The 55,553-nt window shown below is 71.2% G+C and carries 50 protein-coding genes and 1 pseudogene (1 of these 51 running past the window's edge); 25 read left to right on the forward strand and 26 right to left on the reverse strand.

All coding sequences use genetic code 11. From position 1 onward, the window contains the following. Nucleotides 1–328: 328 nt before the first annotated feature. The 4 genes from VFR90_RS15860 to VFR90_RS15875 form a co-directional block, all read right to left on the reverse strand. The gene (locus VFR90_RS15860) at nt 329–5,605 is read right to left on the reverse strand and encodes a tandem-95 repeat protein (RefSeq protein WP_326407129.1); all 5,277 of its coding nucleotides are present in this window, start codon (nt 5,603–5,605) and stop codon (nt 329–331) included. Nucleotides 5,606–5,793: 188 nt separating this feature from the next. Next, nucleotides 5,794–7,227 carry an HlyD family type I secretion periplasmic adaptor subunit gene (locus VFR90_RS15865; RefSeq protein WP_326407130.1) on the reverse strand — a complete coding sequence of 478 codons (1,434 nt, stop codon included), beginning with the start codon at nt 7,225–7,227 and terminating at the stop codon, nt 5,794–5,796. A 103-nt stretch (nt 7,228–7,330) separates the two neighbouring features. Further along, nucleotides 7,331–9,517, reverse strand: a complete 2,187-nt coding sequence (locus VFR90_RS15870; RefSeq protein WP_326407131.1) for a type I secretion system permease/ATPase — start codon at nt 9,515–9,517, stop codon at nt 7,331–7,333. Nucleotides 9,518–9,519: 2 nt separating this feature from the next. Continuing rightward, nucleotides 9,520–10,065, reverse strand: coding sequence for an NUDIX hydrolase (locus tag VFR90_RS15875; RefSeq protein WP_326407132.1), 546 nt, complete (start codon nt 10,063–10,065; stop codon nt 9,520–9,522). A gap of 93 nt (nt 10,066–10,158) precedes the next feature. Here VFR90_RS15875 and VFR90_RS15880 point away from each other — a divergent pair, with 93 nt between their 5' ends. The 3 genes from VFR90_RS15880 (at nt 10,159) to pgeF (ending at nt 12,334) form a co-directional block, all read left to right on the forward strand. After that, on the forward strand, nt 10,159–10,854 hold the full coding sequence (locus tag VFR90_RS15880; RefSeq protein WP_326407133.1) for a fumarylacetoacetate hydrolase family protein: 696 nt from the start codon (nt 10,159–10,161) through the stop codon (nt 10,852–10,854). A 14-nt stretch (nt 10,855–10,868) separates the two neighbouring features. Further along, nucleotides 10,869–11,510 (forward strand): maleylacetoacetate isomerase, encoded by a 642-nt coding sequence (gene maiA, locus VFR90_RS15885; RefSeq protein WP_326407134.1) that lies wholly within the window; start codon nt 10,869–10,871, stop codon nt 11,508–11,510. A gap of 125 nt (nt 11,511–11,635) precedes the next feature. Then, entirely contained in the window at nt 11,636–12,334 is a 699-nt protein-coding gene (gene pgeF, locus VFR90_RS15890) for a peptidoglycan editing factor PgeF (RefSeq protein ID WP_326407202.1), read from the forward strand. Here the strand turns inward: pgeF and VFR90_RS15895 are convergent. Then, the gene (locus VFR90_RS15895; protein WP_326407135.1) at nt 12,263–12,520 is read right to left on the reverse strand and encodes a hypothetical protein; all 258 of its coding nucleotides are present in this window, start codon (nt 12,518–12,520) and stop codon (nt 12,263–12,265) included. The genes pgeF and VFR90_RS15895 overlap by 72 nt on opposite strands. A 94-nt stretch (nt 12,521–12,614) precedes the next feature. On the opposite strand from VFR90_RS15895, the gene VFR90_RS15900 reads away from it, so the two are divergent. From VFR90_RS15900 to phbB, 3 genes are all read left to right on the forward strand, one after another. Beyond that, entirely contained in the window at nt 12,615–14,303 is a 1,689-nt protein-coding gene (locus tag VFR90_RS15900; RefSeq protein WP_326407136.1) for a PHA/PHB synthase family protein, read from the forward strand. Nucleotides 14,304–14,405: 102 nt separating this feature from the next. Next, nucleotides 14,406–15,587 carry an acetyl-CoA C-acetyltransferase gene (locus VFR90_RS15905; RefSeq protein ID WP_326407137.1) on the forward strand — a complete coding sequence of 394 codons (1,182 nt, stop codon included), beginning with the start codon at nt 14,406–14,408 and terminating at the stop codon, nt 15,585–15,587. A 106-nt stretch (nt 15,588–15,693) separates the two neighbouring features. Next, nucleotides 15,694–16,431, forward strand: coding sequence for an acetoacetyl-CoA reductase (gene phbB / locus VFR90_RS15910; RefSeq protein ID WP_326407138.1), 738 nt, complete (start codon nt 15,694–15,696; stop codon nt 16,429–16,431). 49 nt (nt 16,432–16,480) lie between these two features. Here the strand turns inward: phbB and VFR90_RS15915 are convergent, their stop codons facing one another. From VFR90_RS15915 to lexA, 3 genes are all read right to left on the reverse strand, one after another. Then, nucleotides 16,481–16,744: a hypothetical protein gene (locus VFR90_RS15915; protein ID WP_326407139.1), complete on the reverse strand. Its 264-nt coding sequence runs from the start codon at nt 16,742–16,744 to the stop codon at nt 16,481–16,483. Between the two features lie 104 nt (nt 16,745–16,848). Further along, on the reverse strand, nt 16,849–17,253 hold the full coding sequence (locus VFR90_RS15920; protein WP_326407141.1) for a helix-hairpin-helix domain-containing protein: 405 nt from the start codon (nt 17,251–17,253) through the stop codon (nt 16,849–16,851). 7 nt (nt 17,254–17,260) lie between these two features. Further along, nucleotides 17,261–17,941: a transcriptional repressor LexA gene (lexA, locus tag VFR90_RS15925; RefSeq protein ID WP_326407142.1), complete on the reverse strand. Its 681-nt coding sequence runs from the start codon at nt 17,939–17,941 to the stop codon at nt 17,261–17,263. 94 nt (nt 17,942–18,035) lie between these two features. Between lexA and VFR90_RS15930 the strand changes: the two genes are divergently transcribed. Beyond that, nucleotides 18,036–18,992, forward strand: coding sequence for an asparaginase (locus tag VFR90_RS15930; RefSeq protein WP_326407143.1), 957 nt, complete (start codon nt 18,036–18,038; stop codon nt 18,990–18,992). 18 nt (nt 18,993–19,010) lie between these two features. Here the strand turns inward: VFR90_RS15930 and VFR90_RS15935 are convergent, their stop codons facing one another. The 3 genes from VFR90_RS15935 to ygfZ are packed head-to-tail and all read right to left on the reverse strand — an operon-like array spanning nt 19,011 to nt 21,273. Further along, complete coding sequence (locus tag VFR90_RS15935) at nt 19,011–20,003, reverse strand: NRDE family protein (RefSeq protein WP_326407144.1); 993 nt, start codon at nt 20,001–20,003, stop codon at nt 19,011–19,013. Next, the gene (locus VFR90_RS15940) at nt 19,991–20,287 is read right to left on the reverse strand and encodes a DUF4936 family protein (protein WP_326407145.1); all 297 of its coding nucleotides are present in this window, start codon (nt 20,285–20,287) and stop codon (nt 19,991–19,993) included. Before VFR90_RS15940 ends, VFR90_RS15935 begins: the two co-directional genes overlap by 13 nt. A 23-nt stretch (nt 20,288–20,310) precedes the next feature. Next, the gene (gene ygfZ / locus VFR90_RS15945; RefSeq protein ID WP_326407146.1) at nt 20,311–21,273 is read right to left on the reverse strand and encodes a CAF17-like 4Fe-4S cluster assembly/insertion protein YgfZ; all 963 of its coding nucleotides are present in this window, start codon (nt 21,271–21,273) and stop codon (nt 20,311–20,313) included. A 23-nt stretch (nt 21,274–21,296) separates the two neighbouring features. On the opposite strand from ygfZ, the gene mltG reads away from it, so the two are divergent. From mltG to VFR90_RS15980, 7 genes are all read left to right on the forward strand, one after another. Continuing rightward, nucleotides 21,297–22,334: an endolytic transglycosylase MltG gene (gene mltG / locus VFR90_RS15950; RefSeq protein ID WP_414676548.1), complete on the forward strand. Its 1,038-nt coding sequence runs from the start codon at nt 21,297–21,299 to the stop codon at nt 22,332–22,334. After that, on the forward strand, nt 22,331–22,963 hold the full coding sequence (gene tmk / locus VFR90_RS15955) for a dTMP kinase (protein WP_326407147.1): 633 nt from the start codon (nt 22,331–22,333) through the stop codon (nt 22,961–22,963). The genes mltG and tmk overlap by 4 nt, the downstream gene beginning before the upstream one ends. A gap of 1 nt (nt 22,964) precedes the next feature. Next, nucleotides 22,965–24,038 (forward strand): DNA polymerase III delta subunit-related protein, encoded by a 1,074-nt coding sequence (locus VFR90_RS15960; protein ID WP_326407148.1) that lies wholly within the window; start codon nt 22,965–22,967, stop codon nt 24,036–24,038. Then, a complete protein-coding gene (locus VFR90_RS15965) occupies nt 24,035–24,424 on the forward strand; it encodes a PilZ domain-containing protein (RefSeq protein WP_326407149.1) in 390 nt (129 codons plus the stop codon). Before VFR90_RS15960 ends, VFR90_RS15965 begins: the two co-directional genes overlap by 4 nt. Before the next feature lie 60 nt (nt 24,425–24,484). Then, nucleotides 24,485–25,279: a TatD family hydrolase gene (locus VFR90_RS15970; protein ID WP_326407150.1), complete on the forward strand. Its 795-nt coding sequence runs from the start codon at nt 24,485–24,487 to the stop codon at nt 25,277–25,279. A 63-nt stretch (nt 25,280–25,342) separates the two neighbouring features. After that, entirely contained in the window at nt 25,343–26,005 is a 663-nt protein-coding gene (locus VFR90_RS15975) for an ankyrin repeat domain-containing protein (protein ID WP_326407204.1), read from the forward strand. A gap of 105 nt (nt 26,006–26,110) precedes the next feature. Continuing rightward, complete coding sequence (locus tag VFR90_RS15980; protein ID WP_326407151.1) at nt 26,111–26,329, forward strand: hypothetical protein; 219 nt, start codon at nt 26,111–26,113, stop codon at nt 26,327–26,329. A gap of 93 nt (nt 26,330–26,422) precedes the next feature. On the opposite strand, the gene VFR90_RS15985 is transcribed toward VFR90_RS15980, so the two are convergent. Both VFR90_RS15985 and VFR90_RS15990 read right to left on the reverse strand, forming a co-directional pair. Continuing rightward, nucleotides 26,423–28,870, reverse strand: a complete 2,448-nt coding sequence (locus tag VFR90_RS15985) for a penicillin acylase family protein (protein WP_326407152.1) — start codon at nt 28,868–28,870, stop codon at nt 26,423–26,425. A gap of 3 nt (nt 28,871–28,873) precedes the next feature. Next, nucleotides 28,874–29,383 (reverse strand): DUF1993 domain-containing protein, encoded by a 510-nt coding sequence (locus VFR90_RS15990; protein WP_326407153.1) that lies wholly within the window; start codon nt 29,381–29,383, stop codon nt 28,874–28,876. Nucleotides 29,384–29,472: 89 nt separating this feature from the next. Between VFR90_RS15990 and VFR90_RS15995 the strand changes: the two genes are divergently transcribed. Together VFR90_RS15995 and VFR90_RS16000 are read left to right on the forward strand one after the other, a co-directional pair. Continuing rightward, a complete protein-coding gene (locus VFR90_RS15995; protein ID WP_326407154.1) occupies nt 29,473–30,483 on the forward strand; it encodes a D-2-hydroxyacid dehydrogenase family protein in 1,011 nt (336 codons plus the stop codon). Then, nucleotides 30,467–31,702 (forward strand): MFS transporter, encoded by a 1,236-nt coding sequence (locus VFR90_RS16000; protein ID WP_326407155.1) that lies wholly within the window; start codon nt 30,467–30,469, stop codon nt 31,700–31,702. Before VFR90_RS15995 ends, VFR90_RS16000 begins: the two co-directional genes overlap by 17 nt. Here the strand turns inward: VFR90_RS16000 and rlmB are convergent, their stop codons facing one another. Beyond that, complete coding sequence (rlmB, locus tag VFR90_RS16005) at nt 31,703–32,446, reverse strand: 23S rRNA (guanosine(2251)-2'-O)-methyltransferase RlmB (protein WP_326407156.1); 744 nt, start codon at nt 32,444–32,446, stop codon at nt 31,703–31,705. It lies immediately after the preceding gene. A gap of 82 nt (nt 32,447–32,528) precedes the next feature. After that, nucleotides 32,529–33,221, reverse strand: a complete 693-nt coding sequence (locus VFR90_RS16010) for an ABC transporter ATP-binding protein (protein WP_326407157.1) — start codon at nt 33,219–33,221, stop codon at nt 32,529–32,531. Between the two features lie 21 nt (nt 33,222–33,242). Between VFR90_RS16010 and VFR90_RS16015 the strand changes: the two genes are divergently transcribed. Next, nucleotides 33,243–33,887: an arylesterase gene (locus tag VFR90_RS16015; protein ID WP_326407158.1), complete on the forward strand. Its 645-nt coding sequence runs from the start codon at nt 33,243–33,245 to the stop codon at nt 33,885–33,887. A 3-nt stretch (nt 33,888–33,890) separates the two neighbouring features. On the opposite strand, the gene def is transcribed toward VFR90_RS16015, so the two are convergent. The 6 genes from def to smc form a co-directional block, all read right to left on the reverse strand. Then, a complete protein-coding gene (gene def, locus VFR90_RS16020; protein ID WP_326407159.1) occupies nt 33,891–34,427 on the reverse strand; it encodes a peptide deformylase in 537 nt (178 codons plus the stop codon). A gap of 50 nt (nt 34,428–34,477) precedes the next feature. After that, the gene (locus tag VFR90_RS16025; protein ID WP_326407160.1) at nt 34,478–35,617 is read right to left on the reverse strand and encodes an acyltransferase family protein; all 1,140 of its coding nucleotides are present in this window, start codon (nt 35,615–35,617) and stop codon (nt 34,478–34,480) included. Nucleotides 35,618–35,639: 22 nt separating this feature from the next. Further along, nucleotides 35,640–36,371 (reverse strand): SGNH/GDSL hydrolase family protein, encoded by a 732-nt coding sequence (locus VFR90_RS16030; RefSeq protein ID WP_326407161.1) that lies wholly within the window; start codon nt 36,369–36,371, stop codon nt 35,640–35,642. 174 nt (nt 36,372–36,545) lie between these two features. Next, a complete protein-coding gene (gene ligA, locus VFR90_RS16035) occupies nt 36,546–38,615 on the reverse strand; it encodes an NAD-dependent DNA ligase LigA (RefSeq protein ID WP_326407162.1) in 2,070 nt (689 codons plus the stop codon). Between the two features lie 4 nt (nt 38,616–38,619). Then, nucleotides 38,620–39,747 carry a cell division protein FtsZ gene (locus tag VFR90_RS16040; protein WP_326407163.1) on the reverse strand — a complete coding sequence of 376 codons (1,128 nt, stop codon included), beginning with the start codon at nt 39,745–39,747 and terminating at the stop codon, nt 38,620–38,622. 118 nt (nt 39,748–39,865) lie between these two features. Beyond that, nucleotides 39,866–43,420 (reverse strand): chromosome segregation protein SMC, encoded by a 3,555-nt coding sequence (gene smc / locus VFR90_RS16045; protein ID WP_326407164.1) that lies wholly within the window; start codon nt 43,418–43,420, stop codon nt 39,866–39,868. Nucleotides 43,421–43,579: 159 nt separating this feature from the next. On the opposite strand from smc, the gene queF reads away from it, so the two are divergent. Next, on the forward strand, nt 43,580–44,032 hold the full coding sequence (gene queF, locus VFR90_RS16050; protein ID WP_326407165.1) for a preQ(1) synthase: 453 nt from the start codon (nt 43,580–43,582) through the stop codon (nt 44,030–44,032). A 15-nt stretch (nt 44,033–44,047) separates the two neighbouring features. Here the strand turns inward: queF and VFR90_RS16055 are convergent, their stop codons facing one another. Next, the gene (locus tag VFR90_RS16055; protein WP_326407166.1) at nt 44,048–44,530 is read right to left on the reverse strand and encodes a MarR family winged helix-turn-helix transcriptional regulator; all 483 of its coding nucleotides are present in this window, start codon (nt 44,528–44,530) and stop codon (nt 44,048–44,050) included. An 84-nt stretch (nt 44,531–44,614) separates the two neighbouring features. Between VFR90_RS16055 and dapC the strand changes: the two genes are divergently transcribed. The 7 genes from dapC to VFR90_RS16090 are packed head-to-tail and all read left to right on the forward strand — an operon-like array spanning nt 44,615 to nt 52,504. Beyond that, nucleotides 44,615–45,820: a succinyldiaminopimelate transaminase gene (dapC, locus tag VFR90_RS16060; protein ID WP_326407167.1), complete on the forward strand. Its 1,206-nt coding sequence runs from the start codon at nt 44,615–44,617 to the stop codon at nt 45,818–45,820. Next, on the forward strand, nt 45,817–46,641 hold the full coding sequence (gene dapD, locus VFR90_RS16065; protein ID WP_326407168.1) for a 2,3,4,5-tetrahydropyridine-2,6-dicarboxylate N-succinyltransferase: 825 nt from the start codon (nt 45,817–45,819) through the stop codon (nt 46,639–46,641). Before dapC ends, dapD begins: the two co-directional genes overlap by 4 nt. 33 nt (nt 46,642–46,674) lie before the next feature. Then, nucleotides 46,675–47,853 carry a PilT/PilU family type 4a pilus ATPase gene (locus tag VFR90_RS16070; RefSeq protein ID WP_326407169.1) on the forward strand — a complete coding sequence of 393 codons (1,179 nt, stop codon included), beginning with the start codon at nt 46,675–46,677 and terminating at the stop codon, nt 47,851–47,853. Further along, a complete protein-coding gene (dapE, locus tag VFR90_RS16075; RefSeq protein ID WP_326407170.1) occupies nt 47,853–49,016 on the forward strand; it encodes a succinyl-diaminopimelate desuccinylase in 1,164 nt (387 codons plus the stop codon). The genes VFR90_RS16070 and dapE overlap by 1 nt, the downstream gene beginning before the upstream one ends. A 10-nt stretch (nt 49,017–49,026) precedes the next feature. After that, the gene (gene prmB / locus VFR90_RS16080; RefSeq protein WP_326407171.1) at nt 49,027–49,890 is read left to right on the forward strand and encodes a 50S ribosomal protein L3 N(5)-glutamine methyltransferase; all 864 of its coding nucleotides are present in this window, start codon (nt 49,027–49,029) and stop codon (nt 49,888–49,890) included. Nucleotides 49,891–49,941: 51 nt separating this feature from the next. Beyond that, a complete protein-coding gene (locus VFR90_RS16085) occupies nt 49,942–50,568 on the forward strand; it encodes an ORF6N domain-containing protein (RefSeq protein ID WP_326407172.1) in 627 nt (208 codons plus the stop codon). A 25-nt stretch (nt 50,569–50,593) separates the two neighbouring features. After that, nucleotides 50,594–52,504, forward strand: coding sequence for an ABC-F family ATP-binding cassette domain-containing protein (locus VFR90_RS16090; protein WP_326407173.1), 1,911 nt, complete (start codon nt 50,594–50,596; stop codon nt 52,502–52,504). Nucleotides 52,505–52,535: 31 nt separating this feature from the next. On the opposite strand, the gene VFR90_RS16095 is transcribed toward VFR90_RS16090, so the two are convergent. The 4 genes and pseudogenes from VFR90_RS16095 to VFR90_RS16110 all read right to left on the reverse strand — a co-directional run. Then, nucleotides 52,536–53,471 (reverse strand): HD-GYP domain-containing protein, encoded by a 936-nt coding sequence (locus VFR90_RS16095; RefSeq protein ID WP_326407174.1) that lies wholly within the window; start codon nt 53,469–53,471, stop codon nt 52,536–52,538. A 119-nt stretch (nt 53,472–53,590) separates the two neighbouring features. Further along, complete coding sequence (locus tag VFR90_RS16100) at nt 53,591–54,097, reverse strand: RidA family protein (RefSeq protein ID WP_326407175.1); 507 nt, start codon at nt 54,095–54,097, stop codon at nt 53,591–53,593. Beyond that, a pseudogene (locus VFR90_RS16105) lies at nt 54,094–54,992 on the reverse strand (YbgC/FadM family acyl-CoA thioesterase). Before VFR90_RS16105 ends, VFR90_RS16100 begins: the two are co-directional and overlap by 4 nt. A gap of 76 nt (nt 54,993–55,068) precedes the next feature. After that, nucleotides 55,069–55,553, reverse strand: partial view of an alpha/beta hydrolase gene (locus VFR90_RS16110; protein ID WP_326407176.1) — the 3' portion only. The gene runs 457 nt beyond the window's last position; only the last 485 of its 942 coding nucleotides appear in the window; the start codon falls outside the window, past its right edge — the gene reads right to left on this strand; it ends in the stop codon at nt 55,069–55,071.

Genomic DNA, 55,553 nt, shown 5'->3' on the forward strand with positions numbered 1-55,553 from the left:
CCTTCAGCCCCATTCAGTGACTCGCTGCGCCAACGGCCAAAGCTAGCGACTGCGATGACGGCCTTGCCCGTTAGGATGAGTATTACTTCTACAGCGCCCCACAGAAGCGCGGCAACAGCTTCACCCATCTTTAGCCCTAACTACTTCTTAGACCAACCGCAAAGCCAGATGCCATGCGGCCTAACGCCGCCTCGGCCGTGCTCGCGCCGCAGCGGGCGCTCAGCGAACGAGGCTCGAGCGCAGGGAAGTCGCTAAACCCCATAGGCCACCTAAAAATCGGCGGATGGACGGCTGACCCCGAGCACCAGCCGATTTGGGTGTGTAGACGTCACGCCCCACCATCCCCCGCCAACTTCCCGCGATTCAACAACTCCTGAATGATCTGGTTGTCCGTCGCCGCCGCGGCAAGGCCAAGGCTTGACCGAATATCCACCCCGCTCAGCACGATCCGCTGATCCTCCGCGCCCGCGGCGTAACTCCCGCCGGCGAAACCGCCGCCGCTGCTGATGCGGATTTCGGTACTGCCGCCGACGACATTGAAGTCGAGGTAGTTCTGCAGGTTGCCCGGGTCGGTGCCGACGTAGTTCGAGCCTTGCAGCAGGTCGCGCAGGTCGAGCCGGTCGCCGCCGGCGGCGACCGGGGCCATGTCGAAGTCGGCGATCGTGTCGACCGCCGGGCCGCCGGCCGCACCGCGGTCGGCGAGGTTCCAGGCGAACACGTCGGCGCCGCCGCCGCCGGCCAGTGCGTCGTTGCCGGCACCGCCGATCACGATGTCTCGGCCCGCGCCGCCGTTGAGCGCGTCGTTGCCGGCGCCGCCGATCAGGCGGTCGTTGCCGGCGTTGCCGGTGAGCGTGTCGGCGCCCAGCCCTCCGGCGATCAGGTCGGCCGAGGCGCCGCCCGTCAGCGTGTCGGCGGCGCTGGTGCCGCCGAGCAGCGAGGTGCCGGTGACGATGTTCAGGTACTGCGTCGTCGTCGCGCGCGTTTCGCCGGCCACGGTGTTGCTGGCGTCGAAGGCGAGGGTGGCGGAGCCGGCGCCGGTGAGCGAAAGGTTGTCGAGCGTCCAGCCGGTGAGGCTCACCGCGGTGTCGGGCCCCGCGGCCGTGACGCTGCGCGTGCCGTCGGTCAGCGTCATGCCGGCCTCCAGGCCGCGCACCGTGAGGCTGGTGAAGTCGCTCGCGGTGAGCGCAATGCGCATCGGGCTGCCGTCGTTGGCAATGGCCGTGTCGTGGTAGCCGGATTCGACGAGCTGGATCGCGCGCACCTGGTCGGCGGTGAGCACGCGGTCGTAGATGCGCAGGTCGTCGAGCTGGCCACGGAAGAAGTCGAGGTCGGGCAGGTCGCCTGCCGCGGCCGTGAGGTCGAAGTTGTTGTTCTGCCCGAAGCCGGCCAGCCGGTTCGGCGCGGCGAGGAAGTTCGGGTCGATCGTGCTGCCGGTGGTTTCCAGCCGGCCGTCGACGTAGACGTTGACGAGGTTGGTCGCCGCGTCCCGCGTGATCGCCACCTGGTGCCACGCGCCGTCGTTGACGCGGGTGCTGCTGAAGACGCCCGGCACGTCGCCGATGCCCAGGCCCACCTGGCCGGAAGCGTTGATCGCGCCCCACTGGATGTCGTTCTGCCCGCCCGCCTGTTCGCTGCCGATGACCGCCGGCGAATCCCAGGTGCTGCTGTTGCCCGCGCCGGTCTGCGTGGTGCGGATCCAGAAGCTCAGCGTCGAGGTGCCCATCAGCGGCTGCGTGGTCGCCGCATCGAGTGCGACGCGGCTGCCCGTGCCGTCGAAATCGAGCGCGCTGCCCGAGGTGCCGGCGTGGCCCGATGTCCACACCGGGCGCACCGCCGACGGCGCGGCGATGGTGTCGTCGAGCGTGCCGGTGCGCGAGTTGTAGGCGTCGCGGGTGGTGGTGCCGGCGGCTTCGTCGAAGGTCCAGCGGCCGATGCCGCGCACCGAAAGCGTCGGCTCGGCGGCGTTGTTGACCGGGGTGACGTTGATGGCGAGCGTCGAGCTCGCGCTGGCCGCGCCGTCGCTGGTGGTGTAGGTCGCCACCGGCACCGGCCCGTTGTAGCCCGCGGCCGGCGTGAAGACGTAGGCGCCCGTGGCGCCGATGTTCAGCGTGCCGACGCCGGCGAGCGCGGCCGTCGCGCCGGCGGCGTAGGTGCTGCCGCCGACGACGAACTGCGTGACCGACAACGAGGCGCTGTCCACGTCGCCGTCGTTCGCGAGCACGTTGCCGGCCAGCGGCGTGTTCTCGAAGGTCGTGCCGGCATCGGGCGCGGCGACCGGCGCGTCGTTCACCGGCGTGATGGTGATCGCGAGCGTCGATGAAGCGGTGAGGGCGCCGTCGCTTGCCAGGTAGCTCGCGGTCGGCACCGGGCCGGCGTAGTTCGGCGCGGGCGTGAAGGTCCAGGCGCCGGTCGAGGCGATGGTCAGCGTGCCGACGCCCGCGAGCGCCGCAGTGCTGCCCGCCGCGTAGGTGGTGCCGGCCACGGTGAACTGGGTGACGCTGAGCGCGTTGCCGTCCGCGTCGCTGTCGTTGGCGAGCACGTTGCCGCTGACCGGCGTGTCTTCGAGCGTCGTCGCGACGTTCGGCGTCGCAACCGGTGCGTCGTTGACCGGCGTCACCGTCACGTCGACCGTCGCGGTCTCGCTCACGCCCCCCGAGGCGACGGTGTAGCTCAAGGAGGCCGGGCCGTTGTAGTTGGCCGCGGGCGTGAAGACAAGCCGGCCGCTCGCGTCGAGCGCGACGCTGCCGTTGGCTACCGCCACCGCCGCGCCGCCGGCCGTGATCGCCGCGCCGTTGACGGCGGTGATCGCGCGGCCGGCGTTCTCGAAGCTGTCGTTGCCGAGGACGCTGATGGCGATCGGCGTGTCCTCGGGCGTCGTCACCGCGTCGCCGGCGATGTCCGCCACCGGCGTCACCGTGAGCGCGACCGTGTCGGTGTCGCTCGTGACGCCATCGCTGGTGGTGAGCGCGAGGCTGGCCGCGCCGTGGTAGTCGGCCGTCGCGGCATAGCTGCTGCCCGCGAGCGCGGCGTTGATCGCCGCCGCGGTGCCGGTGAGCTGCACCGTGCCGCTGCCGTTGCCGGTGACGCCGACGCCGGCCGTCGAGCCCAGCGTGAAGCGGCCGTTGGTGACGGCGACGGTGGCGGTGAGGCTGCCGCCGTCGACGTCGGCGACCGAGAGCGCGTTGCCGTTCGCCGTGCTGAAGACGAGCGGGCTGTCCTCGGCCGTTGTCTGCGCGGGCGGCACGGTGTTCACCGGCGCATCGGCGGCCGGCGTGACCGTGAGGTTGACCGTCGCGGTCGCGGTGCCGCCCGTGCCGTCGCTCACCGTGTAGGTGAACGAGGCCGGGCCGTTGTAGTCGGCCGCGGGCGTGAATACCACGTCGCTGCCGACGAGCGCCACCGTGCCGTTGACGGCGCCTTGCACGCTGGTGATCGCGAGCGGGTTGCCTTCGGCGTCGCGGTCGTTGCCGAGCAGCGCCGCCGACGTGAAGCCGATCGGCGTGTCCTCGGGCGTGGTGCCCGCGTCGTTCGCCGCGACCGGCGCGTCGTTGACCGGCGTCACGTCGATGGTCACCGTGGCGGTCGAGCTCGCGCCCTGGCCGTCGCTGACGGTGTAGGTGAACGAAGCCGGGCCGTTGTAGTCGGCGGCCGGCGTGAAGACGATGTCGCCGCCCACAAGCGCGACCGTGCCATTGACCGCGCCCTGCACGCTGGCGATCACGAGCGGGTTGCCGTCGGCATCGGTGTCGTTGCCCAGCAGCGCGGCCGGCGTGAAGCGGATCGGCGTGTCCTCGGGCGTCGTCGCGGCATCGGGCGCGGCGACCGGCGCGTCGTTCACGCCCCCGATGTCGATGGTGATGCGGTTCGGCGCGGCGTCGAAGGCGCCGGCGCTGTCCTGCACGCTGAAGTCGAAGGCGGCGTAGCCCGAGCCGGCGGCGTCGGGTGCGGGCACGAAGGCGAGACGGCCGGCGGCAAGGTCAGCAAGGTTGACGACCGTGGCCGCCGCGATCGGCTGGCCGTCGAGCAGCAGGCGGCCGGCGGCGGGCAGCACGTCGATGCGTACCGCGGCGAAGCTCTGGCCGGCATCGGCGTCGACGAAGGCGAAATTGGCCGGCGTCAGCACCAGCGGCGTGTCCTCGGTGCCGGCCAGGCGCAGGTCGGCGCTGTCGGGCGGCGTGTTCGGGCCGATGAAGACGGTGACGCTCGCGGTGTCGCTGCCGCCGGCGCCGTCGGCGACCGTGTAGCTCAGCAGCACCGGGCCGGTGACGTTGCTCGCCGGCGTGAAGGCGAGGGTGCCGTCGGGATTGATCGCGACCGTGCCCTGCGCGGGGTTCGCGAGCGTCGCGCTCGTCACGGTGAGCGGCGTGCTGTCCGGGTCGCTGTCGTTCGCGAGCACCGGCACGGTGATCGGGACGTTGATCGGCGTGCTCGCCAGATCGTCGCGCGCGTTCGGCGCGTCGTTGACGCCGGCGAGGCTGATCGTCAGCGTGGCGCTCGAGCTGCCGCCGCGGCCGTCGCTGACCGTGTAGCTGAAGACCTCGGTCGCGCTCGCGCCGGCGGCGAGCGCCTGCGCCGCCGGGCCGGGCGTGTAGCTGTAGCTGCCGTCGGCGGCGAGCACCAGGCTGCCGAAGCTGCCGGCCAGGGCGCTGCCGACGGTGCCCGGCGTGCCGGCGAAGCTCACGCCCGTGACGCCCAGCACGTCGCCGTCGGCGTCGGTGTCGACGCCCGCACCGGCCAGGCCGGTGATGACGTTGCCCGAGGCCACCGCGTCCTCGCCGATGGCCTGTGCGTCGGGGCGGGCGACCGGCGCGTCGTTGGCCGGCGCGACGCTGATCGCCACCGTGGCCGGGGCCGAGACGGCGCCCCGGTCGTCGGTGACGGTGAAGCCGATCGACGTGCTGCCGCTGAAGTCGGCCGCCGGCGTGAAGACGAGGGTGGCGGCCTGCGCCGGCGTCAGCGTCTGGCCTGCGGCGACCGGGGTGCCGTCGGCGAGCGTCAGGCCCGCGCCGGCGGGGATCGTGGTGATCGTGATGCCGGTCACCGTGCCGTCGGGATCGCTGCCGCCGAGGCTCACCGGGATCGCCGCGTCCTCGATGCCGCTCGCGGGCGTGGCCAGCGCCACCGGCGGCTGGTTCGGTATCGGGGCCGGAGCAGGCGCCGGCGCCGGCGCGGGCGCCTGCACGATGCTCGCCGGCGTCGCATCGGTCGGGAATTCGCCGACGCTGGAGCGGCCGGTGGCCAAGCCCGGCACGGCCAGCGCGTCGGAGCCGACCGTCTCGGCGATGCGGCCGACGCGCACCGCCGGCTCCAGTTCGCCGTTGCTGACCTCGCCCGCCGCCGGTACCACGCCCGGGTCGCCGCGTTCGAGGCCGGTGATGATCTGCTCGATGCTGTCGGCCGGCAGCCGCGGGTTGGCGGCGACCAGGGTGTCGCCCTCGGGCTTGCGGATCTCGACGATGCTGTTCTGGCCGGTGAGGATCACGTCGCCGTCGCGGATTTCGTCGCCGACCTGCAGCGGCCGGGTCTTGCCGTTCGGCAGCCTCAGCACGGCGGTGCCCCAGATGTTGGTGACGGTGCCGACTTTGACGGTGGCGACGACAGGCATGACTTCCTCTCTGGCGCGGCGAAGGCCGCATGACGATGGGGCGAAGCGTAGGTGCGGGGCCGCCGCACTACGCAGGAGTTACTTGTCGGGAAACGTGCGCCGCCTCACGGACGGAGGCCGCCTCGGCCACTTTGCGCAGGCGGGCCGTGCGCTTCGTGGCGGGCGTCACGGATCGTCGTGAAGCGCGTTCAACGCTCGCTGAGCGCGTAGGCCTTGCCGCGCAGCACCGGCTTGAGCAGGTAGGACAGCACGGTCTTCTTGCCGGTCAGCACGTCGACCTCGGCAGTCATGCCGGGAATGATCGGCAGCTTCTCGCCGAAGCCGGGCTTCAGCGTGCGCACCCGCACCACGTAATAGGCGTTGCCCTTCTCGTCGACGACGGTGTCGGGGCTGATGTTCTCGACGCTGGCCTCCAGGCCGCCGTAGATCGAGAAGTCGTAGGCGGTGAACTTCACCATCGCCGTCTGTCCAGGGTGGATGAAGCCGATGTCGCGCGGCAGCACGCGGGCTTCGAGCACCAGCGCGTCGTCCAGCGGCACGATCTCGACGATGTCCTTGCCCGGCGACACCACGCCGCCGACCGTGTTCGCCAGCAGCCGCTGCACGCGCCCGCGCACCGGCGACTTCACTTGCGCCTTGTCCACCTTGTCGGCCAGGCCGACGCGGCTTTCGCTGAGCGCGTTCATCTTGCCCATCACGTCGGCCAGCTCCTTGCGGGCCTCGTTGCGGAAGGCGATCTCGGTCTCGGTGATCTTGCGCTGCGCCTCGCCGATCGCGGCGGCCACGCGGGCGATCTGCGCGCCGGTCTGCTCGACGTCGCCGCGCAGCTTGCTCACGTCGCGTTCGAGCCGGAGGATGTCGACCTCGCTGACCGCGCCGGTGGCGAGCAGCGGCTTGGTCTTGGCGAGTTCCTGCTGCGCGAGTTCGAGCGCGTTCTGCGCGGTGCTGCGGCGCGCGCGCGCCTCGTTCATCTCCTGCTCGCGCTGCATCAGCTGCTGGCGGTTGATGGACAGCAACGTCGCCAGCTCCGACTGGCGCGATTCGTAGAGCCGGCGTTCCTCTTCGAGGATGCGGCGCTCCTCGGCGTCGTTGGACTCGGGCGGCTTGAACGCCGCGCCTTCGGCCAGCGCGCGCACCCGCGCCTGGCGCGCTTGCAGCGCGAAGCTCTGCGCCGCGTTCTCGCGCACGCCCGAGGTCGCGCGGGTCTCGTCGATGCGCAGCAGCAGCTGGTTCGCCTCGACCACTTCGCCTTCGCGCACGAGGATCTCGGAGACCACGCCGCCGTCGAGCGACTGGATCACCTGCAACTGCTTCGACGGAATGACCTTGCCGTCGCCGCGCGTGATCTCGTCCACGCGCGCGAGCGCGGCCCAGCCGACCAGCAGCACGACGACGACCACCGCGACGCGCACGATCGTCTGCGCGCGGCGCGTTTTCTGACGGGCGAGCACGGCTTCGGCATCGAAGCGGAAGGCGGCCGGGCCGGAACCGAGGGAAGGGACGGGCTCGACCGCGTCGCCGAACAGGCGGCGCGTGATCGGCTCGAGCGGCTTGCGGATCGCCTCGAGCAAAGCGATCGTCTTGCGGCCGGCGCGCACGAGGAAAGGCTGCTGCCCGCTCATGCCGCCCTCTCCGCCAGGCCGCGACCGGGCGATAGGTTGCGCCGTCGAGGGCTCGGCGGCCTTCGCGCTTCGATCCCCGCTGCGCGGGGCCCCTCTTTCGCGCTCATGCCGCCCTCGCGATCCGGCCCGCCTGCAGGGCCTGCATGATCTGCTCGCGCGGTCCGTCGGCGACGACCTTGCCGCCGTCGATCACGATCACGCGCGTCGCCATCGGCAGCAGCGAGGTGCGGTGCGTGACCAGCACCACCGTCTTGCCGCGGGCGAACTCGCCGAGCTTGTGCGTGACGTGGGCTTCGGTCGAGAAATCCATCGCGCTGGTCGGCTCGTCCAGCAGCAGGATCGGCGCGTTGTGCAGCACCGCGCGCGCGATGCCGACGCTCTGGCGCTGGCCGCCGGAGAGCATCTCGCCGCGCTCGCCCACCGGCATGTCGAAGCCGCGCGGATGGCGGTTGACGAATTCGGCGAGGCCCGCGGTCTCGGCCGCCGCCACGACGCCCGCGTCCTCCGCGTACGGCAGCCCGAAGGCGATGTTCTCGCGCAGCGTGCCGTAGAACAGCGTCACGTCCTGCGAGACGCAGCCGAGGTTGCGGCGCACGTCGGCTGGGTCGAGCTGGCGCATGTCGATGCCGTCGAGCAGCACCGCGCCTTCGGTGGGCGCGTACAGACCGAGCAGCAGCTTCTGGATCGTGCTCTTGCCCGAGCCGACCTTGCCGATCAGCGCGACGCGTTCGCCGGCGGTGATCCTGAAGCTCACGCCTTCGAGCGCGGCGTCGGTCCTGCCGGGGTAGGCGAAGCGCACGTCGCGGAACTCGATCTCGCCGCGGAGTTCGGCGCGGTGCACGAAAGCCGAGCCCTCGGGCCGCTCGACCGGCTGGCTCATGATCTTGTTCAGCGACTCCATCGCCGTCACCGCGCCCTGGTACTGCAGCAGCAGCCCGACGATCTGCCCGGCCGGCGCGAGCGCGCGGCTGGCGAGCATCGTCGCGGCGATCAGCGCGCCCATCGTCAGGCTGCGGTGGCTGATCAGGTACACGCCGACGACGATGAGCGCGATGCTGACGAGCTGGCCGAGCCAGGCGGTCGCGGTCATCGCGCCGGAGGACAGCGCGCGCATCTTGATGTTCACGCCGGCGAGGTAGCCGTTGGCCTGCTCCCAGCGCTGCTGGATCACGCTTTCAGCGCCCTGGCTCTTCACCGTCTCGATCGCGGTGAGACTTTCGATCAGCGTCGCGTTGCGCTGCGCGCCGGCCTGCCAGGTCGCCTGCGAGAGCTCGTGCAGCCGATGCTGCAGCACGTAGCCGACGACGACGATCAGCACGAAGGCCGCCACCACCGGCAGCGCGAGCCAGGGCGAGAGCCACACCAGCACCGCGATGAAGATCAGCGCGAACGGCAGGTCGATCAGCGCGGTGACGGTGCTCGAGGCGATGAAGTCGCGCACCTGCTCGAAGCCGCGCAGGTTCGCCGCGAAGGAGCCGACCGCCTGCGGCCGGTGCGCGAGCTGCATGCCGAGCACGCGCTCCATCAGCGTCGAGGAAATCTGCACGTCGATGCGCGCGCTGGCCTCGTCGACGAAATGGCTGCGCAGGCTGCGCATTGCGAGGTCGGCGCTGATGACGATCAGCACGCCGATCGCCAGCGCCCACAGCGTCTCGACCGCGTGATTGGGCACAACGCGGTCGTAGACGTTCATCGAGAACAGCGGGAAGGCGATCGCGAAGAGGTTGATCAGCAAGGCGGCCCACAGCACGTCGCGGTAGACCTTGCGCTGCGCCAGCACCGCGCTCCAGAACCAGTGGCCGGAAGCGGTGGGCCGAACTTCGGGGGTGCGCTCGTCGAAGCGGAACTTCGGGCGCACGAACAGCGTGACGCCGGCGTAGCGGGCTTCGAGCTCGTCGGCCGCGAAGGCGACGGCGCCTGCGCCGGTTTCGGGCAGCAGCACGTCCCAGCGGCCGTCGGCATGGCGGCCGATCAGCACGCAGGCGCGGTCGTCCTTGAGCAGCGCGATGGCGGGCAGCGTCGCGACGTCGATGCCCTCGAGCGGCAGCCGCTGCAGCCGCGAACTGAGGCCGGCGCGCCGCGCCGCGCGCTCCGCGAGCGGCAAGGTCAGCCGCCCACCGACCAGCGGCAGGCCGGCCGCGAGCGACGCGCGCGAAGCCCCGACGCCATGCAGGCGGCAGACCTCGAGCAGGCTGTCGAGCAGCGGATCGGGATGGATCAGGTCTTCGCGCAGCCGCGTCGTCGTGGCGCCGTGCGAGGCAGGGGAGGCGGAGGCGGAGGCGGAAGACATCGTCAGGCGATATCGGCGGTGTGCACGCCGAATTGAGCACGCCTGCGATCGTCGAAGTACCAACGCAGGGTCTGCGTCACGGTGCGGAAGGCGAGGTCGTCCCAGGCGATCTCGTCCTCGGCGAACAGCCCGACTTCGAGCGATTCCTCGCCGGGGGCGAAATCGACGTCGAGCAGGGCGGCGCGGTAGAACAGGTGCACCTGGCCGACGCGCACGACGCTCAGCACCGAGAACAGGCCCTGCAGCTCGATGCGTGCGCCGGCCTCTTCGAGCGTCTCGCGCTGCGCGCCTTGCTCGAGGGTTTCGCCGAGTTCGAGGAAGCCGGCCGGCAGCGTCCAGTAGCCGCGCCGCGGCTCGATCGCGCGGCGGCACAGCAGCACGCGGCCCTGCCACACGGGGATCGCGCCCACGACGTTCAGCGGGTTCTCGTAGTGGATGGTTCCGCAGGCCGGGCAGACGGCGCGCTCGGCGTTGTCGCCCGCCGGGACGCGGTACTCGACCGCCGCGCCGCAGGCTTTGCAGTGCTGGAAGCTGCGTCCTCGAACCATGGCGCGGCAGTTTAGGCGCGGGCTTTCCGGCAAGGCCCACGACAAGCCCGAGTGGCATGATCGATCGGGCCGATCAGCCTCATCTACCACCCCATGAGCCACGTCTTCCAGCCCGCGCCGATCCCGACCGTGCCCGTCGTCGGCGATGCCCGCCGCTTTCCGGTGCGCCGCATCTACTGCGTCGGCCGCAACTACGTCGACCACGCGATCGAGATGGGAGCGACCGGCCGCGAGGCGCCGTTCTTCTTCATGAAGCCGGCCGACGCGGTGCTGCCTGCCGAGGGCGAGGCTGCCGTGGAGATGCACTACCCGACGTTGACGAAGAGCCTGCATCACGAAGTCGAGCTCGTCTGCGCGATCGGCAAGGGCGGACGCGACATCGCCGCGGCCGATGCGCTCGGGCATGTCTTCGGCTACGCGGTCGGCCTCGACATGACGCGCCGCGACCTGCAGAACGAGATGAAGAAGCAGGGCCGCCCGTGGAGCATCGGCAAGGGCTTCGACGAGTCGGCGCCGATCGGTGCGATCACGCCCGCGGCGCAGGTGCCGGGGATCATGAAGGCGCCAATCGCGCTCGACGTGAACGGCAACGTGCGGCAGCTCAGCCACATCGACAAGCTGATCTGGAGCGTCGCGGAAACCATCGAGCACCTGTCGCGCGCCTGGGCGCTGCAGGCCGGCGACCTGATCTATACCGGCACGCCGGCGGGCGTCGACGCGGTGGTCGCGGGCGACGTGCTGGAAGCGCGCATCGAGGGCTTGAGCCCGCTGCGCGTCAGGATCGTCTAGGGCGGTCGGAAGCCGTGGAGCTCTACAGCTACTTCCGATCGTCGGCGTCGTTCCGCGTGCGCATCGCGCTCGCGCTGAAGGGGCTGGACTACGACTACAGGCCGGTGCACCTGGCCAGGAACGCGCAGCTCGGCGCCGACTTCACCGCCATCACGCCGACGCAGCTGGTGCCGCAGCTGGTCGACGGCGGGCAGGCGATCGGCCAGTCGCTCGCGATCATCGAGTACCTCGACGAGACCCATCCGGAGCCGCCGCTGCTGCCGAAGGAGCCCGTCGGGCGTGCGCGGGTGAGGGGCCTCGCGCTCGACATCGCCTGCGAGATCCACCCGCTCGACAACCTGCGCGTGCTGCGCTATTTGGTGCGCGAGTTGAAGGTGGGCGAAGACGCGAAGAACGCCTGGTACCGGCACTGGGTGGAGCAGGGGCTCGCGGCGGTCGAGGCGAAGCTGGCTTCGTCGCCGCAGACGGGCCGCTGTTGCCACGGCGATGCGCCGACGCTGGCCGACTGCGTGCTCGTGCCGCAGATCTTCAACGCGCAGCGCTTCGACTGCCGGCTCGAACACCTGCCGACGGTGATGCGGGTGTTCGAGCACTGCATGCTGCAGCCGGCGTTCCAGGCCGCGCAGCCCTCGGCCTGCCCGGACTTCGAACCTTGAGCGGCGAGCGCGTCCTGGGCAAGAAAACCCTCTCGGAGGAAACGGCCGGAAGCCATCGGGAGCAGGGGCTTTTCGATGCCGGCTGGTTGCGGCCCGTGTTCACCTCGCCGCGCGTGCGCGCGCTGATGACGACGCGCCAGGGCGGCGTCAGCGCCGCGCCCTACGACACGATGAACCCGCGCCCGGGCATCGGCGACGCGCCGGAGGCCGTTGCCGAGAACCGTGCGCGGCTGCAGCGCGCGCTCGGCCTGCGCAGCGTGCCGCTGAGCCAGGTGCACGGCACGGTGGTGTTCGAGATCGACGCGGCGAGCGCCGCAGCGCCGATGCCCGAGGCCGATGCCAGCGTCTGCGTGTCGCCCGGCTTCGCCTGCGAAGTGCAGGCGGCCGACTGCCTGCCGGTGCTGTTCGCCGACGTGCAAGGCCGCGGCGTGGCGGCCGCGCATGCGGGCTGGCGTGGCCTGGCCGGCGGGGTGATCGAGGCGGCGCTCGCCAAGCTCGTCGAGCGCAGCGGAGCCCGCCCCGAAGACATCGAAGCCTGGCTCGGCCCCTGCATCGGGCCGCGCAGCTTCGAGGTCGGGCCCGACGTGCTCGGGGCCTTCGGCGCCGCGCTCGACGCTCCCGGCGACCGCTTCGTCGCGGGCGCCGTCAGCGGCAAGTGGTTCGCCGACCTGCCCGGCCTCGCGCGCGACCGGCTCGAACGCGCCGGCGTTCGCCGCATCGACGGCGGGCGCTGGTGCACCTTCGAGGATGCCTCACGGTTCTTCTCGTTCCGCCGCGACGGCCGCTGCGGCCGGCTCGCCGCCTGCATCGGCCTCGCGCGCTGACTCGGCCCGCTTGCGCGCGCGCCGGCGCGCCGGCGTGCCCATCAGGTACATCACGATCGCGATCGGCCCCAGGCCGTAGAGCAGCAGCGTGAAGAAGGCGCCGAGCAGCGTGCCCTGCGGCGACATCGCCTCGGCCGCCGCCATCAGCACCGCGACGTAGAGCCAGGCGATCAGCACGATGAGCATCGGCCGCTTGTAATCCCGCAGTGACCGGCGCGGGTCGCGGTCGGATAATTTTTGGCCGCACCGAAGCCGCCCGCAGGCTTCCCAAGGAGACCCGATGAAGCCAAGCGCCAACGCCCTCGGCGCCGACCCCGCTGCGGCCCTGCAGCAGTTCACCCGCATGTGGACCGAGTGGATCAAGGAGCCGCGCGGCGTCGAACTCGCCGCGGCCGGCCTGCCGCAATTGCAGTCGGACTACCTGCGCGAGGCGACCGCGCTGTGGAACCGCCTGGCGCGATGCGGCGATGAAGGGCAAGGCGACGACGGGACGGCCGACCGCCGCCCCGACCGCCGCTTCGCCGGCGCCGACTGGGCCGCGAATCCGGCGGCGGCCTACACCGCCGGCATGTACCTGCTCAACGCGCGCACGCTGATGCAGCTGGCCGACCAGGTGCAAGCCGACGAGAAGACCCGGCAGCGCGTGCGTTTCGCGGTGCAGCAGTGGATCGACGCCGCTTCGCCGTCGAACTACCTGGCGCTGAACCCCGAGGCGCAGCGCAAGGCGCTCGAGAGCAAGGGCGAGAGCATCGCGCTGGGCATGAAGCAGCTGTGGCACGACCTGCAGCAGGGCCACGTCTCGCAGACCGACGAGAGCGTCTTCGAGGTCGGCCGCAACGTCGCGACGACCGAAGGCGCGGTGGTGTTCGAGAACGAGCTGTTCCAGCTCATCCAATACAAGCCGCTGACCGCGAAGGTGCACGAGCGCCCGCTGCTGATCGTGCCGCCTTGCATCAACAAGTTCTACATCCTCGACCTGCAGCCGGAGAACTCGCTGGTGCGGCATGCGCTCATGCAGGGCCAGCAGGTCTTCATGCTGAGCTGGGTCAACGCGACCGAGGCGATCGGCGACAGGACCTGGGACCACTACGTCGAGGATGCGGTGATCCGTGCGATCGACGAAGTGCGCGCGATCAGCCGGCAGGACCGGATCAACACGCTGGGTTTCTGCATCGGCGGAACGCTCCTCGCCACCGCGCTCGCGGTGCTGGCCGCGCGAGGCGAAAAGCCGTCGGCGAGCCTGACGCTGCTCACCAGCTTCCTCGACTTCAGCGACACCGGCGTGCTCGATCTCTTCGTCGACGAGGACATGGTCAAGCTGCGCGAAATGTCGCTCGGCCAGCGCGGCCTGCTCAAGGGCAAGGAACTCGCCACCACCTTCAGCTTCCTGCGGCCGAACGACCTGGTCTGGAACTACGTCGTCGGCAACTACCTCAAGGGCGAGACGCCGCCGCCCTTCGACCTGCTGTACTGGAACAGCGACTCGACCGATCTGCCCGGGCCGATGTACTGCTGGTACCTGCGCCACACCTACCTGGAAGACAACCTCAAGGTGCCGGGCAAGGTCACGGTCTGTGGCGAGAAGCTGGACTTGCGGCAGGTCGATGCGCCCACCTTCATCTATGCCTCGCGCGAGGACCACATCGTCCCGTGGCATAGCGCCTACCTCAGCACGCGCATCCTGCCGGGCAAGAAGCAGTTCGTGCTCGGCGCTTCGGGCCACATCGCCGGCGTGATCAACCCGCCGGAAAAGAAGAAGCGCAGCCACTGGACGAACGCGAAGCTGCCGCCCACCGCGCAAGCCTGGTTCGACGGCGCGACCGAGCACCCCGGCAGCTGGTGGCCGGCGTGGATCGGCTGGCTGGCACCGCACGCCGGCAAGCTGGTGCCGGCGCCGAAGACGCTCGGCGATCGCACGCACAAGCCGAGCGAGCCGGCCCCCGGGCGCTACGTGAAAGCCCGGGCCTGATCCAGGCGCGGGCATGGGGCTGGACCCGAGCTTCGGTCCCACGCTGCGTGGCATGCTCGACCGCACTTCTCGTCTCTCCCGCACCTCATCAAGGAGTCGCTCATGAGCACCGACATCGTCATCGTTGCCGCCACCCGCACCGCCGTCGGCAAGTTCGGCGGCAGCCTCGCCAAGACGCCCGCGCCGGAGCTGGGCGCCGCGGTGATCCAGTCGCTGCTCGGCCGCAGCGGGCTGGCGGCCGAGCAGATCGATCAGGTGATCCTCGGCCAGGTGCTGACCGCCGGCAGCGGCCAGAACCCGGCGCGGCAGGCGACGATCAAGAGCGGCTTGCCGACGAGCGTGCCGGCGATGACGATCAACGTCGTCTGCGGCTCGGGCCTCAAGGCCGTGATGCTCGCGGCCCAGGCCATCCGCGACGGCGACTCCGAGATCGTGATCGCCGGCGGCCAGGAGAACATGAGCCTCGCGCCGCACGCGGTGATGGGCTCGCGCGAAGGCCAGCGCATGGGCGACTGGAAAATGGTCGACACGATGATCACTGACGGCCTGTGGGACGTCTACAACCAGTACCACATGGGCATCACGGCCGAGAACGTCGCCAAGCAGTACGGCATCACACGCGAGCAGCAGGACGCCCTCGCGCTCGCCTCGCAGCAGAAGGCCGCCGCGGCGCAGGACGCCGGGCGCTTCCAGGATGAGATCACGCCGTTCGGCATTCCGCAGAAGAAGGGCGAGCCGATCGTCTTCGCGGCCGACGAATTCATCAACCGCAAGAGCACCGCCGAAGGCCTGGCCGGCCTGCGGCCCGCGTTCGACAAGGCCGGCGGCGTGACCGCGGGCAATGCCTCGGGCATCAACGACGGCGCCGCGGCGGTCATCGTGATGAGCGCGGCGAAGGCCGAAAGCCTGAAGCTCAAGCCGCTGGCGCGCATCGCCTCGTACGCGACCGCGGGGCTCGATCCGAAGATCATGGGCATGGGCCCGGTGCCGGCGAGTCAGCTCGCGCTGAAGCGCGCCGGCTGGAAGGTGGCCGACCTCGACCTGCTCGAGATCAACGAGGCCTTCGCGGCCCAGGCCTGCGCGGTCAACAACGAGATGGGCTGGGACACGAGCAAGGTCAACGTGAACGGCGGCGCAATCGCGATCGGGCACCCGATCGGCGCCTCGGGTTGCCGCATCCTGGTGACGCTGCTGCACGAAATGCGGCGCCGCGCAGCCAAGCGCGGCATCGCCTCGCTGTGCATCGGCGGCGGCATGGGCGTGGCCTTGACGGTCGAGCGTTGAGCGCGGCGCCCCGGCCTCGTGCGAACACGCTTGACCTCGGTCGGCGTGCGCCTCACCCTCGGTCGGCACGACAGTCTCTAGAACATTCACTCCAGGAGAAACAACGATGAGCCAGAAACTCGCTTACGTCACCGGCGGCATGGGGGGCATCGGCACCTCGATCTGCCAGCGGCTGCACCGCGACGGCTTCAAGGTGATCGCCGGCTGCGGCCCGAGCCGCGACTTCGCGAAGTGGCTCGACGAGCAGAAGGCCGCCGGTTTCACCTTCCATGCGTCGGTCGGCAACGTGGCCGACTGGCAGAGCACCGTCGAGGCCTTCAGCAAGGTCACGAGCGAGCACGGCCCGATTGACGTGCTGGTGAACAACGCCGGCATCACCAAGGACCGCATGTTCTTGAAGATGAGCGTCGACGACTGGAAGGCGGTGATCGACACCAACTTGAACAGCCTGTTCAACGTGACCAAGCAGGTCGTGCCGGGCATGGTCGAGAAGGGCTGGGGCCGAATCATCCAGATCTCGTCGGTCAACGGCGAGAAGGGCCAGGCCGGCCAGACCAACTACTCGGCCGCGAAGGCCGGCATGCACGGCTTCACGATGGCGCTGGCGCAGGAACTCGCCGCCAAGGGCGTGACGGTCAACACCGTGAGCCCGGGCTACATCGGCACCGACATGGTCCGCGCGATCAAGCCCGAGGTGTTGGAGAAGATCGTCGCGACGATCCCGGTGCGCCGGCTCGGCACGCCGGAGGACATCGCGTCGATGGTGTCGTGGGTGGCGTCCGAAGAGTCGGGCTTCGCCACCGGCGCCGACTTCTCGGTCAACGGCGGCTTGCACATGGGCTGAACAAGCCGCAGCCAAGTCGGCGGTAGCGGCGGTGGGCCGCCCCGTGGTGTCAGCAGGCGGCGCGCTCCTCGGCCGCCAGCGCTTCGAGCGCCGCGCAGACCTCGGCGAACGATCCGCCGATCGCGGCGCGACGCGGGTCCTTCGGATCGACGCGCATCCAGAACGCCCGGCGCCGCAGCCGCGCCGGCCCCGCGCCTCGCGCGCCGATGCGAGCGGTGAAACCCGGCAGCCGCACCACCGGCCCTGCCGCCGCGCGGCGTGCCTGCCAAAGTCCTACTGCGTTGCCGCAGGCTTGGAGCCACATCAACACCATGTCGAAACTCCTGTCGCGTGTCGACGGCAGGATCGGATTCGAAAGCCGCGCGCGGGATGCGCCGGGGCGCATGCCTACCACCTGCACGCGGCCGATGTCGGTCGTCAGCTTGCGGACGACGCTCCCGAGTGGCCCGACTGGACCGATTGCGCCCGGCGCGGCCCGAGCCCGGCACCGCCAGCATCGAGCACTTGGCCGTAGCGGGCCTTGCGCGCCACCGTGTACTGCCACCATGGCGCAGGCGCGGCGCCGCGCATGAAATCGGTCGCGGCCATCAGGGTGTCGAGCACGCAAGGGTCTTGCCGCGCTCCGCGGTGCTCGCAGACGCGGCGGTAGAGATCGAGCGCATCGCGGCCGAGCAATTGCTGCGGCCGTTCGATGCCGATGCGGCGCAGGTCGTCGGCCATCGCGCTGCCGATGTTGGGGATCTGCTCGAGCACCTCGCAGTCGGCGGCCTGCCCGGCCTTGGCGAGACCGTGCTTGCGCGGCGAACGGATCTTCGGGTTCATCGCGGCTTCACATCAACAGCGTGTTGCGGATCAGGCCAACCGCCAAGCCTTCGAGCTCGAACTCACCGCTGCCGGGCGTGACGACGATCGCCTCGAAATCGGGGTTTTCGGGCAGCAGTTCGATCTGGCCGCGCACCTGCCGGAAGCGCTTGACCGTGACGTCGTCGCCGAGCCGCGCGACGACGATCTGGCCGTTCTTCGCTTCCTTCGTGCGCTGCACCGCGAGCAGGTCGCCGTCGAGGATGCCGGCGTTGCGCATGCTCATGCCACGCACCTTCAACAGGTAGTCGGGCTTGCGGGCGAACAGCGTCGCCTCGACCGCGTAGGTCTGGTCGATGTGCTCCTGCGCGAGGATGGGGCTGCCCGCAGCGACCCGGCCGACCAGCGGCAGCATCAGCTGCGACAAGCTCGGCAGCGGCAGGCTGAACTGCTTGTTGCGCTGCTGGTTCAAGCTGCGCAGCGCGTCCGACTTGAGCCGGATGCCGCGCGAGGTGCCGCTGACCAGCTCGATCACGCCCTTGCGGGCCAGCGCCTGGAGATGTTCCTCGGCCGCGTTCGCCGACCGGAAGCCGAGTTCGGCGGCGATTTCGGCCCGGGTGGGCGGCGCACCGCTGCGCTCGATGGTGGTCTGCACCAGATCGAGAATCTGCTGCTGGCGGGCGGTGAGCTTCGGGGCGTCGTCTTCCACTGGCAGCTCCTGTGCAGTTGGGTGGCTCGCCGACTGTCGATCCATCCAGTGACTGGATTTTCATACAGCTTCGTGTCCGATGCCAAGCACTTCTTTGCCCGACGATCCCTTGTTCGACGACCGGCGTGTCGTCCTCCTGGCTACCGGCGGCACGATCGCCGGCACCGCCGCGTCGGCCACCGACACGCTCGGCTACCGCGCCGCGCAGATCGACGTGCGCGAGCTGGTTCAGGCGGTGCCGTCGCTCGCCGGCATGCCGCTCGATGCCGAGCAGGTGGCCCAGCTCGACAGCAAGGACATGGACTTCGACGTGATGCTGCGGCTCGCGCGGCGCGTCGCCCACCACCTGGCGCGCGAGGAAGTCGCCGGCATCGTCGTCACGCACGGCACCGACACCCTCGAAGAAACGGCCTGGCTCCTGCAGCGCCTGCTCGCGCCGGCCAAGCCGGTGGTCCTGACCGGCGCGATGCACCCTGCGACCGCCTTGCTCGCCGACGGGCCGCAGAACCTCGTCGATGCGGTCGGGCTCGCGCGCGAGCCGGCGGCGCAGCGGCTCGGTGTCGTCGTGGTGTTCGGCGGCCGGGTGTTCGCCGCCGCCCAACTGCGCAAGCGGCACGCATGGCGGCTCGATGCCTTCGGCGGGGGCGACGCCGCGCCGCTGGGCGAGATCGTGGCCGGGCGCGTCGGCCCGCTGCAGCCTGCGCCGCCGCACGCGCCGGCGCTGGGGCTCGAGCTGTTCGAGCCGCCGTGGCCCTGGGTCGAGATCCTCACCAGCGCCGCCGGTGCGGATGCGCGGGTGGTCGAAGCGCTGGTGGCGGCAGGCGTCGAGGGCATCGTCGTCGCCGGTACCGGCAACGGCACGGTGCATCACCGGCTGGAAGCGGCGCTGCTGGACGCGCAGGCGAGGGGTGTCGCAGTGCGGCGCTCGACGCGCGTGGCCAGCGGCGCGGTGCTCGATGCGGCGCCGCAGCCGATCGTCGCGACCCGCTGCGCGACGCCGGTGCAGGCGCGCATCGAACTGATGCTGGAGATCGCCGCCGGCCGCCGATGAGGCTGACGTTCGCCAGGCTCAGGCGCGCTTTGCGGCCCGCAGGCGTCGAGCCGGGGGCTTGATCACACCGCGCGCGCGCGGCTTCGGTAGGGCGGGCGGCGTGGACGCGGATGCAGCCGGCCCGCCGCCGTCCGATGCTTCGACGACCTCCGGCCGCCGCCAGGCGCCGGCGCCCTCGGCCGGCAGCGCGCTGTACTTCGGCGGCCAGTCCGCCAGGCGCGCGTGGCGCATCAACGCGACGCTCGAGTGAGGGCTGAAGCTGCGCTCGAAGACGTGGGTGATGCGGTGCCGGCCGAGCCTTTCGGTGATCACCACCGTCGAGCAGCGCGTGCCGTAGCGGCCGTCGGGACTGGCGATGAAGGACGCCGAAAGCATCCGTTCCACCTCGCGCGGCACGCCGGTCGAAGGCAGGCTGGCGTCGGCGGCCGGCTGGCGATCGGACAACGCTTCGAACAGCCGCGTCGCCAGGTCCTCGGCACGGGCCCCGGCCGGCAGCGCGACGACGGCTTCGCCAACCCGCGCCTTCAGCGCCTGGACCTTCGGCCAGGGCGTGTCGAGCGCCGCGTTGGAAAGACCGTAGAGCCCGCGGTCCAGGCGTCGCGGCAGCGTCGCCTCGCTGCTGGCCCAGAAACAGTCGCCGTGCGCGAAATCGGCGGCGATCAGGTTGAAGCCGTTGTAGCCCGACAGCGCGACTTCGGTCCAGAAGCGGTCGAGCGACAGGTCGCCGCGCAGCCAGCGCGCGACGATCGCGCCGCGCGACGGCGCCTTCGGATCCTGCGGCACGTCGCCGCGGCGCACGTTGGTGACCAAAGCGAGCCGGCCCGCGGCGTTCAGGCCGAGCCAGGTGCCGCCGGCCTGCAGGTCGCGCCCGCTGAGGATCTCCGGCGCGCCGGCCTCGGGCGCCCACCAGGCGAGCCGCGCGGTCGGGCGCTCGTGGAACTCGTCGCGGTTGGACGCGACGACCAGCGGGAAGCGCCGGCTCTGGTCGAGCGCGAGCGCTACCAGGCACATGGCACGAAGTGCTCGACGTGACGCTCGCCCGCAAGCCACGGCGCCAGTGCCCGGGCCGCAGCCTCGATGGCCGTGCGCAGCGCCGCGGGGTCGGCGCCGGCGGGCAGCGCGTAGGTTTCCATCCACGTCGTCTCGCCGCCGGGCTCGTCGGCGCGGCGCAGCAGCCGCGCGTCGAGCCCGGGATGCGCGGCTCGCAGCGTCCGGTGCATGTCGGCGACCGCGGCAGCCAGCGCCTGTGCGTGCGACGAGCGCACGCGGTAGTAGACGAACAGCTCGTGCCGCATCGGGACCGTCGCGGCGCACTGCGTCACGCGGCGGCGTTCTCGCGCGGCAGCGCGTAGGGAAGCGGGCGCTGTGCGAGCTCGGGGCCGTCGGCGGCGCCGAGGTGCAGGCGGCCATCGTCGAGCGCCGCGAGCTTCATCTCGACCAGCGCATCGTGGCCGCCTTGCGGCGACGGCGCCGCGAAGGCGACGAGGCCGCTCGGCTGCGCCGCATCGCCGCTCCACCAGACTTCCTGGCCGGCCCGAAGCGCCGGCGCTTCGGCGTGCAGCAGCACCGTGCGTCGCTTCAGCGTGCCGCGGTACTGGCTGCGCGCAACGACTTCCTGCCCGGGGTAGCAGCCCTTCTGGAAGTTCACGCCGCCGACCAGCTCGTAGTTCAGCATCTGCGGCACGAAGGCCTCGACGGTGGCGGCGACGACCGGCGCGATGCCGCTTCGCACCTCGAGCCAGTCCCAGGCGTCCAGTGGCAGCGCGGGCAGGGCGTTGGCCAGCGCCGCGGCATGCGCCGGTGCGCCGATCCACAGCCAGCGCGGCAGGCCGGCGGCGTCGGGCAGACGCAGGAGGTCGGCGCCGTCGACGTCGATGCGGCGCCACGGCCGCATCGACCCGGCCTCGGCCGGCAGTGCGGCCTGCGCGCTCGCGCCGGCCAGACCGAGCAGCGCCAGCTCGGCGCCCGCATCGTCAAGCTGCGCCTTCGCGCGCAGCACGAACATGCGCAGGCGCTTCAGCGTCGTGGGCAGGAGCTCGGCGCGGCACACCAGCCGGATCTCGTCGTGCGCATGCTTGCAGGCGACGAAGCTCGCCAGCATGCGGCCCTTCGGCGAGCAGTAGGCGGCGAGCCGGGCTTCGTCGAGCCCGAGCAGGCTGAAATCGTTCGTCAGCTGGCCGTGCAGGAAGCTCGCGGCATCGGCGCCGCGCACGCGGATCACGCCGCTGTGCGCGAGTGCCGCGGCGCCTTCGGGGCCACTCTGTGCAGGGTCGGAAACCATCGGCTCATTATGATCAGCGCCCCATGGCCAAGGCCCTCGCAACATCAATGCGCGCACTGCGGCGAGGGCTGCTGGCGCTGGTCATCCTCGCGCTCCTCGCCGTCATCGGTGCGGGCGCGGCGGCTTGGTGGTGGCTCGAGCGGCCGTTGCCGCTGGCCGGCGCGAACGCGGAGCTTTCGATCGAGGCCGGCACCTCGGTGCGCGGCATCGCGCAGGGCTGGGTGGATGCGGGGGTGCAGACGCATCCGGCGCTGCTGTACGAGTGGTTCCGCTGGTCCGGCCAGTCGCGCCAGATCAAGGCCGGCAGCTACGAAATCGCCGCCGGCGTCACGCCGGTCGAGCTGCTGCGCAAGATGGTCCGCGGCGACGAAGCCCAGGCCGCGGTGCGGCTGATCGAAGGCTGGACCTTCCGGCAGTTCCGCAGCGAGCTGGCGCGGGCCGAGGCGCTCAAGCCCACCACCGCCGCGATGAGCGACGAGGAGATCATGGCCGCGCTCGGCGCGCCCGGCCGCTCGCCCGAGGGCTGGTTCTTCCCCGACACCTACGCCTACAGCAAAGGCTCGACCGATCTCTCGGTGCTGCGCCGTGCGCACCAGGCGATGCGAAAGCGCCTGGACGCCGCCTGGGCCGAGCGCGCGCCCGACACGCCGCTGGCAAGCCCCGAGGACGCGCTGACGCTGGCCTCGATCGTCGAGAAGGAAACCGGCCAGCCGGCCGATCGCGGCAAGGTCGCGTCGGTCTTCGTCAACCGGCTGCGTATCGGCATGCCGCTGCAGACCGACCCGACGGTGATCTACGGCCTGGGCAGCGCCTTCGACGGCAACCTGCGCCGCCGCGACCTGCTCGCCGACACGCCCTACAACACCTACACCCGCGGCGGCCTGCCGCCGACGCCGATCGCGATGCCGGGCAAGGCCTCGCTGCTCGCGGCCGTGCGCCCGCAGGCGACGAAGGCGCTGTATTTCGTCTCGCGCGGCGACGGCAGCAGCGAGTTCAGCGAGACGCTGGCCGACCACAACCGCGCGGTCAACCGCTACCAGCGCGGCGGTGCGCGGCCATGACGGGCGGCTTCATCAGCTTCGAAGGCATCGACGGCGCCGGCAAGTCGACGCACATCGAGGCGATTGCCGAGCGGCTGCGCGAGCGAGGCCACATCGTGCTGCGCAGCCGCGAACCCGGCGGAACGCCACTGGCCGAAACATTGCGCGAGCTGGTGCTGCACCGGCCGATGGACGCGCTGACCGAGGCGCTGCTGATCTTCGCGGCGCGTCGCGACCACCTGCTCACGACGATCGAGCCGGCGCTCGCGCGCGGCGAATTGGTGCTCTGCGACCGCTTCACCGACGCCAGCTTCGCCTACCAGGGCGCCGGGCGCGGCTTCGATCTCGCGGTGCTGCGCGCGCTCGAAAGCTGGGTGCAGTCGAACCCGTCGAACCCCGGCGAATTGCGGCAGCCGCACTTGACGCTGTGGTTCGATCTCGACCCTGCGATCGCCGCCGAGCGCGTCGCGCGTGCGCGCGACAAGGACCGCTTCGAGCAGCAGGACCTTGCCTTCTTCACCCGCGTGCGCGACGGCTACCTGGCGCGGCTTGCCGCCGAGCCGGCGCGCTTCGTGCGCATCGATGCCGATGCGGCGCGCGAGGTGGTCGGCGCGCAGATCGACGCCGCCTTGCGCGCGCGCGGCTGGTGACATGGCGGGCGGGGACGAAGCGGCGGCGCTGCCGCCCTGGCTGGAAGCGCCGCTCGAGCGGGCGCTGCGCTCGGCGCGCGGGCACGCGCTGCTGATCCATGGGCCGCGCGGCGTCGGGCAATGGGAACTCGGTCTGGCGATCGCGCATGCGTGGTTGTGCGAGGCGCAGCCGGCCGACCGCATGGCGCACCGCGCCGCCTGCGGGCACTGCACGGGCTGCCGGCTGATCGCGGCCGGCACGCATCCCGACCTGCGCGTCGTCGTGCCGCCGGCCTGGCGCGAAACGCTGGGGCTGGCCGACGACGACGCGCAAGCCGACGACGACGCCGGCAAGTCGAAAGCCAAGCCGAGCAAGGACATCAAGGTGGAGGCCGCGCGTTCGATCGTCGAGTTCGCGCAGCAGACCGCGTCGCGCGGGCGCGGCAAGGTGGTGCTGCTGTTCCCGGCCGAGCGCATGAACCCGACGAGCGCCAACATGCTGCTCAAGACGCTCGAGGAGCCGGCCGGCGCGACGCGCTTCTTGCTCGCCACCGCGCAGGCGCAACGGCTGCTGCCGACGGTGCGCAGCCGCTGCCAGCCGGTGGCGCTCGGCATGCCGAAGGTCGAGCAGGCCGCGACATGGCTTGCCGCCCGCGGCATCGAGAAGCCCGAATGGCTGCTGGCTGCCGCAGGCGGCTCGCCGATCGAAGCGCTGCAGCGCTGGCAGCGATCGGGCATCGATGCGAAGACCTGGCAGGCGCTGCCCGCCGAAGTGCTGGCGCAGCGGACCGCGACGCTCGCTGCGTGGCCCTTGCCGCTGGCCGTGGACGCCTTGCAGAAGCTCTGCCACGACCTGCTGTGCGTTGCGGCCGGTGCCGCGCCGCGCTACTTCGATCGATCGGCGCTGCCTGCCGGCGGCGAAGTGCAGCGCCTCGGCGCCTGCGCGCGCGAGCTCGCCAACGCCGCCCGGCACGCGGAACATCCGTGGCATGCGCCGCTGGCGGTCGAGGCGCTCGTGCAGCGTGTCGCGGATGCGGCGCGCGGCCCTCGCGCCACGCGCACTGCGGCGAGCCCGATGACTACACTGGCCCGATGAGCGACGCCCCGATGTCCACGAAGGCTGCCACTGCCGGCGGGCAGGGTGCGCGGCCCAGCGTGATCCAGCTGGTGTTCCGAGAGAAGGGCGCGCTCTACGCCGCCTACATCCCGCTGTTCGCCGAAGGCGGGCTGTTCGTGCCGACCACGCGCGAATACAAGCTCGGCGAGGACATCTACCTGCTGCTCTCGCTGCCCGACGACCCGCAGCGCTACCCGGTGGCCGGCAAGATCGCCTGGATCACGCCGGCCAACGCCTCGGGCGGCCGCACCCAGGGCGTCGGCGTGCGTTTCCCTTCCGACGAGAAGACCCGCACGCTGAAGATCAAGATCGAGGAGATCCTCGGCACCGCGATCTCGTCGTCGAAGCCGACGCAGACCATCTGAGTGCGCGCACCGGCCGGCGGCCGGTGCTGCTTCTGCCGTGCCCCCTTGCTTGCGACCGCGATGTACGTCGATTCCCACTGCCATCTGAGCTTTCCCGAGCTGCAGGCCGAGCTGCCGGCGATCCGCGCGGCGATGGCCGCGGCCCAGGTCGACCGGGCGCTTTGCATCTGCACGACGCTCGAGGAATTCCCGCAGGTCCACGCGCTGGCGACCGCGCACGACAACTTCTGGTGCTCGGTGGGCGTGCATCCGGACAACGAGGGCGTCGCCGAGCCGAGCGTCGAGCAGCTCGTCGATCTTGCGGCGCGGCCGCGGGTCGTCGCGATCGGCGAGACCGGCCTCGACTACTACCGGCTCGGCGAGCGCAGCGTGGCGCAAATGCAGTGGCAGCGCGACCGTTTCGCGGTCCACATCCGCGCCGCGCGGGCGAGCGCCCGGCCGCTGGTGATCCACACCCGCAGCGCCAGCGATGACACCGTGGCGTTGCTGAAGGAGGAGGGCGCCGGCGCCGTCACCGGCGTCTTTCACTGCTTCACCGAGACGCTTGCCGTGGCGCGCGCGGCGCTCGACCTCGGCTTCATGGTCTCGTTCTCCGGAATCCTGACGTTCAAGAACGCCGCCGAACTGCGCGAGGTTGCCGCCTTCGTGCCGCTGGAGCGCTGCCTGATCGAAACGGACAGCCCCTACCTTGCGCCGGTACCGCACCGCGGCAAGACCAACAACCCGTCGTTCGTGCCCTTCGTGGCCGCCGAGATCGCGCGCATCAAGCAGCTGCCGGTCGAAGAGGTGGCCGAGGCGACCAGCCGCAACTTCGAGGCGCTGTTCGGGCCCGAAGTCAGCTCGGCCCACGCCTGAAACACAGTTCAAGCATTCGTTGAGCTAACGCGCCGCAAGCAGTAAACACAGTTCGCCGTGAACATGAAGAAGGTCGTCTATGCCGTTGTCGCAGCTTGCTTTTCGTGCAGTGTTAAAGCGGGTTCTTACGACGACTTCTTTCGCGCACTGATCCGCGACGATCCCGGCGAAGTACGAGCCTGGATCGACAAGGGCTTCGATGCGAACGCCCGCGATCCGAATGGCCAGCCGGCGATCGTGCGGGCCTTGCTGGTCGAGTCGTGGCAGACCGCGCTGGCGCTCGCGAAGGCGCCCGGGCTCGACCCGAACGCGCGCAACGCGAGCGGCGAGACGCCCTTGATGATGGCCGCGCTGAAAGGGCGGCTCGAGGTCTGCGAGGTGCTGATCGAGCGGGGCGCCGAGGTGGCGCCGGCCTCCGGCTGGACGCCGCTGCATTACGCCGCCGCCGGCGACTCGCTGCCTGTCACGCGGCTGTTGCTGCAGCACGGTGCCCGGCTCGACGCGCGCGCGCCGAACCGGCGCACGCCGCTGATGCTTGCGGCCCTGCATGCGAGCGAGGAGGTGATCGGCACGCTGCTGGCGACCGGTGCCGATCCACAGCTGCGCGACGAGAACGACGCCACCGCCGCCGACCTGGCTGCCCGCTCCGGTCGCGAGCGGCTGGCGGCCGCGCTGCGCGAGCGCGTCAAGGTCGATCCCCTCGAACGCGGTAACGCGCCGCGATGACGCCGTGTCGGATGAATTCCGACACGGCCTTTGGCGCGGCCCCGACTGGGCCGGCGTGAGGGCGCTGCCTACATTGAGTGCACCGTTCGATCCATGAGGTCCCCGATGCACACGACCGAAGTCCTGTCCGCCAATCCCTTCGCGCTCCTGATGGAGCCCGAAGTCGTGTTCGCGACGATCGAGAAGTCCGGCCGCCTCGGTCGCCTGCAAAGCCGCATCTGCCGGCCGCTCGACAAGCCGCTGATCCCACGCACCGCGGACGACGCGATCGAGCTCGACGACGAATTCGCCGCCGACGCGGCCGACGACGAGCGCCTCAGCTGAGCCTAGGCCGGCGCAGAGCCGGCTTGTTGCGTCAGCACCGTGGCCGCGCTGATGTGTGTTATGTAAAGTTAAAGCGATTCCTGCGAATCGCGATCAAGGCCTCGACTTCGCGACGAGCGTCAGCCGCTCCTCGTCTCCTCCATCCGACCACGCCGGCACGTAGGCGCCCCGCGCCCACCGGCGCATCTGGTCGGCGTGATGCCGGCTGAACGGCAGGCCGCTCTGGCCGCTGGAGACGACGAGCCGCGAGCGGCGCCGATCGTTCAAGTCGTACAGGGCCCGGAAGCTCGGGCCGTGCTCGTTGAGGTCGACCTCGCCGGTCGTGCCGTCGGGCCACAGCGTGGGCCGCGCCGCGTTGATGGTGAACGCATCGCCGCCGACCGGCACCCTCAACTCGAAGAAGCGCGCCAGCGCCGGCACGCGGCTGAACGGCCGGTGCTCGGCACGGGCCTGGTGCGCCTCGCCCCAGCGCCATTGCGCGACGTCCCTGCCCTGTCGGGCCTGGAGTTCGTCGAGCGCGTCGGTCAGCGCCGCATCGGCGCGGCTGCTGCAGGTTTCGATCGGGCGGGTTCGCTGGTCGTCGCACCAGCTGCGGTCGTCGCGCTCGACGACGCGCTCGAGCGCGTCCCGAAAGCTGCGCGAGCCGAGCTGGCGCGCGAACAGATCGGGGCCCAGGTCGTCCTCGAACACCCGGCGCGTCAGGTGGCGAACCCAGGCCGAAAAAATCAAGGGCGCGGCGCCGTCGGCCGTCATCGAGCCGTCGAAGGCCTTCAGCCGGCGCTGCGCGGCCTCGGCCAGCGCATGGTCCGGTCGCGCCGCCTGCGCGTACGGCAGCAGTCGCAGCGTCGCGAGCGAGAGCACGTCGGACTGCATCGTCGCGAAGCTGTCGAGGCTGTGCAGCGGTCGCGCCGTCAACAGCTGTTCGATGCGCTGCTGGCGGTAGGGCAGCGTCCATTCGCTGGTCAGGAAATGCGGGTATTCGGGGCCGTGGACGCGCTGGTTGGCGCTGGCGAGCCAGCCGCGCGCCGGGTCCAGTTCGCGCGGGGTCTCGGTGGCTGGAACGAACCCGGTCCAGCCGTAGCGGGCCAGCCAGCCGGGCGCCGGCGCAAGCCCTTTCAGATCGTTGTCCGGCGAGCGCAGCGGCACCCTGCCCGCCGACACCAGCGCGATGCGCTCGGCATCGGCGACCAGCATGTTCTGCATCGGCGCGACGTTCTTGCGTGACGCGGCGACGAAGCCGGCGACCGACGTGGCGCGGTTGAACGCCAGCCCGGCCTCGAGCGACGAGGCGGCCGCATCGTCGTCGAGGGCGGTCCAGCGCAGCGCGAGGGCGTAGCGCGTCGCGCCCTGGCCGGTGAGGCCGGCGGTGGCGGGCGTCTGCGCGTCGGAGATCACCGGCCCATGGCGCGTGCGCCGCGCGGTGAAGCTCACGTCGCCCTGCCCCTTGACGCGGATCGTCTCCTCGCGGGTCTCGAAGTCGTTCCAGCCGTCGGGCGTCTCGTAGCGGCTCGGCTGGCTCTGGTCGATGCGCTCGATGTAGAGGTCCTGCACGTCGGGCGCGGTGTTGGTGAAGCCCCAGGCGATGTCGCGGTTCTGGCCGAGAACGACGATCGGCAGCCCGGGCATCGTCGCGCCGGCCACGTGCAGGCCGGGCGCCTCCAGCCGCGCCAGGTACCAGAGCGCCGGGCTGCCGAGCTTCAGGTGCGGATCGTTGGCGAGCAGCGGCCGGCCGGTCACGCTGCGCTTGCCGGCGACCGCCCAGTTGTTCGAGCCGGTGCCTTCGACGTTCGCGGCCAGCGGATCGAACGGCAGCGTCGCTTGCGCCGTGCGCGGCGGCACCACTTCCGGGCCGTACACGCCGAGCGCCTTGTAGAGCGCCGCGTAGTCCTGCGTCTCCAGCGGCTCCTCGCCGGGGTAAGGCGGCAGCAGCTGACGGATGCGCGCCGTCGGCATCGACGCGGCCAGGCGCATGCGCAGCAGCTCGGCCTGCCAGTTGCCGCCGAGGTCCCAGGCCATCATGCCGGTCCAGCCGATGCTGTCGACCGGCGTCCAGGGCTCGGGCTGCAGGCCGAGCAGCACGAATTCCGGCGGCCGCGCGCGCAGGTGGTCGGCCAGGTAGGCATTGATGCCGGCGGTGTAGGCCTCGAGCATCTCGCGCAGCTCGAGCGAGGCCTGGCCCCATTGCCGTTCGGCGCTGGCGCGCACGCCGAGCGCGCGCAGGAAGCGATCGGTCTCGAGTGCGCTCGGCCCGAAGGCTTCGGCGAGCCGGCCGGCCGCGATGCGCTTGTGCGTCTCCAGCTGCCACAGCCGGTCCTGCGCATGCACGAAGCCGAGGCCGAACCAGGCGTCCTGCGGCGAGCGCGCGCGGATCGTGGGGATGCCGTGCGCGTCGCGCTCGATGACGATGTTCGCCTTCACGCCCGCGACCGGCAAGGTGCCTTGCGTCACCGGCAGCGCCTGGCTCGCGTAGAGCCCGGCCGCGCCGGCGGCGATCGCGAGCAGCGTCGCGAGGCCGAGCAGGATGCGCTTGGGCCAGCTCACGCCTCAGCCGCCGCGCAGGTAGTCGCCCTTGCCGAGCTCGACCCCGTTGTGGCGCAGCAGGCCGTAGGCGGTCGTCACGTGGAAGAAGAAGTTCGGCAGCGCGAAGTGGCGCAGGTACTGCTCGCCGGTGAACTGCAGCGGGTCGCGGCCGCGGATCGGCACGCTGACGGGCTTGTCTTCGCTGCCGTCGACCGAAGCCGCCGGCACCGACTCGATGAACGCCAGCGTCTGCGCGATGCGCTGCTGCAGTTGGGCGAGCGTCTGCTCGTCGTCGGCGAACTTCGGCGCCTCGATGCCGGCCAGCCGCGAAAGGCCGAACTTCGCGGTGTCGCAGGCGATCTGGATCTGGTTGCGCAGCGGCAGCATGTCAGGCGCGAGCCGCGCGGTGAGCAGCGTGTCGGCGTCGAAGCCCTTGGCCTTGGCATGCGCCTGGGCCTTGTCGAGCCACTTCGAGAGGTTGCGCAGCATCGTCTGGTAGATCGGCGCGGCGGCCGAGTGCATCGTGATCGACATGGGCGTCTCCGGGTGGGTCGTGATCGGGGAGCGCCAGCATGCCAGCCTTGGCGCTGCGCCGCAGGGCCGCGCGGCACAATGAATCGGCCATGAACATCGTGATCCTCGACGACTACCAGGATGCCGTGCGCAAGCTGGCCTGTGCGAGCCTGCTCGACGGCTACAGCGCGAAGGTCTTCACCAACACGGTCAAGGGCATCGGCCAGCTTTCGGTGCGCCTGCGCGACGCCGACATCGTCGTGCCGATCCGCGAGCGCACGCCCTTTCCGCGCGCGCTGGTCGAGAAGCTGCCGAGGCTCAAGCTGATCGCCCAGACCGGCCGCGTCGGGCCGCACATCGACGTCGAAGCCTGCACCCGCGCGGGCATCGCGGTCGCCGAAGGCGGCAGCACGCCGACCGCCACCGCCGAGTTCACCTGGGCGCTGATCATGGCGGCGATGCGCCGGCTGCCGCAGTACATCGCGAGCCTGAAACATGGCGCCTGGCAGCAGTCGGGGCTGAAGTCGCAGTCGATGCCGGCCAACTTCGGGCTGGGCGTGCTGCTCGAAGGCAAGACGCTCGGCGTCTGGGGCTACGGGCGCATCGGCCAGCGGGTCGCGAACTACGGCCGGGCCTTCGGCATGAAGGTGATCGTCTGGGGCAGCGAGGCCTCGCGCTACAAGGCGCGCGCGGAAGGCTGCGAGGCCGCGTCGTCGCGCGCGGCATTCTTCGAGGAGGCCGACGTGCTGAGCCTGCACCTGCGGCTGGCCGAGGCCACCCGCGGCCTGATCGGCTTCGACGACCTCTCACGGATGAAGCCGGCCGCGCTGTTCGTCAACACCTCCCGCGCCGAGCTGCTGCAGGACAACGCGCTGGTCGCCGCGCTCAACCGGGGCCGGCCCGGCATGGCGGCGATCGACGTGTTCGAGTCCGAGCCCATCATGGCCGGCACGCCGCTGCTGCGGCTCGAGAACGTGATCTGCACGCCGCACCTCGGCTTCGTCGAACTCGACCACTACGAGCGGATGTTCCGCACCGCGTTCGAGAACGTCGTCGCCTTCATCGCGGGCGCGCCCGCGAACCTGGTGAACCCCGAAGCGCTGCATGGCACTCGCGCCTGAGGCAGTCACCCCCGCGACCGCGACGATTCCCGGCGCCGGGCATTCGCTCGCGTCGTCGCGCTGGGCGCTGCTGTACGGCAACTTCGTGATCGGCTGCGGCGTGATGGTCGTGCCCGGCTCGCTGAACGACCTGACGCGCTCGCTCGACGTGAGCGTCGCGATCGGCGGCCAGCTGATCACCGCGGCGGCGATCGTCATGTGCCTCGGCGCGCCGCTGATGGCCGCGGCCGTCGGCCGCATCGATCGGCGCCGGCTGCTGGTGCTCGCGCTCGCCTGGTACGGCCTGGGCCACCTGCTGTGCGCGCTGGTGCCGAGCTATGCCGCGCTGCTGCCGGTGCGCGCGGCCACGATGCTGGCCGCCGCCGTCTTCACGCCCCAGGCGGCCGCGGCGATCGGCTCGCTCGCGCCGCCGGCCGAGCGCGGCCGTGCGATCACCTTCGTCTTCCTCGGCTGGTCGGTCGCCTCGGTGTTCGGACTGCCGCTGCACAGCTACATCGGCGAAGCCTTCGGCTGGCGCTGGGCCTTCGGGCTGGTCGCGCTGCTCGCGGCGATCGGCGCGGTGTGGCTGCGGGCGGTGATGCCGGGCGGGATCCGCCCGCCGGCGATGGACCTGCGCGCGTGGAAGCGGATCTTCACCGACCCGCTGCTGATGGCGATCGTCGCGGTGACCGCCGTCGCGGGCTCCGGCCAGTTCACCGTGTTCGTCTACTTCGCGCCCTACTTCAAGCAGGTGCTCGCCGCCGACGCCACGCAGATCAGCCTGATGTTCGCGGCCTTCGGCGCCTGCGGCTTCATCGGCAACGTGCTGCTGTCGCGCCATGTCGATCGCGTCGGCGCCGGCCGTGCGGTCGCGGTGCTGCTCGTGATGGTCGCCACGACGATGCTGCTGTGGCCGCTGGGCACCAGCCTGCCGCTGCTCTTGCTCGTGATGCTGCCGTGGGCGTTCAGCTTCTTCGCCTGCAATTCGGCGCAGCAGGCGCGGCTGGGCGAGGCGGCACCGGCACTCGCGCCGGCGCTGATGGCGCTGAACACGTCCGGCATCTACCTCGGCCAGGCGGTCGGTGCGGCCAGCGGCGGCGCGATGGTCGGCGCGCAGGGCGCGAGCGGCGCGGCCGCGTACGCCAACCTGCACTGGGTCGCGCTCGGCTGGAGCCTCGTGGCGCTGGCGCTCAGCCTGTGGGCGAGCCGGCAGTGCCGGCTGCGCGCAGCCGCCGCTTGATCAGCCGCGGCCGCGCTGCCGCACCGCTTCGTAAAGGCACACGCCGCTGGCGACCGAGACGTTCAGGCTCTCGACCGCGCCGGCCATCGGCAGCGCGACCAGCTCGTCGCACGTCTTGCGCGTGAGCTGGCGCAAGCCGGCGCCTTCCGCACCGAGCACCAGCGCGAGCGGCCGGCGGAGATCGGCGTCGTAGAGGCCGTGCGGCGCATCGTCGGCGGTGCCGACGACCCAGACGTTGCGCTCCTTCAGCTCGCCCAGCGTGCGCGCGAGGTTGGTGACCATGAAGTAAGGCACCGACTCGGCGGCGCCGCTCGCGACCTTCGCGACCGTCGCGTTGACGCCGACCGCGTGGTCTTTCGGCGCGATCACGGCCTGCGCGCCGGCGCCGTCGGCCACGCGCAGGCAGGCACCGAGGTTGTGCGGATCCGTCACGCCGTCGAGCACCAGCAGCAGCGGCGTGCCGCCCTCGCCTTCGACGCGGTCGAGCAGATCGTCGAGCGACTTCGCCGCCGGCAGCTCCGCCACCTTTGCGACCACGCCCTGGTGCCGGTGCGTGCCGGCAAGCGCCTGCAGCCGAAGCTCCTCGCTCTCGATCAGCCTGATGCCCGCCTCGCGCGCGCGCTCGACGAACTGGCGCATGCGCGCGTCGCGCCGCGTCGCGTCGATGTGCACCTCGGCGACGGAGCCCGGCGCGGTCTTGATGCGCACCGTCACCGCATGGAAGCCGAACAGGATCCGCGCCATCAGACGATGCGCCCAGAGCGACTTCGCAGGCGACGACGGGCAGCGCGCGTGCCTTGCTTCGCAACGGCTGGCGCGACCGCGCTCACGTGATGCGCCCAGCTTCGATGCGGATCTGCCGATCGCAGCGCGCAGCGATCGATCGATCGTGCGTCACCAGCACCAGCGTCGTGCCCTGCTCGCGGTTGAGCTCGAACATGAGCGCCATCACGCGCTCGCCGGTGGCGAAGTCGAGGCTGCCGGTGGGCTCGTCGGCGAGCAGCACCGCCGGCTTCACGACGAAAGCGCGCGCCAGCGCGACACGCTGCTGCTCGCCGCCCGACAGCACCTTCGGGTAGTGGCCGAGGCGCTCGCCGAGGCCCACGCGCTGGAGCATCTCGGTCGCCGCCGCGCGCGCATCGCCGCGGCCTTGCAGCTCGAGCGGCAGCATCACGTTCTCGAGCGCCGTCAGGTTCGCCATCAACTGGAAGCTTTGGAACACGAAGCCGAGCTTCTCGGCGCGCACCGCGGCACGGGCGTCCTCGTCGATCGCGAAGAGATCGCTGCCGGCCAGCATCACGCGGCCCTCGCTCGGTACGTCGAGCCCGGCGATGATCGCCAGCAGGCTGCTCTTGCCTGAGCCCGACGCTCCGACGATCGCGGCCGACTCGCGCGGCGCGAGCATGAAGTCGATATCGTGGAGGATCGTCAGCTCGCCCGAAGCATCGCGCACGCGCTTGCTGAGGTGTTCGACGGCGATGATCGGCGCGGCCTTCGCGTCGGCTACTGCGGCATTCATGGATGCGGGGATCGGACGACGATGGCTTCGGGGCGGCGGCACTGTATCAAGCGACTCGCAGCGCTCGCGCTGCTCGGCCCCGCGGCCATCGGCCGGGCTCAGGCAAGCAAGCCGGTGGTGCTGGTGCTCGGCGACAGCCTCTCGGCCGAGTACGGCCTGCAACGCGGCAGCGGCTGGGTCGCGCTGCTGGAGCGCAAGCTCGCCGACGAGAAGATCGCCGCGAGCGTCGTTAACGCCAGCATCAGCGGCGACACGACCGCCGGGGGCCGCGCGCGGCTCGCGGCGCTGCTGGCGCAGCACAGGCCGGCGGTCGTCGTGATCGAGCTCGGCGGCAACGACGCGCTGCGCGGCCTGCCGCTGTCGGGCACCGCGGCCAACCTCGCCGCGATGACGCGCGCCGCGAAGGCCGCCGGCGCGAAGGTGCTGCTGCTGGGCATGCAGGTGCCGCCGAACTATGGCCGCCAGTACAACGAGGACTTCGCGGCGATGTACGCGAAGGTCGCGAAGGACGAGAACGCGAGCCTGCTGCCCTTCTTCCTGAAGGACGTCGGCGACACGCCGAAGGCGCCCGAGCTGTTCCAGAGCGACCGCATCCACCCGAACGAGAAGGCGCAGCCGACGATGCTGGCGAACGTCTGGCCGCTGCTGCGGCCGCTGCTGCGCTGAGCTTCAGTCGTCGGCGCTCGCGTCGAGCCCGGGGAACAGCACCTCGGTGAAACCGAAGCGCGAGAAGTCGCGCACGCGCATCGGGTAGAGCTTGCCGATCAGGTGGTCGCATTCGTGCTGCACGACGCGGGCATGGAAGCCCTCGGCATCGCGGTCGATGGCCTGCCCTCGCGCATCGAAGCCGGCGTAGCGGATGCGCCTCCAGCGCGGCACCACGCCGCGCAGCCCGGGCACCGAGAGGCAGCCTTCCCAGCCCTCCTCTTCTTCGTCGGCCAGCGGCGTGATGAGCGGGTTGACCAGCACCGTGCGTGGCACCGGCGGGGCCTCCGGATAGCGGCCGTTGCGCGTGAAGCCGAAGATCACGACCTGCAGATCGACGCCGATCTGCGGCGCGGCCAGGCCGGCGCCGTTGGCCGCTTCCATCGTGTCGAACAGGTCGGCGACCAGCGCGTGCAGCTCGGGCGTGTCGAACGCGCGCACCGGCTGCGCGACGCGCAGCAGGCGCGCGTCGCCCATCTTCAGGATCGGACGGACGGCCATGGTTCCGGTGCTTGTGGGACGAGCGCCGAGGATAGCGAGCGCCGGAAGCCTCAGGTCGCCGCGTGCGGCAGCCCGCCCTGCCGGCGCCGCTGCAATTCGTCGGCCCAGCGCGCGCCGCTGCGGCGCAACGGCGTCTCGATCAGCAGGTAGGACAGCACCGCCATGCCCAGGCCCAGCGCGGCCGCCATTGAAAGCCGCAGCCATGGCGAGACGCCCGGCCACAGCAGGTTCGCCAGCGTGATGGCGAGGAAGTGATAGAGGTACAGCGAGTAGCTGATCGCGCCGAAGAACAGCATCGGCCGGCTTTCGAGCAGCGCGCGCAGGCCGCCGAGTGGCCGACCGCGGGTGGCCAGCGCGCACATCAGCGGCAGCAGCGCGACGCCCTGCAGCGAGTAGCGCAGCGTCTCGCGCCACGCCTCCTGCCGCACCACCAGCGTGACGAACAGCAGCACGAGACCGGCCGCCACCATCGCCGGCTGCCCGAGCGCATCGACCAGCCGCTTCACACGCGCCTCGCCGGGCCGCTGCGCGCGGTGCATCGCCGCGCCGAGCCAGCAGCCGAAGGCGATCGAGTCGAGCCGCGTGTCGCTGGCCATGAAGATCCGGTCGTTCGGCATCTGCTCGAGGCCGATGCCGAACACCAGCACGCAACGCCACAGCAGCGAGGCCACCATGAAGCCGAGCAGCGCCTGCTCCAGCCGCCGCGGCTTGTGCAGCAGCGCGAGCAGCACCAGCGGAAAGACCAGGTAGAAGTGCTCCTCGACCGCGAGCGACCACACCACCGCCAAGGGCGAGACGATGGCGTCCGGCCCCAGCACCACCGTCGGCGCGAACAGGTTGAAGTAGTTCGCGTAGTAGAAGAGCGCGGCACCGATCGCGCTCCAGGGCAGCTCGACGCCGCAGACCTGCAGCAGCAGGTCGCACGTCAGCACATAGACCAGCAGCGCCGGCGTCAGCCGGAAGAAGCGCCGCAGGTAGAACGGACCCAGCGCGATCGGCCCCTGTGCAGCCTGCGTGAGCAGCATGCGCGTGATCACGAAGCCCGAGATCACGAAGAACACCATCACGCCGAGCCCACCCGGCACCCAGTGGTACCCGGCGTCGCCGAGCAGGTGGCTCGCCATCACGAGCAGGACGGAGGCGCCGCGCAGGCCGTCGATCGCGGGCAGTCGGGGGTTGCGTGCATGCATCGGGGTCGGTCTTCCTTCGGTGTCAGTCGAGGAGCGGGCGCAGCGCGGCGAACCAGCGGTCGGCCATCCATTGCGATCCGGTGGTGGGGTTCGGGTGGACGCCGTCGAGCGTCCAGCGGCTGTCGAAACCGCTCGCGTGGTCGACGACGATCACGCGCGAGCGCGGCGTGTCGTGCTCGCGCGCCCACCGTGGGATCGCCTCGTTCAGCGCGCGCACATCGACGCCGTTGGCCATCGGCACGATCTGCGCAACGAGCAGCGTGACCTGCGGGTTGCGCTCGCGCGCCGCCGCCAGCACCGCCCCATAGGCTTCGAGGATCCGCGCCGGCGCGATGCCGCCCCAGCGATCGTTGGTGCCGAAGTGCATCAGCACGATGTCGGGCGCATCGTTCTGCGGGCCGAACCAGGCCTGCAGGTCGCGCCGGTCGCCCGCGAGTCCACGGCGCGACGGCTCGCCGGTGCCGGCCGGCTTCAGCAGGTCGGTGACGCGGTAGCCGCCGTGGCCTTCGTGGTTCCAGTCCTTGCCGGGCGGCGACAGCGGGCCGCCGCGCGAGCCGACGAAATCGACGTCGAGCCCGAGCTGGCGCAGTCCCGCGTAGAGCAGATCACGCCAGCAGCAGGCTTCGGTGATGGAGTCGCCGAGTGGCATCACGCGGATCGGGCGCTCGGCCGCGCGCGATGCCGCCGCCGCGCAGGCGAGCGCGAGCGTGAGGCCGAGGGCGGCGAAGCAGCGGGGCAGGAAGGGCGGCGTCATCGGGGCGGCGCGGCCGGCCCGGCCGGCAGCGCAGCGAGCCACGGCAAGCCGGCGACCTGCCCGGCCCGCCGCGCCCGTCGATGTAATCAGACGCAAGCTGCCGGCGCCCCGGCCCTGGGGCGCGGCCGGATGTGCGTTACAGCACGGTACGCATCGGCCGCCTCGCGGCGGTGTTCAGCGCTTCGGCAGCAGGGCCAGCAGGCCGGCTTCGTCGATCACCGGCACGCCGAGCGCCTGGGCCTTGTCAAGTTTGCCGCCCGCTTCGCTGCCCGCGACCACGAATCGCGTCTTCTTCGACACCGCGCCGGCCACCTTGCCGCCGGCCGCCTCGATCAGCGCCTTGGCGTCCTCGCGCGACAGCGTGGAAAGCGTGCCGGTCAGCACGAAGGTCTGGCCGGCCAGCGGCTTCGGCGTGGTGTCGGCCTCGCCTTCGTGCTCGTCCCAGACGATGCCGCAGCGGCGCAAGCCTTCCACCACCTCGCGGTTGTGGGGCTGCGCGAAAAAGGTTCGGATGCTCTCGGCGACGATCGGCCCGATGTCGGCGACCTCCAGCAACTGCTCGACGCTCGCGTCCATCACCCGGTCGAGCCTGCCGAAATGCCGCGCCAGGTCTTTCGCGGTCGCCTCGCCGACCTGGCGAATCCCCAGCGCGAACAGGAAGCGCGCCAGCGTGGTGCGCTTGCTGCGCTCGATCGCGTCGACCAGGTTGCGCGCGCTTTTCTCGGCCATGCGCTCGAGGCCCGCCAGCGTCGCGGCGTCGAGTCGGTACAGGTCGGGCAGCGTCTTGACGTGCGCCGGCCGCTGTTCGCCATCGGCGCCCTCGCCGACCAGCTGCTCGACCAGCCGGTCGCCCAGGCCTTCGATGTCCATCGCGCGCCGCCCTGCGAAATGCAGCAGCGCCTCCTTGCGCTGCGCGGCGCAGAACAGGCCGCCGGAGCAGCGGTAGTCGATGCTGCCGCGTTCGCGCACGACGGCGCTGCCGCAGATCGGGCATTCCCGCGGCATCGCGAAGTTCTTCGATCGGGCCGATCGGGCACCGGGCACGCGGCCGACGATCTCCGGGATCACGTCGCCCGCGCGCCGCACGATCACCTGGTCGCCGACGCGCACGCCGCGCCGGCGCAGGTCGAAGCGGTTGTGCAGCGTCACGTTGCTGACGGTGGTGCCGCCGACGAACACCGGCTCCAGCTTCGCCACCGGCGTCAGCTTGCCGGTGCGGCCGACCTGCACCTCGATCGCCTTCAGCCGCGTCGTCTGTTCCTGCGCCGGGTACTTGTGCGCGACCGCCCAGCGCGGCTCGCGTGACTTGAAGCCGAGCTGCGCCTGCAGCGCGCGGTCGTCGAGCTTGTAGACGACGCCGTCGATGTCGAAGGGCAGCGCGTCGCGCTTCGCGGCGATGCCGGCGTGGAAGGCCGCGAGCCCTTCGCCGCCCTCCGCGACCCGCCAGTCGTCGTTGACCGGCAGCCCAAGCGCCTTCAGTGCTTCGAGCAGCTTCGACTGCAAGGGCGGCGCGTCCCAGCCGTCGACCGCGCCGAGCGCGTAGGCGAAGAAGGACAGCGGCCGCTGTTTCGCGATGCTCGCGTCGAGCTGCCGCACGATGCCGGCCGCGGCGTTGCGCGGGTTGACGAAAAGCCGCGCGCCGGCCGCGCGCTGCCGCTCGTTGAGCGCCTCGAAGGCATCGCGGCGCATGAAGACCTCGCCGCGGACCTCCAGCACCTTCGCATCGACGCCGGGCAGGCGCTTCGGGATCGACGCGATCGTGCCGACGGTGTGCGTCACGTCCTCGCCGGTCTCGCCGTCGCCGCGGGTCGCGGCCTGCACCAGCCGTCCGCTTTCGTAGCGCAAGCCGATCGCGAGGCCGTCGAACTTCAGCTCGGCGCAATAGGCGAGCGCCGGTGCGTCGTCGGCCAGCTTCAGCGCGCTGCGCATCGACGCATCGAAGCGCAGCGCGCCGGCCGCGGTGGTGTCGGTCTCGGTCTTGATCGACAGCATCGGCACCGCATGCCGCACCGGCTGCAGGCCTTCGAGCACGCCGCCGATCACGCGCTGCGTCGGCGAGTCGGGGGTGATCAGTTCGGGGTACGCGGCCTCGATCGCTTCGAGCTCGCGAAACAGCGCGTCATAGTCGGCGTCCGGGATTTCCGGCGCATCGTGGGTGTAGTAGCGCTCGGCGTGGTGCTTGATCTGCGCGCGCAGCGCCAGCGCGCGCCCGGTGGCTTCGGCGAGCGACGACGGCCCGACCATCGTCCTAGCTGAACAGCCGGCGTGCCGCCGGCGAGCCGGCCGCGAGATCGCGCTCGGCCAGCGCCGTGTAGAGGCGTTCGAGCTCCTTGCCGATCGACTCGAAGGCGGCGGTGTTCAGCGCCTGACCGCGGTCGTCGAGCAGGCTCGCGTCCAGCGCCAGCGACAGCGCCTCGCCGGCCGCGCACCAGGCAACGAAGGGCTGCTCGTCGCGCGCCGTCTGCGGCGCGTCGAACACGAGGCGCAGCTCGCGCAGCGGCGCGTTCTGAGGTTCTTCGGCAAGCGCGGCCTGCGCATCGAACTGCAGCAGCAGCACCGGCGGCGCGCCCGTGTCGGCCGCCGGCAGCACCAGCCGGCCGGGCAGCACGCCCGGCACGAAGCCGTGGCGCTGCGCGTGCTGCTGCACATAGCCAAGCGTCCACGCGGCGCGGCCGCAGGCCAGGCGCATCACGAGCTGCGCGTCGTGGTCGGCGGCGAAGGCGTCGAGTTCGCGGGCGCGCGCGACCGCATCGAGCATGTCGGGGAAATCGACCGCGGCGCCGAGGCCGTCGGCGAAGGCCTGCACCTTCTGCACGAACTCCGAATACTCGATCTCGTTGAGCGCGCCCGCACGGTTCGCAAGCTGCACCCCGGCCTGGAACTCGCCGTAGCGGCGGCCGGGCTGCAGCGTCTCCCAGGTGCCCGTCTCGGTGTCGAGCCCTTCAATCAGCAGCGGCTTGTTGCCCGCGCGGCGTGTCGCCGGCAGGTGCGCGATCGCGGCCTCGCCGGCGATCGGCTGCTCGATCGTGAGCTGCGCGATCGCGTCGAGCAGCGCGTCGAGCGCCGGCGCGGTGCGCACGAGCGGCCGCGGCGGCGCGACGAAAGCCGGCTCGATGCGCTCGGGCGCGCCGGCCTCCGCCGGCGGCGCGTCCGCCTCCGCGCGCAGCACCTCGGCGACGACGCCCTCGCCGTCCATCGGCGCCATCGGCCCGAGCTGCGGCTCCACCAGCTCGCCCGGCTCGACGCGGCCCGCTTGCAGCGGCGCCGCCGGCTCCGCGCGCGGCTTCGTGCCGCGCAGGCGCCATGCGGTGTGGGCGCCCAGCCCGGCGAGCAGCAAGGCGCCGAGGATCGCCAAGCCCGCCTGCAAAGAAGTCATCCGACGACCATTCGGAAACGGCCGAACCACAAGCGGCCGCCGCGGATCCGGCTTCGCCGGTCCGCCAGCGGCGCCCCCCTGGGGGGGAGCGGCGAAGCCGCAACGGGGGGGGTCAACATCAGGCGGCTTCGGCCATCGAGACCGCTTCGTCCATGTCGACCGCCACGATGCGCGAGACGCCCTGCTCCTGCATCGTCACGCCGATCAGCTGGCCCGCCATCTCCATCGCGATCTTGTTGTGGCTGATGAAGAGGAACTGCGTGCCGAGCGACATCTGCTTGACGAGCTTCGCGTAGCGGTCGGTGTTCGCGTCGTCGAGCGGCGCGTCGACTTCGTCGAGCAGGCAGAACGGCGCCGGGTTCAGCTGGAAGATCGCGAACACCAGCGCGATGGCCGTCAGCGCCTTCTCGCCACCGGACAGCAGGTGGATCGTGCTGTTCTTCTTGCCGGGCGGCTGCGCCATCACCTGCACGCCGGCGTCGAGGATCTCGTCGCCGGTCATCACGAGCCGGGCCTGGCCGCCGCCGAAGAGCTCCGGGAACATCCGGCCGAAGTGTTCGTTGACGATGTCGAAGGTGGACTTCAGCAGATCGCGGGTTTCGAGGTCGATCTTCTTGATCGCGTCTTCGAGCGTGGTCATCGCGTCGATCAGGTCGGCCGATTGCGCGTCGAGGAAGCCCTTGCGTTCCCGCGCGGCGCCCAGCTCTTCGAGCGCCGCGAGATTCACCGCGCCGAGCGCGGCGATCTCGCGGTTGATGCGGTCGATCTCGCCCTGCAGCCCCTGCAGCTTGACGCCGCCGGCTTCGACGGCCTGGCCGAGCACGACGAGATCGACCCCGGCCGCGCTCAACTGCTCCATGTACTGCGCGCCGCCGAGCTGCGCGGCCTGTTCCTCGAGCTGCAGCTTGCCGATGCGCTCGCGCAGCGGATCGAGGCTGCGCTCGAAGCCCAGGCGCTGCTCGTCGGCGCGGCGCAGCCGGGCGGTCAGGTCGTCGTAGCCGCTGCGCATCGCGCCCAGCGCCTGCTCGCGTTCGAGCTTCACGGCGAGCGCGGCCTGCAGGCCGCTTTGCGCCGCGGTGTCGGTCAGGCGCGCGAGCTCCTCGCGCAACTGGGCGGCGTTCGCCTCGTTCGCTTCGACCTGCGCGACGGCCGTCTCGATCGCGCGCGCGAGTTCGCCCTGCCGCGCAGCCAGCGAGCGCGACGCGAACTGCGCTTCCTGTGCCTCGCGTTCGAGCCGGCGCTGCTGCTCGCGCGCCTGGCCGAGCACGCGCTGCGCCTCGATCACCGCCTCTTCGAGCTCGGCGTGCTTCTGCTGCTCGTCGGCCAGCGCCATGTCGAGCTCCTCGAAGCGCGCCTCGCCGACGCTGCGGCGTTCCTGCAGCGCCTCGAGGCCGGCGTCGATCTCGGCGAGCTCGTCGTCGATCTGCGCACGGCGGGCGCCGGTGGCTTCGACGAGCTGGCCGAGGCGCAGCACCTCGACCTGCAGGTCGTGCAGCGCCGTCTGGCCCTCGCCGGCTTCGCGCCGCGCGCCGGCCAGCCGCGCTTGCGCATCGGTGCAGGCGGCCTCGGCCCGCACCAGCGCCGAGCGCGAGCCGTCGGCGATCAGCGACTGCGCCCGCAGCTGATCGACCAGGCTTTCGATCTCCTGCGCGCGGGCCAGCAAGCCGGCCTGCTCGGAGTCGGGCGCGTAGAAGCTGACCGCGAAGCCGCTGACCGCATGGCCGGCGCGGGTGAGGATCACCTCGCCGTGGCCGAGCCGGCCGCGCTGCGCGAGCGCCTCGTCGAGCGAGGCGGCCGTGTAGACCCCTTCCAGCCAGTCGTCGAGCAGCGCACCGAGGTCGACGTCGCCGACCGGCTTGAGCAGGCTGCGCAGCTTCGGCAAAGGCTGCGGATTGCCGGGCGCCTGCTGCGCGCTGGCGGGCACCGGAGCGTGTCGGTGGTCGCCGCCGGAACGCGTGTAGAACGCGAGCCGCGTCGGCGGCGCATCCGCCTCGAAGGCGCGGGCCGTCTCGATGCGGCCGATCTCCAGCGCCGCCAGCCGTTCGCGCAGTGCGGCTTCGAGCGCCGGCTCCCAGCCGGGCTCGATGTGCAGCTTGGTCCACAGGCCGGCGAGGCTGTCGAGGCCGTGCTTGGCGAGCCAGGGCTTGAGCTTGCCGCCGGCCTGCACGCGCTCCTGCAGTGCGCGCAGCGCGTCGAGCCGCGCGCTCAGCTCGGCGTGCCGGGCCGATTCGGCGTTGGCTTCGTCTTGGCGGAGCCGGCGCTCGTCTTCGAGCCGGGGCAGCGCCTCGCCGGCCTCCTCCAGCCGGGCGTTCAGCTCGGTCTGGCGCGCTTCGCGCTCGGCGTGCCGGCCGCGCAGCGACGCCAGCCGCGCTTCGTCGGGCGCGGCCAGTCCCTGCTTCTCGGCCGCAAGGCGTTCGCGGCGCTGATGCAGCGAGCGGGCCTGCTCGTCGATGCCGCGCGACTCGGCCGCGAGCAGCTGGATCTGCTGCTGCACCTGCTGCGCCTTGCTGCGCTGCTCGTTGCTGCGCGCCTGCGCGGCCTGCACCGCCTCCTCGATCGAGGGCAGCGCCTGCGACTGGTCCTCGGCCTGAGCGGCGAGCGTCGCGGCCTGCTCGTCGGCTTCGGCGATCCGGCCGTCGAGATCGGCGCGCTCGGCCTCGGCCTCGCCGCGGCGGCGGCTCCAGTCGTCGTTCTGCGCGGCGATCGCCGCCAGCCGCGCCTCGGCACGCTCGCGGCCTTCGACGACGTAGCGGATGCGCTCCTCGAGCCGGCTCACTTCGGTCGCAGCTTCCGCGAGGAGACCTTGCGCGGCATGCAGCGTGTCGCCGGCGTCGTAGTGCTGCTGGCGCAGCGTCTCCAGTTCGGCCTCGACGTGGCGCAGCTCGGCGACGCGCGCTTCGAGCGCGTTGCCGGCCTCGATCGCCGCGAGCCGGACGCGCTCGTGCTCGGCCGAGGCGTCGCGATGCTTCAGGAACCACAGCTGGTGCAGCTTGGTCGTGCCCTGCTCCTGCAGGCCGCGGTAGCGGCTCGCGACCTCGGCCTGCTTCTCGAGCTTTTCGAGGTTGGCGTTCAGCTCGCGCAGGATGTCGTCGACGCGCTGGAGGTTTTCGCGCGTGTCCTTCAGCCGGTTCTCCGTCTCGCGGCGGCGCTCCTTGTACTTGCTGACGCCGGCGGCCTCTTCGAGGAAGAGGCGCAGCTCCTCGGGCTTGCTCTCGATGATCCGGCTGATCGTGCCCTGGCCGATGATCGCGTAGGCACGCGGCCCGAGGCCGGTGCCGAGGAAGACGTCCTGCACGTCGCGCCGGCGCACCGCCTGGTTGTTGATGTAGTAGCTGGAGCTGCCGTCGCGGGTCAACACGCGCTTCACCGCTATCTCGGTGAACTGGTTCCAGGCACCGCCGGCACGCGCCGCGCTGTTGTCGAACACCAGCTCGACGCTCGCGCGCCCCGCCGGCTTGCGCTGCCCCGAGCCGTTGAAGATCACGTCCTGCATCGACTCGCCGCGCAGCTCGCTGGCCTTGCTCTCGCCGAGCACCCAGCGCACGGCATCCATGATGTTGGACTTGCCGCAGCCGTTCGGGCCGACGACGCCGACCAGCTGCCCCGGCAGCTGGAAGTTCGTCGGGTCGGCGAAGGACTTGAAGCCGGAAAGCTTGATCGAGTTGAGGCGCATCTTTCTGGACGTTCCCGAGGCGCGCATCGCGCTGGACCGGGTGACCCCCGAAAGGCCGATCCAAGAATGGCAAAACCGGCTTGGGAGCCGGTTCTCGATGGGCGCGGAGGATAGCATCGCGCCCCTCGCGAGACGCCTCGCGCCGCCTGCAGCAAGCCGATGTCCCGCCCCCGTTTACAGCCCACCGAACGACCGCTTCCGCCGAACCCGCCGAGTGCGCCGTCGAAGGAGCTGCATGTGTTCGCGAACCCGGAGCCCGGCCGGGACTACCTGATCCGCTTCGACATCCCCGAGTTCACCTGCCTGTGCCCGCTGACGGGCCAGCCCGACTTCGCGCACTTCATGATCGACATGGTCTGCGACGCGCTGTGCGTCGAGCTCAAGAGCCTGAAGATGTACATGTGGAGCTTCCGCGACGAGGGCGCCTTCCACGAAAAGGTCACCAACGACATCCTGACGAAGATCGTCGCGACGACGAAGCCGCGCTATGCGCGCATCCACGCGCTGTGGTTCGTGCGCGGCGGCATCACGACCACCGTGGTGGCCGAGCACCGCAAGAAGGGCTGGAAGGCGGCGCTGCCGCTCGACCTGCCGGTGCCCGCGGGGCGCTGAAGCGCCCCGATCCGGCTATTGCTGCGCCGCGTGCCCCAGCAGCGAGCCGCGCAGCGACTGCAGCGTCTGCGTCAGCGCCTGGCGTTCGCGCATCGTGCAGCCGTCGGCGTCGGCGATCTCGCCGACGATCGCTTCGGCCCGCGCCGCGAGCTCGCGGCCGGCACGGGTGAGCGTCACAAGCACCAGGCGCTCGTCGGCCGCGCTGCGGGTGCGCTCGACCAGGCCGAGCGCCTGCATCCGCTTGAGCAGCGGCGTCAGCGTGCCCGAGTCGAGTGCGACGCGCTCGCCGAGTTCGCCGATCGACAGGCCGTCGTACTCCCACAGCGCGAGCATCACGACGTACTGCGGGTAGGTCAGGCCCAGGCGCGCGAGCAGCGGCCGGTAGACCTTGGTCATCGCGAGCGACGCCGAGTACAGCGCGAAGCACAGCTGCTGATCCAGCGACATCTCGGGGCGGATCAGCGGCGCGGAGGTGGGGAGTTTGCGAGGGGTGGCCATGGTCATCGACAGTTGCGCCCAAGTCTATTGTTCGCAAGGGATTTACGGCCGATGGCCCTGCGCCGATGCCGATAATCGGGCGCCATGAATCCCCGCCTCGCGCTGTTGCAGCCCTACCCCTTCGAACGGCTGCGCGAGCTGACGCGCGGCGTCACGCCGAACCCGGCACTGGCGCCCATCTCGCTGGGCATCGGCGAGCCCAAGCATCCGACGCCGGCCTTCATCAAGGAGGCGCTGGTCAGCGCGCTCGACGGGCTTGCGAGCTACCCCTCGACGATCGGCGAGCCGGCCTTGCGCGAAGCCTGCGCCGGCTGGGTCGAGCGGCGCTACGGCGTGAGGCTCGATGCAGCGACGCAGGTGCTGCCGGTGGCCGGCACGCGCGAGGCCTTGTTCGCGCTCGCGCAGACGGTGGTCGATGGCTCGAAGCCCGGCGCTGCGGTCGTCTGCCCCAATCCGTTCTATCAAATCTACGAAGGCGCGGCGCTGCTCGCCGGTGCCGAACCGGTGTTCGCGAACGGCGACCCGGCCGCCGAAGCGCGGGGCGATTTCTCGGTCGACTGGGCCGGCATCGACGACGCGACCTGGGCCCGCACCCAGCTGCTCTACGTCTGCTCGCCGGGCAACCCCACCGGCGCGGTGATGCCGCTGGCCGAGTGGCAGCGGCTGTTCGAGCTGAGCGACCGCCACGGCTTCGTGATCGCCTCGGACGAGTGCTACTCCGAGATCTGGTTCGACCAGCCGCCGCTGGGCAGCTTGCAGGCCGCGAAGGCGCTCGGCCGCGACGACTTCCGGCGCCTGATCGCGCTGACCAGCCTTTCAAAGCGCAGCAACGTGCCAGGCTTGCGCTCGGGCTTCGTCGCCGGCGACGCGAAGCTCCTGCGCGACTTCCTGCTCTACCGCACCTACCACGGCGCGGCGATGGGCCTCGCCGTGCAACGCGCCAGCATCGCGGCCTGGAACGACGAAGGCCACGTTGAGGCGAACCGCGCCCTGTACCGCCAGAAGTTCGAGCGGGTCACGCCGATGCTGGCCGGCGTGATGGACGTCGGCCGCCCGGAGGCGGGGTTCTACCTGTGGCCGCGGCTGCCCGAGGGCTTCGACGACGACGCGGCCTTCACCCGGCAGTTGCTCGCTTCCTACAATGTCGCCGTCCTTCCCGGCAGCTATCTCTCGCGCCCAGCGCGGGGCGTCCACCCCGGACGCGGCCGGGTCCGGCTCGCCCTGGTCGCCGGTCTCGACGAATGCGTCGAAGCCGCCGATCGCATCGTCTCCTTCATCCGCAGCCCATGAGCACCACCCAACAGGAAATCATCGACCTCGCCTGGGAGGGCCGCGCGCAGATCACCGCGCTCAACGCGCCGAACGTGCGCGAGGCCGTCGAAGACACGATTTCCGACCTCAACAAGGGTCGGCTGCGCGTCGCCGAACGCGAAGGCGTCGGCCGGTGGAAGGTGAACCAGTGGATCAAGAAGGCGGTGCTGCTGAGCTTCCGCCTCAACGACAACAAGGTGATGCGCGCCGGCGACCTCGGCTTCTTCGACAAGGTCGGCACGAAGTTCGCCCACCTCGACGAAGAGGCGATGCGTGCGACAGGCGTGCGGGTCGTGCCGCCGGCGGTCGCGCGCCGCGGCAGCTACATCGCGAAGAACGTCGTGCTGATGCCGAGCTACGTGAACATCGGCGCCTACGTCGACGAAGGCACGATGGTCGACACCTGGGCCACGGTCGGCAGCTGCGCACAGATCGGCAAGAACGTGCATCTGTCGGGCGGTGTCGGCATCGGCGGCGTGCTGGAGCCGCTGCAGGCCAACCCGACGATCATCGAGGACAACTGCTTCATCGGCGCGCGCAGCGAAGTCGTCGAAGGCGTGATCGTCGAGGAGAACTCGGTGATCAGCATGGGCGTGTACATCGGGCAAAGCACCAAGATCTACGACCGCGCGACCGGCACCGTCAGCTACGGCCGCATTCCGGCCGGCTCCGTCGTGGTTTCGGGCAATTTGCCCTCGGCCGACGGCAAGTACTCGTTGTACTGTGCGGTGATCGTCAAGAAAGTCGATGCGCAGACGCGCGCGAAGACGAGCATCAACGAATTGCTGCGGGGCGAGTGAGGCGTCCTCGACCGCAGTCACGAAAGGACCGGCATGAGCGGAAACATGGAGCGCGTGCTGCGCCTGATGGCCGAGAAGAAGGCCTCGGACGTCTACCTCACCGCCAACGCGCCGATCCAGATCAAGATCAACGGGCAGCTGCTGCAACTGTCCGAGCAGGTGCTCAAGCCCGACCAGCCACGGCAGCTGCTCGCCGAAGTGCTTTCGGCGCAGCAGCTCGAAGAGCTCGACGAGATGGGCGAGCTCAACGTCGGTTTCGGCGTTTCGGGCATCGGCAGCTTCCGTCTCTCGGCCTTCCGCCAGCGCGGCTCGCTCGCGGCGGTGTTCCGCTGCATCCCGATCGACATTCCGACGCTCGACACGCTGCGCCTGCCCGAGATCCTGAACACGCTGATCCTCGAGAAGCGCGGCCTGATCCTGCTCGTCGGGGCCACCGGCACCGGCAAGAGCACGACGCTCGCGTCGATGCTCGAGCACCGCAACCGCAACCTCGCCGGCCACATCCTCACGATCGAGGATCCGATCGAGTTCCTGTTCTCGAACAAGAAGGCGATCGTCAACCAGCGCGAGGTCGGCCGCGACACGCAAAGCCTCCAGATCGGCCTGAAGAACGCCCTTCGCCAGGCGCCCGACTGCATCCTGATCGGCGAAATCCGCGACCGCGAGACGATGACCGCGGCGATCAGCTACGCGTTGTCGGGCCACCTGGTGGTCAGCACGCTGCACGCGAACAACAGCTACCACGCGCTGGGCCGGATCCTGAGCTTCTACACGCCTGAAGCCCGCAGCGTGCTGCTGGGCGACCTGTCATCCGCCTTGAAGGCGGTGGTGTCGCAGCGGCTGGTGCGCGCGTCGGCCGGCGGCCGGGTGCCGGCGGTCGAAGTGATGATGAACAGCAAGCTCACCGCCGACCTGATCGCCCAGGGCGAATTCAGCGCGGTCAAGGAAGCGATGGAGCAGTCGCTCGCCGAAGGATCCCAGACCTTCGAGCAGGAACTTGCGCGGCTCATCGGCGACGGCACGATCACCCGCGACGAAGGCCTGGCGTATGCCGATTCGCCGACCAATCTCATGTGGCGGCTCGACAACGAGTCGAGCGGCCAGTCGAAGCTGCTGGTGAAGAAGCCCGAGAAGGACGACGAGCCGTCGTTCACCGAGATCACGCTCGACGTGCGCGACGAAACCCGCCGTCCGCAGCCCGTGCGGGGTTGATGGACGCGGACCAGCGTGCGGCCGAGGCGCTGCGGCTCGCCGAGCGGCTGATCGCCCGCGCCTCGGTCACGCCCGACGACGCCGGCTGCCAGGATCTGATCGCCGAGCGCCTGCGGGCCGCCGGCTTCGAGACGCAGCGCATCGACAGCGGCCCCGACGACTTTCGCGTGCGCAACCTCTGGGCCTGGCGCCGCGGCGCCAGGCCCGGCCCGACGCTCGCCTTTGCCGGCCACACCGACGTGGTACCGACCGGCCCGCTCGATCGCTGGCACAGCGACCCCTTCGTGCCGACGCATCGCGACGGCCGTCTCTACGGCCGCGGCGCGGCCGACATGAAGACCTCGATCGCCTGCATGGTCGTCGCGGCCGAGGCCTTCGTCGCCGCGCAGCCGGGGCACGCCGGCACGATCGGCTTCCTGGTCACCAGCGACGAGGAGGGCCCGGCGCTGGACGGCACAACCCAGCTCGTGCGCTGGCTGCAAGAGCGCGGCGAGCGCATCGATGCCTGCATCGTCGGCGAGCCGACCTCGGTGAAGTCGCTCGGCGACACGGTGAAGAACGGTCGGCGCGGTTCGCTCTCGGCGCGGCTCACGGTGCATGGCGTGCAAGGCCACATCGCCTACCCGCAGCTCGCCAACAATCCGATCCATCGGCTCGCGCCGGTGCTCGCCGAGCTGGTCGCGATGCACTGGGACGGTGGCAACGAACACTTCCCTCCGACGAGTTTCCAGGTCTCGAACCTGAATGCCGGCACCGGCGCGGGCAACGTGATCCCCGGCACCGCGACGCTCGACTTCAATTTCCGCTTCTCGACCGAATCGACGCCCGAGTCGCTGCAGTCGCGCGTCGAAGCCGTGCTCGCGCGTCATGCGCTGCCGCATGCGATCGCATGGAGCCTCGGCGGGCGGCCCTTCCTCACCCGGCCCGGCTCGCTGATCGCGGCGCTGTCCGACTCGATCGGCGAGGTGACCGGCCGCCGGCCCGAGCTTTCCACCACCGGCGGCACCAGCGACGGCCGCTTCATCGCGCAGATCTGCCCGCAGGTCGTGGAATGCGGGCCGGTCAACGCGAGCATCCACCAGATCGACGAGCACGTCGCGGTCGCCGACATCGGCCCGCTCGCCGAGATCTACCGCAAGACGCTGGAGAAGCTGCTGTCGTGATGCCGATCTCATGACGCTGCTCGAACTGATCCAAGCCCAGAGCGCCCGCTTGACCGAAGCGGGCGTTTCGTTTGGGCACGGCACGGCGAACGCCTTCGACGAAGCGGCGTGGCTGGTGCAGTGGGCGCTCGGCCTGCCGCTCGATGCGCTCGACGAGCAGGCTGCGCGCGTGATCGACGTTCATGGCATCGCGCAGGCCGGCGCCCTGATCGAGCGGCGCATCACGACCCGCAAGCCGGCCGCCTACCTGACCGGCGAAGCCTGGCTGCAGGGCCTGCCGTTCACTGTCGACGAGCGGGTGATCGTGCCGCGCTCGCTGATCGCCGAGCCGCTGGCCGACGGCCGGCTCGATGCGTGGCTGAGCGATCGCACGCGCCGCGTGCTCGACCTGTGCACCGGCAATGGAAGCCTCGCGGTGCTCGCCGCGCTGGCCTGGCCCGAAGTGCAGGTCGATGCGGGCGACCTGAGCCGCGACGCGCTCGAGGTGGCGCGCGTCAACGTCGATCGCCACGGCCTGGCCGGACGCATCCGGCTCGTCGAATCCGACGGCCTCGCCGCGTTGCGGGGACCTTACGACCTCATCCTGTGCAACCCGCCCTACGTCAATGCCGCGTCGATGGCCACGCTGCCGGCGGAGTACCGCGCCGAGCCGGCGCTCGCGCTGGCCGGCGGAGCCGACGGCATGGATTTCGTGCGCGTGCTGCTGCGCGACGCGCCAGCGCGCATGACCGAGCACGCGGTGCTGGTGCTCGAGATCGGCCACGAGCGCGAGCACTTCGAGCGCGCCTTTCCGAGACTCGAAGCCGTGTGGCTCGCGACGAGCGCCGGCGACGATCAGCTGCTGCTGCTCACCCGCGAGGCGCTCGAAGCCTGAGCCGATACTGCGGCGCCGCGCCTCGGGCGCGGCCCCGGGGAGCCGACAAGCATGGAATCACGCAAACCCGAGCCGCAGGCTCGCGCGACGGCGCTGTTGCTGCCGCGCATCGAGAGCCGCATCCTCTTGATCCGAGGCCACAAGGTCATCGTCGATGCCGACCTGGCGCTGCTGTTCGGCGTGCCGACCAAGCGCCTGAACGAGCAGGTCAAGCGCAACGCCGAACGCTTTCCCGTGGATTTCATGTTCACGCTGACGGCCGAGGAGAAGGCCGAGGTGGTCGCAAATTGCGACCACCTCGTCGCGCTCAAGTACGCCCGCACGCTTCCCAACGCCTTCACCGAACACGGCGCCATCCAGGCCGCCAACGTGCTGAACTCGCCGCGCGCCGTCGAGATGGGGATCCACGTCGTGCGCGCCTTCGTGCACCTCAAGCAGGCCGTCGCCTCGCACGGCGAGCTGGCGCGTCGCCTCGCCGAGCTGGAAAGCCGGACGACCGAGCTGGCCACCTCGCACGACGACTTCGGCCGCGAGACGCGCGCCCAGCTCAAGCTCCTGTTCGATGCCCTGCGCGCGCTGACGATGCCGCCCGATCCGCCGAAGCGGCCGATCGGCTTCGTGCCGCCCGAGGAACGCCCCGCCCCTCCCCCCAAGAAGCCCCCGGCGCCCCAACGCTGAAGGCCTCCGACCCCGCAGTCCTTTCGTGATCACCCTGACCCAACTCACCCTGCGCCGCGGCCCGAAGGTCGTGCTGCAAGGCGCGACGCTCCAGCTCAACCCCGGCGAGAAGGTCGGCCTCGTCGGCCGCAACGGCGCCGGCAAGTCCAGCCTGTTCGCGCTGCTGACCGGCCGGCTCCATGCCGATGCGGGCGACTTCGCGATCCCGGCGCGCTGGCGGCTCGCCGAAGTCGAGCAGCACATGCCCGAGACCGACCAGCCGGCCACCGACTTCGTGCTCGACGGCGACACGCGCCTGCAGGAAGCCAACGCCGCGCTCGCCGCCGCCGAGGCGGCCGACGACGGCCACGCGATCGGCGAGGCGCACGCGGTGCTCGGCGAGGTCGGCGCCTTCGACGCGAAGCCGCGCGCGCAGGCGCTGATGCTCGGGCTCGGCTTCAAGCTCGCGCAGCTCGACGCGCCGGTGAACAGCTTCTCCGGCGGCTGGCGCATGCGGCTGCAGCTGGCGCGCGCGCTGATGTGCCCGAGCGATCTGCTGCTGCTCGACGAGCCGACCAACCACCTCGACCTCGACGCCCTCGTCTGGCTGGAGGCCTGGTTGCAGCGCTACGAGGGCACGATGCTCGTGATCAGCCACGACCGCGAGTTCCTCGACGCCATCACGAAGGTGACGGTGCATCTGGAGGACTGCGCGCTGACCCGCTACGGCGGCAACTACAGCAGCTTCGAATCGATGCGGGCGGAGCGGCTCAGCCAGCAGTCGGCCGCGTACTCGAAGCAGCAGGACAAGGTTGCGCAGCTGCAGCGCTTCATCGACCGCTTCAAGGCGAAGGCCAGCAAGGCCAAGCAGGCGCAGAGCCGCGTGAAGGCGCTCGAGCGCATGGAGAAGATCGCGCCGGTGCTCACCGCCGCCGACTTCGCCTTCGAGTTCAAGGAGCCCGGCAACCTGCCCAACCCGATGCTCGCGATGAGCGAGATGGTCTGCGGCTACCGGCAGGACGACGGCAGCGAGGTCGCGATCGTGCGCGACGTCAGCAAGTCGGTGCAGCCGGGCCAGCGCATCGGCATCCTCGGCGCGAACGGCCAGGGCAAGTCGACGCTCGTGAAGACGCTGGCCGGCGCGCTGCCCGCGCTGGGCGGCGGCGTCACCGAAGGCAAGGGCCTGGCGATCGGCTACTTCGCGCAGCAGGAGATGGACGTGCTGACGCCCGAGAGCGGGCCGATGGAGCACATGGTGCGGCTCGCGAAGAAGGTGTCGCCGGGCGCGCGCGAGCAGGAGCTGCGCAACTTCCTCGGCCAGTTCCGCTTCACCGGGGACATGGTCCATCAGGCGGTGGGCAGCCTGAGCGGCGGCGAAAAAGCGCGGCTCGTGCTCGCGATGATCGTCTGGCAGCGCCCGAACCTGCTGCTGCTCGACGAGCCGACCAACCACCTCGACCTCGCCACCCGCGAGGCGCTGTCGCTGGCGCTCAACGAGTTCGAGGGCACGGTGATGCTGGTGAGCCACGACCGCGCGTTGCTGCGCGAGGTGTGCGACGAGTTCTGGCTCGTCACGCGCGGCGGCGTCGAGCCCTTCGACGGCGACCTCGACGACTACCAGAAGTGGCTGCTCGAACAGTCGCGCGAAGCCACCCGCGAGGCGACCCGCGCGGCACAGCCGCCCAAGCCGGCGCCCGCCGCGAAGAAAGCCGCCGCGCCGGGCGCCGCACCGCGCCCCGGCGCCGGCAAGCTCAAGAGCGAGCTCGACGGCATCGAGCGCAAGCTCGCCGCGGCGATCGCCTGGCGCGACAGCCTCGGCGAGCAGATGGCCGAGCCGGGGCTCGACCACCTGCGGCTCGCCGAACTCGGCAGCGAGCTGGGCGCGATCGGCGCGGAAATCGACGGCCTCGAGGCCCGCTGGCTCGCCTTGAGCGAGCAGCTCGAAGCGGCGCGCTGAACGCCCGCCTCGTCGTGCCGGCCGGGCCGCTTCAGCGCAGGCCGCTGCCCGCAAGCAGCCGCGCCGCCGGCGGCCATGCGGCCGAGCGCACCGCGTGTTCCGGCTGGCCGGTGTGGCGCGCGAGCGGCGGATTCAGCGGCCGGCCGTCGCGGCCGATCAGGCTCAGCACCAGCGGCTCGGTGGCCTTGCTGCCGCGGCGCTTGACGACCGCGATCTCCCCGCTGGCCAGCTTCACGTAGCTGCCCGGCGGATAGATGCCCAGCGCCTTGAGCAGCGCGGCGCCGAGCTCGTCGGGCCGGCCGTCGGCGCCGAGGCAGGTGCTGCGGGCCGCTTCCACCGCGGGCATCGCCCCGCGCGCCTGCCGGGCGCTCAGCTTGGCGGTGAAGACGTCGGCGCGATGCAGCAGCGTGGCCAGGCGCCGTGCGGGCTCCAGCTCGCCCGGCACCGCTTCGGCCGGCAGTTCCTCGTGGTGGCGCGCGACGACCTCGAGCCACAGCGCGTCGTCCACGCCGGCCTCGCGCAGCAGCGCGACGCTCGCCTGCGGGTGCTGCTGCACCGCGAGCCGCTGTTCGACGGTGGGCGTGCGCTCGCGGAAATTGAGCTCGTCCTGGAGCGCGGCCATGCCGAGGTTCATCGTCAGCGCCGCGCGCATCAACAGCGTCGCCTCCGCCTCGGGCCAGCCCAGTTCCACGCAGGCGAGCCGCACGACGACGCCGCAGTACAGCGCGTGGCGGCTGCTGTAGGCATCGAGGTTGCGCTGCGCGTCCTGCGCCAGCAGGTAGAGCACCGCGTCGAGGTCGCGCAGCGTGACGGCCTCGGCGCGGCGCACGACGGCCTCGAGCTCCTCGGCCCAGCGGCTGGCGAAGGCGCCGGGCGCCACCAGCTGCGCGATGCGGCGCTGCAGCTCGGACAGTTGGGCCCCGAGCGGGCCTTCGGTGGCAGCGGTGGAAACGGCGGCAGCGGCCATGGGACAACGACTCCGGCGACGAGGCATCGCCCGGCAGGCGGCCGGGCGAGCGACCCACGGGTTGTCGGCCGCCGCGGCCGCGACTTGAGCGCGAGCGGCCCACCGCCGCGTCGACGCCCCTAGAAGGTGCTCGCGCCCTCCTCGCGCTCGCCGAGCGCGAGCAGCAGGTCGATCTCGAGCGCGGCGTTCTTCGGCAGCTGGTAGACGCCGGTGGTCGTGCGGGTGTGGCCGCCGGCCGCTTCGCCGAACAGTTCGTACAGCACGTCGGAAGCCGCGTCGGCCACCTCGCTGTGCTCGGTGAAGTTCGGCGCGCTCTGGATGTGCACCGTCATGCGCAGCATCTGCGACACGCGCAGCATCGAGCCGGCGTGCTGCCGCACGATCGCGAGCGCGCGCAGCACGCTGATGCGCGCCGCCCGCCGCGCCTCCTCGAACGACACCTCGGCGCCGACGCGCCCGGCCACCGCGACGGCGCCACGCAGCCGCGGGATCTGGCCGCTGACGTACAGCAGCCCGTCGTGCTCGACCGCGAGTTCGTAACGCGGCACCGCGCGCAGTTGCTGGGTCAGGTCGACGCCGATGTCGGCGCAGAGTTTCTTGAAGGTCAGGTCGCGTTGGCTGCTCATCGTGGTTCTCCCTGGACGCATCCATCGAGCTTGCGCCGCATCTCGACGTGCGGGATGCCGGCTTCGTCGAACACCGCGCCGTGGGGCGCGAACCCGGCGCGGGCATAGAACTTCTGCGCGGATGTCTGGGCGTCGAGCCGTGCTTCGCGGTCGCCGCGCTCGCGCGCGATTTGCAGCAGGCGATCCAGCACCGCACGGCCAACGCCGCTGCCGCGCATCGCCTGGCACACCGCGAGCCGGCCGATGCGCGCGATCTTCTGCGAGACGTCAGCGGGTTCGGGCGCGAGCAGCCGGCCGGTCGCCAGCGGCATGCCGAGCCGGTTGAACGCGACCGCATGCAGCGCCTCGGCGTCGGCCGCGTCCCATTCGAGTTCGGCCGGGATGCGCTGTTCCTCGACGAAGACCGCGTTGCGCAGCGCGCTGGCGCCATCCGCAACTCGGCCCAGGGGCCGCACTTCAGCTCGACCAGCGTCTCGCCGCGCTCGTGGGCCTCGAGCACCTCGCGCAGCGCCGGCGGCACCGGCTTGCTTTTCTGCGTGGCCGGATCGGCGAACACGTAGATCAGCTCGCCGCTCACCAGCAGTTCGTCCTGGCGGAACACCGCGCCTTGCATCAGGATGGAGCTCGAGCCGATGCGCTCGCAGCGCATGCCCACGTCGAGCAGGTCGTCGTAGCGGGCCGAGGCGCGGTATTCGAGCGTCGCCTTCTTCACGTAGAGGTCGCCCCCGAGCTGGTGCATCGTGTCGGCATAGGGCAAGGCCAGCGCGCGCCAGTAATCGGCGAACGAGGTGTCGAGATACATCAGGTAGTGGCCGTTGAAGACGATCTTCTGCAGGTCCACCTCGGCCCAGCGCACGCGCAGGCGGTGCAGGTGGCGGAAGGCTTCGCGTTTCATCGGCAGACCTCGGCGTTCGCGTGAGGCGGCAAGTTTCGTCGAAGGCCGATCGCCGTCGGACGTCGCGGCCGGGGTGTCAGGCGAAGGCCGCCTTCAACGCCGCGCCGGCGGCGGCATGCAGCTCGCGCGCCTCCGGGATGGCGCGGCCCATCTTGATGAAGTCGTGCACCACCCCGCGCCAAATGCGCAGGTCGACGGGCACGCCGGCCGCGCGCAGCGCATCGGCGTAGGCGACGCCTTCGTCGACCAGCGGGTCGATCTCGGCCAGGCCGATCCAGGCCGGTGCGACACCCGCGTGATCCGGCGCGAGCAGCGGCGCGAAGCGCCATTCGCCACGGGCCTCGGGCGCAAGGTAGTGGCCGAAGAACCAGTCGATCAGCTCGCTCGACAACATGCCGGCGTGCGCGTGGCGGCGGTGCGAGTCGCTGTCCTGGCGCGCGGCGACGCCGGGGTAGATCAGCAGTTGCAGTGCAAGCCGCATGCCGGCGTCGCGCGCCATCAAGGCGCCGACGGCGGCGAGCGTGCCGCCCGCGCTGTCGCCGCCGATCGCGATCGCGTCGT

The sequence above is a fragment of the Methylibium sp. genome, assembly GCF_035762065.1.
Classification (GTDB): Bacteria; Pseudomonadota; Gammaproteobacteria; order Burkholderiales; family Burkholderiaceae_C; genus Methylibium.

Excerpts from the sequence above, each read along its gene's own strand:
- VFR90_RS15875 (WP_326407132.1), bottom strand. The coding sequence starts at position 10,065 with ATGGTTCGAGGACGCAGCTTCCAGCACTGCAAAGCCTGCGGCGCGGCG.
- VFR90_RS16015 (WP_326407158.1), top strand. The coding sequence starts at position 33,243 with ATGGCTTCGGGGCGGCGGCACTGTATCAAGCGACTCGCAGCGCTCGCG.
- VFR90_RS16095 (WP_326407174.1), bottom strand. The coding sequence starts at position 53,471 with ATGGCCGCTGCCGCCGTTTCCACCGCTGCCACCGAAGGCCCGCTCGGG.
- tmk (WP_326407147.1), top strand. The coding sequence starts at position 22,331 with ATGACGGGCGGCTTCATCAGCTTCGAAGGCATCGACGGCGCCGGCAAG.
- phbB (WP_326407138.1), top strand. The coding sequence starts at position 15,694 with ATGAGCCAGAAACTCGCTTACGTCACCGGCGGCATGGGGGGCATCGGC.
- ligA (WP_326407162.1), bottom strand. The coding sequence starts at position 38,615 with ATGGTCGGGCCGTCGTCGCTCGCCGAAGCCACCGGGCGCGCGCTGGCG.
- queF (WP_326407165.1), top strand. The coding sequence starts at position 43,580 with ATGTCCCGCCCCCGTTTACAGCCCACCGAACGACCGCTTCCGCCGAAC.
- def (WP_326407159.1), bottom strand. The coding sequence starts at position 34,427 with ATGGCCGTCCGTCCGATCCTGAAGATGGGCGACGCGCGCCTGCTGCGC.
- VFR90_RS15860 (WP_326407129.1), bottom strand. The coding sequence starts at position 5,605 with ATGCCTGTCGTCGCCACCGTCAAAGTCGGCACCGTCACCAACATCTGG.
- VFR90_RS16070 (WP_326407169.1), top strand. The coding sequence starts at position 46,675 with ATGAGCGGAAACATGGAGCGCGTGCTGCGCCTGATGGCCGAGAAGAAG.
- pgeF (WP_326407202.1), top strand. The coding sequence starts at position 11,636 with ATGACGACGCGCCAGGGCGGCGTCAGCGCCGCGCCCTACGACACGATG.
- VFR90_RS16030 (WP_326407161.1), bottom strand. The coding sequence starts at position 36,371 with ATGACGCCGCCCTTCCTGCCCCGCTGCTTCGCCGCCCTCGGCCTCACG.
- VFR90_RS15880 (WP_326407133.1), top strand. The coding sequence starts at position 10,159 with ATGAGCCACGTCTTCCAGCCCGCGCCGATCCCGACCGTGCCCGTCGTC.
- VFR90_RS15970 (WP_326407150.1), top strand. The coding sequence starts at position 24,485 with ATGTACGTCGATTCCCACTGCCATCTGAGCTTTCCCGAGCTGCAGGCC.
- VFR90_RS15990 (WP_326407153.1), bottom strand. The coding sequence starts at position 29,383 with ATGTCGATCACGATGCACTCGGCCGCCGCGCCGATCTACCAGACGATG.
- rlmB (WP_326407156.1), bottom strand. The coding sequence starts at position 32,446 with ATGGCGCGGATCCTGTTCGGCTTCCATGCGGTGACGGTGCGCATCAAG.
- VFR90_RS16010 (WP_326407157.1), bottom strand. The coding sequence starts at position 33,221 with ATGAATGCCGCAGTAGCCGACGCGAAGGCCGCGCCGATCATCGCCGTC.
- VFR90_RS15905 (WP_326407137.1), top strand. The coding sequence starts at position 14,406 with ATGAGCACCGACATCGTCATCGTTGCCGCCACCCGCACCGCCGTCGGC.
- VFR90_RS16040 (WP_326407163.1), bottom strand. The coding sequence starts at position 39,747 with ATGACTTCTTTGCAGGCGGGCTTGGCGATCCTCGGCGCCTTGCTGCTC.
- dapD (WP_326407168.1), top strand. The coding sequence starts at position 45,817 with ATGAGCACCACCCAACAGGAAATCATCGACCTCGCCTGGGAGGGCCGC.
- VFR90_RS15920 (WP_326407141.1), bottom strand. The coding sequence starts at position 17,253 with ATGAACCCGAAGATCCGTTCGCCGCGCAAGCACGGTCTCGCCAAGGCC.
- VFR90_RS16100 (WP_326407175.1), bottom strand. The coding sequence starts at position 54,097 with ATGAGCAGCCAACGCGACCTGACCTTCAAGAAACTCTGCGCCGACATC.
- VFR90_RS16000 (WP_326407155.1), top strand. The coding sequence starts at position 30,467 with ATGGCACTCGCGCCTGAGGCAGTCACCCCCGCGACCGCGACGATTCCC.
- VFR90_RS15900 (WP_326407136.1), top strand. The coding sequence starts at position 12,615 with ATGAAGCCAAGCGCCAACGCCCTCGGCGCCGACCCCGCTGCGGCCCTG.
- smc (WP_326407164.1), bottom strand. The coding sequence starts at position 43,420 with ATGCGCCTCAACTCGATCAAGCTTTCCGGCTTCAAGTCCTTCGCCGAC.
- VFR90_RS15960 (WP_326407148.1), top strand. The coding sequence starts at position 22,965 with ATGGCGGGCGGGGACGAAGCGGCGGCGCTGCCGCCCTGGCTGGAAGCG.
- VFR90_RS15980 (WP_326407151.1), top strand. The coding sequence starts at position 26,111 with ATGCACACGACCGAAGTCCTGTCCGCCAATCCCTTCGCGCTCCTGATG.
- prmB (WP_326407171.1), top strand. The coding sequence starts at position 49,027 with ATGACGCTGCTCGAACTGATCCAAGCCCAGAGCGCCCGCTTGACCGAA.
- mltG (WP_414676548.1), top strand. The coding sequence starts at position 21,297 with ATGGCCAAGGCCCTCGCAACATCAATGCGCGCACTGCGGCGAGGGCTG.
- VFR90_RS16025 (WP_326407160.1), bottom strand. The coding sequence starts at position 35,617 with ATGCATGCACGCAACCCCCGACTGCCCGCGATCGACGGCCTGCGCGGC.
- VFR90_RS15975 (WP_326407204.1), top strand. The coding sequence starts at position 25,343 with ATGAAGAAGGTCGTCTATGCCGTTGTCGCAGCTTGCTTTTCGTGCAGT.
- VFR90_RS15895 (WP_326407135.1), bottom strand. The coding sequence starts at position 12,520 with ATGCTCATCGTGCTGATCGCCTGGCTCTACGTCGCGGTGCTGATGGCG.
- VFR90_RS15965 (WP_326407149.1), top strand. The coding sequence starts at position 24,035 with ATGAGCGACGCCCCGATGTCCACGAAGGCTGCCACTGCCGGCGGGCAG.
- VFR90_RS16085 (WP_326407172.1), top strand. The coding sequence starts at position 49,942 with ATGGAATCACGCAAACCCGAGCCGCAGGCTCGCGCGACGGCGCTGTTG.
- VFR90_RS15865 (WP_326407130.1), bottom strand. The coding sequence starts at position 7,227 with ATGAGCGGGCAGCAGCCTTTCCTCGTGCGCGCCGGCCGCAAGACGATC.
- VFR90_RS15915 (WP_326407139.1), bottom strand. The coding sequence starts at position 16,744 with ATGGTGTTGATGTGGCTCCAAGCCTGCGGCAACGCAGTAGGACTTTGG.
- VFR90_RS15935 (WP_326407144.1), bottom strand. The coding sequence starts at position 20,003 with ATGTGCCTGGTAGCGCTCGCGCTCGACCAGAGCCGGCGCTTCCCGCTG.
- VFR90_RS15870 (WP_326407131.1), bottom strand. The coding sequence starts at position 9,517 with ATGTCTTCCGCCTCCGCCTCCGCCTCCCCTGCCTCGCACGGCGCCACG.
- VFR90_RS15940 (WP_326407145.1), bottom strand. The coding sequence starts at position 20,287 with ATGCGGCACGAGCTGTTCGTCTACTACCGCGTGCGCTCGTCGCACGCA.
- dapC (WP_326407167.1), top strand. The coding sequence starts at position 44,615 with ATGAATCCCCGCCTCGCGCTGTTGCAGCCCTACCCCTTCGAACGGCTG.
- ygfZ (WP_326407146.1), bottom strand. The coding sequence starts at position 21,273 with ATGGTTTCCGACCCTGCACAGAGTGGCCCCGAAGGCGCCGCGGCACTC.
- dapE (WP_326407170.1), top strand. The coding sequence starts at position 47,853 with ATGGACGCGGACCAGCGTGCGGCCGAGGCGCTGCGGCTCGCCGAGCGG.
- VFR90_RS15995 (WP_326407154.1), top strand. The coding sequence starts at position 29,473 with ATGAACATCGTGATCCTCGACGACTACCAGGATGCCGTGCGCAAGCTG.
- VFR90_RS16055 (WP_326407166.1), bottom strand. The coding sequence starts at position 44,530 with ATGGCCACCCCTCGCAAACTCCCCACCTCCGCGCCGCTGATCCGCCCC.